60 protein-coding genes, 2 tRNA genes and 4 pseudogenes are annotated in these 57399 nt (G+C 41.3%); 37 read left to right on the forward strand and 29 right to left on the reverse strand.

Features of this window, described 5'->3' with window-relative positions; translation table 11 throughout:
* The first annotated feature begins 36 nt into the window (after positions 1-36).
* The 9 genes and pseudogenes from LRS05_RS04525 (at position 37) to LRS05_RS04565 (ending at position 8403) form a co-directional block, all read left to right on the forward strand.
* Entirely contained in the window at positions 37-693 is a 657-nt protein-coding gene (locus LRS05_RS04525; RefSeq protein ID WP_257867234.1) for a TetR family transcriptional regulator C-terminal domain-containing protein, read from the forward strand.
* A complete protein-coding gene (locus LRS05_RS04530; protein ID WP_257867235.1) occupies positions 694-2028 on the forward strand; it encodes an AarF/ABC1/UbiB kinase family protein in 1335 nt (444 codons plus the stop codon).
* Positions 1994-2137: a DUF2256 domain-containing protein gene (locus LRS05_RS04535; RefSeq protein ID WP_374707755.1), complete on the forward strand. Its 144-nt coding sequence runs from the start codon at positions 1994-1996 to the stop codon at positions 2135-2137. Before LRS05_RS04530 ends, LRS05_RS04535 begins: the two co-directional genes overlap by 35 nt.
* A 151-nt stretch (positions 2138-2288) precedes the next feature.
* The gene (locus LRS05_RS04540; RefSeq protein WP_257867236.1) at positions 2289-5900 is read left to right on the forward strand and encodes a T9SS type A sorting domain-containing protein; all 3612 of its coding nucleotides are present in this window, start codon (positions 2289-2291) and stop codon (positions 5898-5900) included.
* Between the two features lie 78 nt (positions 5901-5978).
* Positions 5979-6535 (forward strand): annotated as a pseudogene (gene idi, locus LRS05_RS04545) (isopentenyl-diphosphate Delta-isomerase).
* 10 nt (positions 6536-6545) lie between these two features.
* Positions 6546-6956, forward strand: a complete 411-nt coding sequence (locus LRS05_RS04550) for a 6-carboxytetrahydropterin synthase (protein ID WP_257867237.1) — start codon at positions 6546-6548, stop codon at positions 6954-6956.
* 4 nt (positions 6957-6960) lie between these two features.
* Positions 6961-7929, forward strand: a complete 969-nt coding sequence (locus LRS05_RS04555) for a type I phosphomannose isomerase catalytic subunit (protein WP_257867238.1) — start codon at positions 6961-6963, stop codon at positions 7927-7929.
* A 54-nt stretch (positions 7930-7983) separates the two neighbouring features.
* A complete protein-coding gene (locus LRS05_RS04560) occupies positions 7984-8253 on the forward strand; it encodes a hypothetical protein (protein WP_257867239.1) in 270 nt (89 codons plus the stop codon).
* Between the two features lie 76 nt (positions 8254-8329).
* Positions 8330-8403: transfer RNA gene (locus LRS05_RS04565), tRNA-Thr, on the forward strand.
* 470 nt (positions 8404-8873) lie between these two features.
* Here the strand turns inward: LRS05_RS04565 and LRS05_RS04570 are convergent.
* From LRS05_RS04570 to LRS05_RS04600, 7 genes are all read right to left on the reverse strand, one after another.
* On the reverse strand, positions 8874-9602 hold the full coding sequence (locus LRS05_RS04570; RefSeq protein ID WP_257867240.1) for a DUF4369 domain-containing protein: 729 nt from the start codon (positions 9600-9602) through the stop codon (positions 8874-8876).
* 99 nt (positions 9603-9701) lie between these two features.
* Positions 9702-11504, reverse strand: coding sequence for a T9SS type A sorting domain-containing protein (locus LRS05_RS04575; protein ID WP_257867241.1), 1803 nt, complete (start codon positions 11502-11504; stop codon positions 9702-9704).
* A 217-nt stretch (positions 11505-11721) separates the two neighbouring features.
* Positions 11722-12027: a hypothetical protein gene (locus LRS05_RS04580; protein ID WP_257867242.1), complete on the reverse strand. Its 306-nt coding sequence runs from the start codon at positions 12025-12027 to the stop codon at positions 11722-11724.
* 30 nt (positions 12028-12057) lie between these two features.
* The gene (locus LRS05_RS04585; protein ID WP_257867243.1) at positions 12058-13899 is read right to left on the reverse strand and encodes a peptidase M61; all 1842 of its coding nucleotides are present in this window, start codon (positions 13897-13899) and stop codon (positions 12058-12060) included.
* A 71-nt stretch (positions 13900-13970) separates the two neighbouring features.
* Complete coding sequence (locus tag LRS05_RS04590; RefSeq protein ID WP_257867244.1) at positions 13971-15368, reverse strand: S9 family peptidase; 1398 nt, start codon at positions 15366-15368, stop codon at positions 13971-13973.
* On the reverse strand, positions 15365-15961 hold the full coding sequence (locus LRS05_RS04595) for a hypothetical protein (protein ID WP_257867245.1): 597 nt from the start codon (positions 15959-15961) through the stop codon (positions 15365-15367). The genes LRS05_RS04590 and LRS05_RS04595 overlap by 4 nt, the downstream gene beginning before the upstream one ends.
* Complete coding sequence (locus LRS05_RS04600) at positions 15954-16241, reverse strand: DUF2089 domain-containing protein (RefSeq protein WP_257867246.1); 288 nt, start codon at positions 16239-16241, stop codon at positions 15954-15956. The genes LRS05_RS04595 and LRS05_RS04600 overlap by 8 nt, the downstream gene beginning before the upstream one ends.
* 136 nt (positions 16242-16377) lie before the next feature.
* On the opposite strand from LRS05_RS04600, the gene LRS05_RS04605 reads away from it, so the two are divergent.
* The 10 genes from LRS05_RS04605 to LRS05_RS04650 all read left to right on the forward strand — a co-directional run bounded on the left by LRS05_RS04605 (position 16378) and on the right by LRS05_RS04650 (position 22170).
* Complete coding sequence (locus LRS05_RS04605; protein WP_257867247.1) at positions 16378-16620, forward strand: type II toxin-antitoxin system ParD family antitoxin; 243 nt, start codon at positions 16378-16380, stop codon at positions 16618-16620.
* Positions 16617-16910 carry a type II toxin-antitoxin system RelE/ParE family toxin gene (locus LRS05_RS04610; RefSeq protein WP_257867248.1) on the forward strand — a complete coding sequence of 98 codons (294 nt, stop codon included), beginning with the start codon at positions 16617-16619 and terminating at the stop codon, positions 16908-16910. The genes LRS05_RS04605 and LRS05_RS04610 overlap by 4 nt, the downstream gene beginning before the upstream one ends.
* Positions 16911-16965: 55 nt before the next feature.
* Complete coding sequence (locus tag LRS05_RS04615; protein WP_257867249.1) at positions 16966-17433, forward strand: hypothetical protein; 468 nt, start codon at positions 16966-16968, stop codon at positions 17431-17433.
* Between the two features lie 152 nt (positions 17434-17585).
* Positions 17586-18260 (forward strand): tRNA (guanosine(46)-N7)-methyltransferase TrmB, encoded by a 675-nt coding sequence (trmB, locus tag LRS05_RS04620; protein WP_257867250.1) that lies wholly within the window; start codon positions 17586-17588, stop codon positions 18258-18260.
* A gap of 1 nt (position 18261) precedes the next feature.
* The gene (locus LRS05_RS04625) at positions 18262-18723 is read left to right on the forward strand and encodes a LysE family transporter (RefSeq protein ID WP_257867251.1); all 462 of its coding nucleotides are present in this window, start codon (positions 18262-18264) and stop codon (positions 18721-18723) included.
* Positions 18724-18912: 189 nt separating this feature from the next.
* Positions 18913-19248 (forward strand): MGMT family protein, encoded by a 336-nt coding sequence (locus LRS05_RS04630; RefSeq protein ID WP_257867252.1) that lies wholly within the window; start codon positions 18913-18915, stop codon positions 19246-19248.
* Between the two features lie 110 nt (positions 19249-19358).
* Positions 19359-20489, forward strand: coding sequence for an Mrp/NBP35 family ATP-binding protein (locus tag LRS05_RS04635; RefSeq protein ID WP_257867253.1), 1131 nt, complete (start codon positions 19359-19361; stop codon positions 20487-20489).
* Between the two features lie 7 nt (positions 20490-20496).
* The gene (locus tag LRS05_RS04640; protein ID WP_257869232.1) at positions 20497-20736 is read left to right on the forward strand and encodes a NifU family protein; all 240 of its coding nucleotides are present in this window, start codon (positions 20497-20499) and stop codon (positions 20734-20736) included.
* Between the two features lie 55 nt (positions 20737-20791).
* A complete protein-coding gene (locus LRS05_RS04645) occupies positions 20792-21844 on the forward strand; it encodes an NAD(P)/FAD-dependent oxidoreductase (RefSeq protein WP_257867254.1) in 1053 nt (350 codons plus the stop codon).
* Entirely contained in the window at positions 21844-22170 is a 327-nt protein-coding gene (locus LRS05_RS04650) for a 2Fe-2S iron-sulfur cluster-binding protein (RefSeq protein WP_257867255.1), read from the forward strand. The genes LRS05_RS04645 and LRS05_RS04650 overlap by 1 nt, the downstream gene beginning before the upstream one ends.
* A gap of 72 nt (positions 22171-22242) precedes the next feature.
* Here LRS05_RS04650 and LRS05_RS04655 read toward each other — a convergent pair whose 3' ends face one another.
* From LRS05_RS04655 to LRS05_RS04705, 11 genes and pseudogenes are all read right to left on the reverse strand, one after another.
* Complete coding sequence (locus LRS05_RS04655) at positions 22243-23220, reverse strand: T9SS type A sorting domain-containing protein (protein WP_257867256.1); 978 nt, start codon at positions 23218-23220, stop codon at positions 22243-22245.
* On the reverse strand, positions 23213-23623 hold the full coding sequence (locus LRS05_RS04660; protein WP_257867257.1) for a hypothetical protein: 411 nt from the start codon (positions 23621-23623) through the stop codon (positions 23213-23215). The genes LRS05_RS04655 and LRS05_RS04660 overlap by 8 nt, the downstream gene beginning before the upstream one ends.
* Positions 23624-23749: 126 nt before the next feature.
* Positions 23750-24535, reverse strand: coding sequence for a DUF3050 domain-containing protein (locus tag LRS05_RS04665; RefSeq protein WP_257867258.1), 786 nt, complete (start codon positions 24533-24535; stop codon positions 23750-23752).
* A 156-nt stretch (positions 24536-24691) separates the two neighbouring features.
* A complete protein-coding gene (locus tag LRS05_RS04670; protein WP_257867259.1) occupies positions 24692-25870 on the reverse strand; it encodes an acyl-CoA dehydrogenase family protein in 1179 nt (392 codons plus the stop codon).
* 157 nt (positions 25871-26027) lie between these two features.
* The gene (locus LRS05_RS04675) at positions 26028-27458 is read right to left on the reverse strand and encodes a TolC family protein (protein WP_257867260.1); all 1431 of its coding nucleotides are present in this window, start codon (positions 27456-27458) and stop codon (positions 26028-26030) included.
* 1 nt (position 27459) lies between these two features.
* Positions 27460-30669 carry an efflux RND transporter permease subunit gene (locus tag LRS05_RS04680; protein WP_257867261.1) on the reverse strand — a complete coding sequence of 1070 codons (3210 nt, stop codon included), beginning with the start codon at positions 30667-30669 and terminating at the stop codon, positions 27460-27462.
* Between the two features lie 25 nt (positions 30670-30694).
* A complete protein-coding gene (locus tag LRS05_RS04685) occupies positions 30695-31786 on the reverse strand; it encodes an efflux RND transporter periplasmic adaptor subunit (RefSeq protein ID WP_308224820.1) in 1092 nt (363 codons plus the stop codon).
* Positions 31787-31895: 109 nt separating this feature from the next.
* Positions 31896-32327 carry a hypothetical protein gene (locus LRS05_RS04690; protein WP_257867262.1) on the reverse strand — a complete coding sequence of 144 codons (432 nt, stop codon included), beginning with the start codon at positions 32325-32327 and terminating at the stop codon, positions 31896-31898.
* A 106-nt stretch (positions 32328-32433) separates the two neighbouring features.
* The gene (locus LRS05_RS04695) at positions 32434-33147 is read right to left on the reverse strand and encodes a tRNA1(Val) (adenine(37)-N6)-methyltransferase (RefSeq protein ID WP_257867263.1); all 714 of its coding nucleotides are present in this window, start codon (positions 33145-33147) and stop codon (positions 32434-32436) included.
* A gap of 51 nt (positions 33148-33198) precedes the next feature.
* Positions 33199-33725: pseudogene (gene rimM, locus LRS05_RS04700) on the reverse strand (ribosome maturation factor RimM).
* Positions 33726-33739: 14 nt separating this feature from the next.
* Positions 33740-34299, reverse strand: a pseudogene (locus tag LRS05_RS04705) (30S ribosomal protein S16).
* A gap of 231 nt (positions 34300-34530) precedes the next feature.
* On the opposite strand from LRS05_RS04705, the gene LRS05_RS04710 reads away from it, so the two are divergent.
* The 5 genes from LRS05_RS04710 to trxA all read left to right on the forward strand — a co-directional run bounded on the left by LRS05_RS04710 (position 34531) and on the right by trxA (position 40637).
* Entirely contained in the window at positions 34531-35067 is a 537-nt protein-coding gene (locus LRS05_RS04710) for a membrane lipoprotein lipid attachment site-containing protein (protein ID WP_257867264.1), read from the forward strand.
* A 133-nt stretch (positions 35068-35200) separates the two neighbouring features.
* Positions 35201-35545: an RNA-binding protein gene (locus tag LRS05_RS04715; RefSeq protein ID WP_257867265.1), complete on the forward strand. Its 345-nt coding sequence runs from the start codon at positions 35201-35203 to the stop codon at positions 35543-35545.
* 151 nt (positions 35546-35696) lie between these two features.
* Positions 35697-39458 carry a DNA polymerase III subunit alpha gene (gene dnaE / locus LRS05_RS04720; RefSeq protein ID WP_374707756.1) on the forward strand — a complete coding sequence of 1254 codons (3762 nt, stop codon included), beginning with the start codon at positions 35697-35699 and terminating at the stop codon, positions 39456-39458.
* On the forward strand, positions 39425-40198 hold the full coding sequence (locus LRS05_RS17590; protein ID WP_374707757.1) for a hypothetical protein: 774 nt from the start codon (positions 39425-39427) through the stop codon (positions 40196-40198). The genes dnaE and LRS05_RS17590 overlap by 34 nt, the downstream gene beginning before the upstream one ends.
* 121 nt (positions 40199-40319) lie before the next feature.
* Complete coding sequence (trxA, locus tag LRS05_RS04725) at positions 40320-40637, forward strand: thioredoxin (protein ID WP_257867266.1); 318 nt, start codon at positions 40320-40322, stop codon at positions 40635-40637.
* 52 nt (positions 40638-40689) lie between these two features.
* Here trxA and LRS05_RS04730 read toward each other — a convergent pair whose 3' ends face one another.
* From LRS05_RS04730 to LRS05_RS04745, 4 genes are read right to left on the reverse strand one after another with little or no spacing between them, the layout of a single operon-like run.
* A complete protein-coding gene (locus LRS05_RS04730) occupies positions 40690-41457 on the reverse strand; it encodes a cyclase family protein (protein ID WP_257867267.1) in 768 nt (255 codons plus the stop codon).
* Positions 41458-41466: 9 nt separating this feature from the next.
* A complete protein-coding gene (gene hemW / locus LRS05_RS04735; RefSeq protein WP_257867268.1) occupies positions 41467-42603 on the reverse strand; it encodes a radical SAM family heme chaperone HemW in 1137 nt (378 codons plus the stop codon).
* A gap of 2 nt (positions 42604-42605) precedes the next feature.
* Complete coding sequence (gene ruvC, locus LRS05_RS04740) at positions 42606-43157, reverse strand: crossover junction endodeoxyribonuclease RuvC (RefSeq protein ID WP_257867269.1); 552 nt, start codon at positions 43155-43157, stop codon at positions 42606-42608.
* A gap of 31 nt (positions 43158-43188) precedes the next feature.
* A complete protein-coding gene (locus LRS05_RS04745) occupies positions 43189-43671 on the reverse strand; it encodes a hypothetical protein (protein WP_257867270.1) in 483 nt (160 codons plus the stop codon).
* Positions 43672-43803: 132 nt separating this feature from the next.
* On the opposite strand from LRS05_RS04745, the gene LRS05_RS04750 reads away from it, so the two are divergent.
* On the forward strand, positions 43804-44070 hold the full coding sequence (locus LRS05_RS04750) for a group I intron-associated PD-(D/E)XK endonuclease (RefSeq protein WP_257867271.1): 267 nt from the start codon (positions 43804-43806) through the stop codon (positions 44068-44070).
* A gap of 328 nt (positions 44071-44398) precedes the next feature.
* Here the strand turns inward: LRS05_RS04750 and LRS05_RS04755 are convergent.
* The 3 genes from LRS05_RS04755 to xth all read right to left on the reverse strand — a co-directional run bounded on the left by LRS05_RS04755 (position 44399) and on the right by xth (position 46322).
* Positions 44399-44472 (reverse strand) — tRNA-Asp (locus LRS05_RS04755).
* 86 nt (positions 44473-44558) lie between these two features.
* Positions 44559-45485 (reverse strand): DUF58 domain-containing protein, encoded by a 927-nt coding sequence (locus tag LRS05_RS04760; RefSeq protein WP_257867272.1) that lies wholly within the window; start codon positions 45483-45485, stop codon positions 44559-44561.
* A 63-nt stretch (positions 45486-45548) separates the two neighbouring features.
* Positions 45549-46322 carry an exodeoxyribonuclease III gene (xth, locus tag LRS05_RS04765; RefSeq protein WP_257867273.1) on the reverse strand — a complete coding sequence of 258 codons (774 nt, stop codon included), beginning with the start codon at positions 46320-46322 and terminating at the stop codon, positions 45549-45551.
* Between the two features lie 115 nt (positions 46323-46437).
* Here xth and LRS05_RS04770 point away from each other — a divergent pair, with 115 nt between their 5' ends.
* The gene (locus tag LRS05_RS04770; RefSeq protein ID WP_257867274.1) at positions 46438-47169 is read left to right on the forward strand and encodes a DUF72 domain-containing protein; all 732 of its coding nucleotides are present in this window, start codon (positions 46438-46440) and stop codon (positions 47167-47169) included.
* A gap of 53 nt (positions 47170-47222) precedes the next feature.
* On the opposite strand, the gene LRS05_RS04775 is transcribed toward LRS05_RS04770, so the two are convergent.
* Positions 47223-47381 carry a lmo0937 family membrane protein gene (locus LRS05_RS04775; RefSeq protein WP_257867275.1) on the reverse strand — a complete coding sequence of 53 codons (159 nt, stop codon included), beginning with the start codon at positions 47379-47381 and terminating at the stop codon, positions 47223-47225.
* Positions 47382-47565: 184 nt separating this feature from the next.
* Between LRS05_RS04775 and LRS05_RS04780 the strand changes: the two genes are divergently transcribed.
* Positions 47566-48915 carry an NAD(P)/FAD-dependent oxidoreductase gene (locus LRS05_RS04780; RefSeq protein ID WP_257867276.1) on the forward strand — a complete coding sequence of 450 codons (1350 nt, stop codon included), beginning with the start codon at positions 47566-47568 and terminating at the stop codon, positions 48913-48915.
* Here the strand turns inward: LRS05_RS04780 and LRS05_RS04785 are convergent.
* Positions 48912-49274, reverse strand: coding sequence for a cupin domain-containing protein (locus LRS05_RS04785; protein WP_257867277.1), 363 nt, complete (start codon positions 49272-49274; stop codon positions 48912-48914). The genes LRS05_RS04780 and LRS05_RS04785 overlap by 4 nt on opposite strands.
* A complete protein-coding gene (locus LRS05_RS04790; protein WP_257867278.1) occupies positions 49274-49642 on the reverse strand; it encodes a DMT family protein in 369 nt (122 codons plus the stop codon). Before LRS05_RS04790 ends, LRS05_RS04785 begins: the two co-directional genes overlap by 1 nt.
* Before the next feature lie 354 nt (positions 49643-49996).
* Between LRS05_RS04790 and LRS05_RS04795 the strand changes: the two genes are divergently transcribed.
* The 10 genes and pseudogenes from LRS05_RS04795 to LRS05_RS04840 all read left to right on the forward strand — a co-directional run bounded on the left by LRS05_RS04795 (position 49997) and on the right by LRS05_RS04840 (position 56607).
* Positions 49997-50836, forward strand: coding sequence for a MotA/TolQ/ExbB proton channel family protein (locus tag LRS05_RS04795; RefSeq protein ID WP_257867279.1), 840 nt, complete (start codon positions 49997-49999; stop codon positions 50834-50836).
* Between the two features lie 86 nt (positions 50837-50922).
* Positions 50923-51576 (forward strand): biopolymer transporter ExbD, encoded by a 654-nt coding sequence (locus LRS05_RS04800; RefSeq protein ID WP_257867280.1) that lies wholly within the window; start codon positions 50923-50925, stop codon positions 51574-51576.
* A 20-nt stretch (positions 51577-51596) separates the two neighbouring features.
* A complete protein-coding gene (locus tag LRS05_RS04805) occupies positions 51597-52154 on the forward strand; it encodes a biopolymer transporter ExbD (RefSeq protein WP_257867281.1) in 558 nt (185 codons plus the stop codon).
* A gap of 23 nt (positions 52155-52177) precedes the next feature.
* Complete coding sequence (locus LRS05_RS04810; RefSeq protein ID WP_257867282.1) at positions 52178-52630, forward strand: hypothetical protein; 453 nt, start codon at positions 52178-52180, stop codon at positions 52628-52630.
* The gene (locus LRS05_RS04815) at positions 52537-53004 is read left to right on the forward strand and encodes an energy transducer TonB (RefSeq protein ID WP_257867283.1); all 468 of its coding nucleotides are present in this window, start codon (positions 52537-52539) and stop codon (positions 53002-53004) included. The genes LRS05_RS04810 and LRS05_RS04815 overlap by 94 nt, the downstream gene beginning before the upstream one ends.
* Before the next feature lie 9 nt (positions 53005-53013).
* Positions 53014-53250, forward strand: coding sequence for a hypothetical protein (locus LRS05_RS04820; protein WP_257867284.1), 237 nt, complete (start codon positions 53014-53016; stop codon positions 53248-53250).
* Positions 53247-54149 (forward strand): PstS family phosphate ABC transporter substrate-binding protein, encoded by a 903-nt coding sequence (locus LRS05_RS04825; protein ID WP_257867285.1) that lies wholly within the window; start codon positions 53247-53249, stop codon positions 54147-54149. Before LRS05_RS04820 ends, LRS05_RS04825 begins: the two co-directional genes overlap by 4 nt.
* A 30-nt stretch (positions 54150-54179) precedes the next feature.
* Positions 54180-55577, forward strand: coding sequence for a tetratricopeptide repeat protein (locus tag LRS05_RS04830; RefSeq protein ID WP_257867286.1), 1398 nt, complete (start codon positions 54180-54182; stop codon positions 55575-55577).
* On the forward strand, positions 55540-55881 hold the full coding sequence (locus LRS05_RS04835; protein ID WP_257867287.1) for a hypothetical protein: 342 nt from the start codon (positions 55540-55542) through the stop codon (positions 55879-55881). The genes LRS05_RS04830 and LRS05_RS04835 overlap by 38 nt, the downstream gene beginning before the upstream one ends.
* A gap of 94 nt (positions 55882-55975) precedes the next feature.
* A pseudogene (locus LRS05_RS04840) lies at positions 55976-56607 on the forward strand (7-carboxy-7-deazaguanine synthase QueE).
* A 52-nt stretch (positions 56608-56659) separates the two neighbouring features.
* Here the strand turns inward: LRS05_RS04840 and LRS05_RS04845 are convergent.
* The gene (locus LRS05_RS04845; protein ID WP_257867288.1) at positions 56660-57367 is read right to left on the reverse strand and encodes a bifunctional 2-polyprenyl-6-hydroxyphenol methylase/3-demethylubiquinol 3-O-methyltransferase UbiG; all 708 of its coding nucleotides are present in this window, start codon (positions 57365-57367) and stop codon (positions 56660-56662) included.
* Positions 57368-57399 lie beyond the last annotated feature (32 nt).

Raw genomic sequence — 57399 nt, forward strand, 5'->3', positions numbered from 1 at the left:
TTACTTCGTAAATTTGATGTATAAAATCAGTATGTTATGGCAACGAAAAAAGTTATAGTAGCGCCTACTAAAGACGAAATTACAAACAAGTATGCCGACTATTGCCTTATGCATGGCCACAAGCCAGCATCGGTATATAAATTCAGTAAAGAAAACGGTTTTGAAGAAGCTGACTTCTACAAGTATTTTGCTTCATTTGATGTGCTTGAACGTGACTTTTTCACGGAGATGTTCAACCACACTATGGAAACGCTGGAGCAGTCACCAACGTATAATTCATTTGGCGGGGTAGAGAAACTTTCTGCTTTCTATTTTACTTTCTTTGAACTTGCAACCGCAAACAGGAGCTTTATAGTCTATATGCTTGATGAGGGGGCTTTTAAAAACCTGCAAAAGCTTGCGCCGCTGCGCAAAGAATTTATCGCTTACGCAGAAGCTATTCTTGAAAAACCGATTAATATAGAAAATCGCCGCGCAGATAAAGCCCAGGGTACTGCCCTTAGAGAAGCCGCGTGGATGCAGTTTCTGAGCATTTTCCGCTTTTGGGTAAAAGATACTTCACCCGGGTTTGAGAAAACAGATATCTATATTGAGAAATCAGTCAAGGCATCTGCCGATCTGGTATATAATACACCATTAAAAAGCCTGGTTGATCTTGGCAAATTCATCTGGAAAGAAAAATTCACGGTATAAATGAAGAGATTAGATTCTATCCCCACAAAAAAGATTGACAGGGTAGCCAAACTGGTTACAACGGGAGTAAAGGTAGGGGGTAATTACCTTAAATATTACGGTGGTAAGATTGTTAACCCTGAGCTTACCAAAGATACACTGCACGAAAATAATGCCGCAGATATATATGATGGCCTTAAAGAGCTTAAGGGCAGTGCGCTGAAAGTGGCACAAATGCTCAGTATGGAGAAGAACCTGCTTCCGCAGAGCTACGTTGAGAAGTTTTCGCTAAGCCAGTTCTCTGTGCCGCCTTTATCTGCACCCTTGGTTATTAAAACTTTTAAAAAATATTTTGGCGCGGAGCCCCACCAGATTTTCGATGAATTCAGCCCTGACTCCATTAATGCTGCGAGCATAGGGCAGGTGCATAAAGCTAAAAAGGATGGTAAGCAACTGGCGGTTAAAATTCAATATCCCGGAGTTCGGGAAAGTATCAGTACCGATATAGCAATTGTGAAGCCTATTGCAATACGTATGTTTAACCTTCAGGGAACATCTGATGAATATTTTCAGGAGATTGAAGACAAACTTACAGAAGAAACAGACTATGTGCTGGAATTGCAGCAGAGTGAGTTTGTGAGAAAGGCATGTGCCGGTATTCCTAACCTAAAATTTCCGCAGTATTATACTGAACTGTCTTGTGAAAAGATCATCACAATGGACTGGATGGACGGAATTCATCTGTCTGAATTTTGTAAAACAGAGATGTCTCAGGAAAAGCGAGATAAAGTTGGGCAGGCACTGTTCAATTTTTACATGTTCCAAATCCATAATTTAAAATATTTCCATGCAGACCCTCACCCGGGGAATTTCCTTGTTGGAGACGACGGTTCGCTTGTAACTATTGATTTCGGGTGCATGAAAAAGATTCCCGATTCATTTTACATACCTTATTTTGAGCTGGCACGTAAGGAGAGCCTGGAAGACCCGGTTTTCTTCGAACGAAAGATGTACGAACTTGAAATTTTGCGCAAAGATGATTCCCCGAAAGATATAGCGTTTTTCACGGCTTTGTTTAATGAATTGCTCAGCGTTTTTACACAACCACTGCAACATGAGTGGTTTGATTTTTCAAACCCTAAGTTTATGAACGAGGTAGCGGCTTTGAGCGAAAAGCTTGCTAATGATAAAATATTGCGCAAGATGAACGGTAATCGCGGCTCTAAGCATTTTATATATGTAAACCGTACTTTCTTCGGGTTGTACAGCCTGCTTTCAGACCTGAAAGCTAATGTGAAGATAAATGACTATGAGCAATACCATGCACAAGGGCAACAAGAGTTATCTGCCGTCTAAGCTATGTACTGCTTGCGGGCGCGAATTTTCCTGGCGCAAGAAATGGGAAAAAATTGGGATGAGGTTAAGTACTGCAGTGATAAATGCAGAAAAACTAAATGATTTGTAATAGCCACGGATGATATATTCGTGGTTTTTTATTTCTAAACAAAAGTTACGCATATGACTTATCAAGCTTAATTTCATTTTAAAGTATATAGTGTTTAATTTTTATCATAATGCTTTGATTTTTTATAGTTTAGCGGTTCAAATCAAACACTATGAAAGCAATTCTAAAACTACTTGTTTTATTTATTTTCGTTCAGGCAAATTCACAAAACCTTCTTCAGAATCCAGGATTTGAAGGGTCATATGGTATTTCCGGAGATAATAATGGTTGTGCACCCGGCTATACATTTAATCCAAACTGGTCTGCGACTCCTAGTCCTAGCGAGGTTCAGTTCAGTAAAGAGACGACAAATTATCATAGCGGACAAGCAGCCCAAAAGGCAGTTATAACAAATGTGAATGAATATTGTCATTTTTCCCAGCATATATCCATTACAGGTAACCGTATCCTAAAGGCCAGTTTGTGGGTAAAGGCCAGTACGGCTATGACCATCAATTTTGGCTTGAGAACAAGGTTGACAGGCTATCCATATGTCGCTATGCAAACTTTTACAATAGTACCAAGCAGCACGTGGCAAAAAATTGAGGTGATAGGCAGTATTTGTACAGGGACATACACACAATCAGATATTGACTTCCAGGTCTCTTTTGATAAAAATACCAATGGTACGCTCTATATGGATGATGCGTCAGTAACAGATATAACTAATACATTTGAAGAATTGCCTGAACTCCTTTCCAATCCGGATATGGAAGGTTTTTACAGTTCACAAGCAGATGAGACATTTGGATGCGCTCCGCATTACTTTTATAATCCTGCATGGGGGCCTTCAAGTACCAATGTACTTTTTTCACGTGAAGCTTCTATAAAAAAATCAGGTGATTTTAGCCAAAAGGCTGTTATAACAGGAAATGTAAATGAATATTGTTTTTTTCAGCAAGGCGTAAAACTTCGGCCTCATCGTACTTACAAGGCATCAGTATGGATAAAACTTCACTCCGGCGACGCTAATGATGTTGTTTTAATGCTTAAAGAAAGGCAAACCAATACTGTAATTGCTAGTAAACCTTTTTTAATAAAGTCAGCTAATGGCTGGACATTAATTGAAATTACAGGAACTACACAACAGTTAATATCAAATCCGAACGGTAGCTTTAATGCTGATTTTATCATAAACCTTAAAGATAATGGGCCATTTACAACCACATATTACATTGACAGTGCGTCATTAAAAGATATTACTGACACCAAGTATGTACTTCCAAACCTAATAAAAAATGGTGAATTTAATGGGCCATATGGTACAACGGGCGAATATGCGGGCTGTGCTGAAAACTATTATTATAATCCTGATTGGAACGGAACACCCGCAACAGTGAGTCGCGGAGAAAATATTTATTTACCCCATTCAGCCCCATCTTGCCAGCAAATTATTATTACTAATCCAATACCTTCATATTGCTACTTCGCCCAAGGCTTCAAAATTGATCAAAATCGTAAACTCAAAGCTGAACTGTGGGTACGGCCTGAAGAAAATATTACAATTGAATTGATGTTTCGTTCGCGTAAGTCAGGGAATAAAAAAATTGGTGAAAAAACATTTATTCTGACAGGAGGTTCGGGTTGGCAGAAACTTGAAATTACCGGGAGTACGGGAACGGATGTTAATAATATCAGTGTAAATAATATTGATTTTTTTATAAACTTTAAATCTGCAGGAAATATATGTTTTGACGATGCATATGTCACGGATATTACAGATGTAATGATTCCGGCAGAGACAGAGCAAAAATTACTGAATATTGATTTTGAAGGTGCATTTAAAACAAATGGTATTGCAGAGAATTTTGATTATAATCCGCAGGCACCTAATTCAACCCCATCAACAGTTTATTTCAGCAAGGATACCACCTATCCGCATAGCGGAGCATCGTGTCAAAAAATCCAGGTAACAGAGTTTAATAAACAAATGCATTTCTACCAGAATATTGCCAATGTGACAGGACAGCGAATTTTTAAAGCTACAGCATGGGTGCGATCTACCTGTGCAGAAACCGCAGAAATTGAATTTACCTTACGAAAGAGTTCTGCAAATTATGAAGTAATATCTTCTTCCAGAACTTTGAAAGTAGGCACAGAATGGCAGAAAATTGAAATCACAGGTGGTTTTGGCACCATTGTGAGCGGAAGTTACGATGTAAATTTCTTTATAAACTTCAGGTCAACCGGAATTTTATATCTTGATGATGTTTCTGTAATTGATGTAACGGATGAAATCAATAACCGTCAGGTACAACAGCCTTTTACCGCAATACCGGCAAGTTATTTTGGAATGCATATACATAAAGCACAGGATAGCATATGGCCTAATATAGGGTTTGGAATGTTAAGGCTATGGGATACAGGGACAAAATGGAGTGAACTTGAGCAACAGAAAGATACATTTATTAACAATAGACTTAATACTTATATCAACTTAAGAAACACCAAAGACACACTTTGCGATATAATGCTTACACTAGGTTCCCCCGCCAGTTGGGCTTCTTTTCAAGGAGATGAATTTACCAAAGATGGTATTTCATACGATTTTTATAAATCTGTAGATAAAAATAAGCTACAGGATTGGAAAGATTATATACAATATTATGCTAACAATTATAAGCAAATAAAATATTGGGAAATTTGGAATGAAGTAGAACATTTTTTTACAGAAGAGGGTGAAGATAGACTTACACTGGTTGAACTTGCAGAAGCCGCTTATGATATAATTAAAGCCGCAGATCCGAATAATGTTGTGCTATCGCCCAATTTTACAACTTCATTAGCAGCAAGTGAATTCCTTTATAAATCTAAAGGCAAAAAATGTTTTGATGTATTTTCCTTTCACAGCTATTATTATGATAAGAGCCCGGAACTTGAAATAGGTTTTTGGTATGGGTTTCGGGAAATGCTTGATGCAAATGGAATGACTGATATACCTCTATTTAATACAGAAGGTGCCCAAATTAAAGGTTTTGATTCTATTTCAGGTAATTATCAAGAAAGAGAAGGGTCTGTCTCAAGAGCCTATATTTTACAATGGGCCTACGGAATTTCTAACTTTAACTGGTATTATTGGGAACCATATGTAGATGGCGATGACGATTGGAGTAAATATGGAACTGTTTTATCTAAAAATGATAGTAATTCAAAAGCTACAATATTCACCCGTGCCGGCGAGGCTTATGCAACAACAGCAAGTTGGCTTAAAGGTAAAGTGATGTTTAATAAACAAATAGATACTAATGGCAATTGGATTATATCACTTTATAATCCTCAGACAGCTAATGATGAGTTTATTGTGTGGAATCCAAATAATAATTCTTCTACATACAATGCACCTGTAGGCTATATATCTGAGAGGCTTACCACTGAAACTACAGGCGCCAATATTGGTTTTTCCCCTACACTTTTCAAGCTAGGGAGTTCCTTTACAGGCAGAAAAATTGAAAATCAGAGCAAAAATACAGATTCTGTTTTAATATCTTCTGAGCTATTTGTATATCCAAATCCGGCAGATGACCATCTTATTATCTCGAATACTACTGACAGAAACTTTAAAGCTATTCTATTTGATGTTGTAGGTAAAACTGTAATGCAAAATATCTCCATTACAAATGGACAGAACAGAATTAACCTTCCGGATTTAACTCAAGGTATTTATTTTCTGAAGATTACAATGGGGCAAGAGATAATCAAAACAGAGAAAATTGTGGTAAGGTAATAATTAACTTGTCTAAACAAAAGTTAAACGGCTTCCTTTACGCAAAGATTTTCTTATTTTTGGATACTAATACAGCCCATGACGGAAGAACAAGTGATACTGGTAAACGAGCGTGACGAGCCTATTGGCCTTATGCCAAAAATGGAAGCGCACGAAAAAGCATTGCTGCACAGGGCGTTTTCGGTTTTTATACTCAACTCAAAAAACGAGGTGATGCTGCAGCAGCGCGCAGCGGGTAAATACCATTCACCATTATTGTGACCAATACCACTTGCAGCCACCAGCGCGAGGGCGAAAGCAATATTGAAGCAGGTACACGCAGGCTTCAGGAAGAAATGGGTTTTACCGTTCCGCTTAGGGAATTGTTCTCATTCATATACAAGGCGCCTTTTGACAATGGCCTTACCGAACATGAGCTTGACCATGTTATGATTGGCCGTTATGATGGTGAGCCGCAACTTAACAGGGAAGAAGCAGAGAGCTGGAAGTGGATGGGAATTGAAGCTATTAAAGACGATATGATCTTACATCCTGAGCTTTATACCGTATGGTTCAGGATTATTTTTGATAAGTTTTACCATTACCTTGAGTCGGCTTCAAAAGCCACCGATGGTGAATATCCTTCAATACATTAATTACAATAAAGTGAGAGTAACTGTAAGCAGAAGGGCACATTTTAATGCGGCGCACAGGCTATACCGTACCGACTGGAGCGATGAACGTAATCAGCAGGTATTCGGCAAATGCAATAATCATAACTTTCACGGGCATAACTACGAACTTGTAGTAGGTGTAACCGGTGAGATTGATCCTGAAACGGGTTATGTAATGGATATTAAAGACCTGAAGGATATTATTGAGCAGGAGGTGGAAATACCTTTTGATCATAAAAACCTGAACCTTGATGTGCCTGATTTTGCCAGCCTGAACCCGACAGCGGAAAACATCGCTGTAGTGATATGGAACCGTATCCGTAAGAGGATTGCTGAGGATAAAGATATAGAAGTGGTGCTGTATGAAACACCGCGAAATTTTGTAACCTACCGAGGAGAATAAATATATGGAATTGTATCCGCTGATTTTTGAACCGATTTTGCAGGACCGCATATGGGGTGGTACTAAGCTAAAAACATATCTTGGCAAAAATAAACTCCCTACTGAAACAACCGGCGAAAGCTGGGAGCTTAGCGGTGTTGAAGGTAATGTTAGCATTCTTAAAAACGGAATTTATGCAGGTAAATCTTTGAATGATTTGCTTGATAAATTCCCGGATGAAATACTCGGATCAAAAATCTATGAGCTTTTCGGTAAAAAATTTCCGTTGCTTTTTAAATTTCTAGATGCGCGGGAAGACCTCAGCATACAGGTACACCCAAATGATGAGTTGGCACAGAAACGGCATAATTCTTTCGGAAAGACCGAAATGTGGTATGTAATGCAGGCCGATGAGGGTTCGCGTATTATTGTAGGTTTTAAAAAGAAATCGAGCCCCGAAGAGTATCTGGAACATCTTAAGAACAAAAATCTTATTGACATACTTAATGAGGTTCCCGTTAAGAAGGGCGATGTCTTCTTTTTGGAAACAGGTACCATACATGCTATTGGAGGAGGCATTGTCATTGCAGAGATACAACAGACCAGCGACATCACTTACCGCATTTATGATTGGGACAGGGTAGATGCCGAAGGAAAATCGCGCCAGCTACATATTGAAGAGGCGCTTGATGCCATGAACTATGACACTACCAATACACAAAAGCAATACCATACTGAAAGTAATAAGAGTAATGTTATGGTAGATTGCCCTTACTTTACTACCAACTTCCTCCCTCTTGAAGGTACTAAGAATGTAGAGAATGAAAGGGACTGCTTTACGGTTTACATTTGCACGGAAGGTGGCTTTACTGTGAAATCGGGCGGCGAAGAAAGTTACAGCTTTAAGCAGGGTGATACAGTATTAATACCCGCTGCGTTAAAGAATTATACACTTGAAGGGAATGCTGTTTTACTTGAAATCTACATTTCATAAGTCATAACTCAAAGATTAATTGTAATTTTGCGCAACATTTAAAAACCAGATAAAATGGCTAACGTTAGAAATTTAAAGAAAGACATCAACTTTGTATTGGGTGATATTATAGAAGCTGTGTACCTGTGGGAACTTACAACAGACGGTAAGCCTACAAAAGACAGCGAAGCGCTTATAGATGAGGCTATCATAACATTTGATAACCTTATGAAAAAAGTAAACCAGAAAGGTGTTGAGAATAAAAAACAGCACTTTAAGCAAATTAATACTGAGCTTGAAACTGCTGCTAAACAGCTTGTTGAAAAAATCAACGCTTTGGCATAAAAAAACTGCAATAAAAAGTGCAGGCATTTGTTTGGAAAATTAAAATCCCTGCATATATTTGCACCCGTATTGAGTTGCCGGTGTAGCTCAGCTGGCTAGAGCAGCTGATTTGTAATCAGCAGGTCGTGGGTTCGAGTCCCTCCATCGGCTCAATAAAAAACCGCTTAGGAAACTAAGCGGTTTTTGCTTTTATATTAATTCTTGATTCTTTCGTCCTTTAGTCAAGCCGATTACAATATTTATTATGAACAGCTGCTGTGTGAACAGAACCAAACCATAAAGTATCCATTCAGCGGTTTCAGCTCTTCTAACAAATATGGTATCTGTAGCGCGAAGTGTTGGCAACAATGTCCAAAATAAGATTACGCCTCCAACGCTAATTATAGTATGGACTAATGTAAGTATCCTGACAAGCTTGAAATTTCTTAGTGTCCAATAAATACATCCCGCCAGTAAATAAAGCAGTGTGAATGCAACAGCGAGATATATATGTGGTATCACATAGTAGGTGTCATGTATATTGAGATCAAACACCGTATCTTCACTAAAGAAATGATGTATTATTCCACTGAGTAATATGACTACTGCAGTAATAAAAAACCAAATATGGGTTTTTAATTTCAGCATTTACTCGCCTTGCACTTTTTCCTCTCTTTAATCACTTCCGTCAGCATTTTGCCGTATTTAGACTTTGCCACAGCAGGCGACATACTTTTTGCGATTGTATCAAGGTAAATTACATTGGCATCGGCAATTTCAGACAGCGCCAGGTATGGCCCCACTTCATGCTTTGCATTGTTGTGGGCAAAGTTTACAGTATAAAGGTATCGGCGTTTCAACAGCGTTTCACTAGCTTTGGCAACACTGTCAAGCCTTGCAACATCCCCTGCTTTGGTAGCTTCAAGATTCTTTTTTACCAAATCAAGATTTTGGGCTGTAAAGCGTGACTTTATCTTCAGGAAGTCTTCATAAATCTTTTGGTTTTCACTGCCGGTTATTTTTGCTGCTGAGAAAAATTCATCATTGCGGGTGTTGATGGTCATATTACCCGGTTCAGCAAAAAACGGAAGGTTATTGTCGATAGAATTGGTCTGCCCCCTGTCAAGGAAAAGATACAGCATTTCAGGACCGTCAATCTTCAGGTGGCTTTCAAATTCGCTGCTGCCGTTCAGCACTATGGTATCTATGGCGACAAGCGATGTGTCTGCGGCACGTTGTATATACAATTTTCCTTTTCCAAGGCCTTTTATATTTCCGGTAATGTGCAGGTTGGCATCGCCATGGTCATTTTCTTTATTACACGCAATAAAGCTTAGGGTAGCGGCAATTATGATAATGATATTTCTCATTCTTATAAATATTAAAACGCCGCAAAGTAGTAATAAATAGTGACAGCATAAAATAAAAAAGTCCCGCCATAAGCAGGACTTGTTGTTTAAAGTATTGTATTATTCAATTATAAGTTTCTTAGTGGCTTTCGCTCCGCTATCACCAGTAATTTCCATGAAATACATACCTGTACCAAAACGTGATATGTCAAGCGTAGCAGACGTGGCAATCACATTGTCTTTCACCAAAAGTGTTTTGCCCGTAATATCAATGAATCGCAGCTGCTTAAGGTTTTGGCCTCCCATTGGCGCTGTAATTGTAACCGACTGCCTTGCCGGGTTAGGATACATCGCGAAGCTAGATAAATCAAACTGATTTGTTGACAGTGGCATGAAAAATTCAGTATCAAAAGTATTAGTCCAGATAACAGGATTAAAGTCGAAATAAATGCCCGCAGCGTTTGGTATTACATCATTTACTGCAAAGCCTGGCGTTGGCTTGATACGGAAATATACATATCCATGGCTTGCAGGTTCATTTTGCGCTTCAAATGGCAGCATAATGTTGTTGAACCTCCAGGTAAGCTGGTTTCCAACCCTGTCAACCGTAAAGTTATGGCTTGCGCGTATCATTTCAAATGAAGATGCATCCAGCTGGCTGTCAAGAATATCCTCAATACGTACATTTATCGCAGGAGCCGTACCTGTATTCTGGAACCTGATGGTATAGTACAGGTAATCATTAGCTGTAAATTCATCAAACTTGATACGACCGCCATGGGCCTCCATCTTATCATTAGGGTCATATGAACCGACAACTTCTTCATCAATAGCTGATGTATTATTTGTAACGTCAATATCTAACACTGCCCCGTTTATTGCTGCCGATGTATTAATTGCCTGGCCAAGTGCAACGCCGGGAATAGGCGGTACGTTCATCACGACTGTAATTACTTGTATATCAAAAGGCTGTAGGTTTGTAAAATCATAGGTAAACCCTGTAGGTGTGCTTACTGCTCCTGCTTCAAAAATTGTGGCAATCGTTAGTGCCGGGTCTTTCGTAAAAGTTACTGTTCCGCTAGCAGGCACAACACCCCTGTTTACGTACACAATATGGTTTTTATAGGTAAAGCCGGATAAGGGCTGTGTTGGTGCAATAGCATAAACGGCAAGATCTTCAAAAGGCTGTGTTACCGTTACCGGAAAACGGTGAGTAACAATATTAGTAGCAGTATTTATCGCAACATCATTGTATGATGTTGTTGTAGCTGATACATAAGGTTGCATATTTGCAGGTATAGAAAAGCCTATATCATATGTATTCGATAAATTATCATCGTAGACGCTATGATAGCCTGTCATGTTTGCAATATTATGTACTGTGCCGTTATTATTTTTTTCGTAAGTAAAGCTTCCTGCAGGAAATGGCGCTTCGTCGGTATCAAAAGTGCCATTAGCATTGGCATCGAGAAAAGCATGAAGGCGCAGGCCTGAGCAATTTAGAGTGCCCGCGCCTGGCTGGCTCTGATTTGTTTGCAGGATAGTTATCGTGCCAGCTTGGTTTGAATAGTTTGTAACCATCAATATATAATGCTGTCCAACTTGCGTATTTGGGATAGTAAAGTTTTCAACTGCTTGCGGTGCGTAGCTACAGGCTATTTGTGTAGATGAGTTAAGATTTGCAGGGCCGCATACATCTGAATTGTTAAAAGGCCCCCATACTATAAAATCTACATCTAAGGGATTACCAGTAACACTGGTTTGGTTTATAGTGAAAGCCAGATTTCCACTTGTTGAAACCGGTAAATAAAACCATGCGGGATTTGGCCGCGTTGCAAGACAGCCATATGTTGCGGCAGAAGTAAGCGGCGCAGGGGCTGAATTTACAGTATTGCTGAACGGCATACCTAGAGAGAGCCGCAAAGGCTCAGCGCATTTTCGCAGACGTTGTTTTGTTGTGCATTGATACTTAATACAAATGCACTGAGCGCAAGTAGTGTAAGTAATAATTTTTTCATAGCGTTTGTTTGGTAAGCTGATTGTTAAGGGATTAAAAGTAGTAAAAAGTTTTTAATACTATAGAGATTACAAAATAAAAAGGCTGCGTAATGCAGCCTATTATATTTTATAAGATTTACTTTTACTCAGTAAGGAATTTTACAAGCTTAAGGTTATTGCGGTTAATGAACTCCACAAAATACCCGCCAACGTCAAAGCGCGGGTCTACACCTGTGCATGTAGAGCAGGCGTTGCGCCTTGTTTCAATTACTTTAGTTTTAGGCCTGTCTTTATCTTTGTCATCTTTTTCTTCAAGCGATTTTACTATTACTTTCTTAGCTTCCTGCGGGTCTGTGTTGGTTTTGCAGGTAGTACCCGGGTTTACACCATCAGATGCAAATGCAGCTACACCAAAAACGAGCATTGCAAGCGTTAGTAATTTTTTCATAAGTATAGGTTTTAGTATGGTTTTTTATCACTATCCTTTAAGCCAGGCATTCCGTATTCCTGCCTTTGATGCATCGGTGGCTTTGTAGCCTTCTACCTGCTCGCTGGGCAGCTTTATTTTTCCTTTTACCTGCTGCGTTTTTCCGTCGCGTTTTATGTCAATTGTTATAGGCTCACCCTCTTTCCAGCTCATGCTGCTCATGATTAGGTCATATACATTATTAACATCGTACTTGGTTCCGTTTACCCCTGCAAGCACGTCTCCGCCTTTAAGGCCCAAGGTAGTCATAAATTCATTATCCTGAACATCAGGCACTAAAATAATTTCACCGGCCATATTTGCGGTGATGTATGCCTCCTGCTGCCCCTTGATAAGAGCGTTGCCGGTTTTGGTAACTGTTGCTTTCGTTACACCCATCTTACTGAAATATTGCTCATAAGGTATTGGTGTGTTACCGGCCACATAAGTGTCCAGAAATGTGCGTACTTCAGGATATGTCAATGCTACAACCTTATTGAAAAGCTCACTGTCATCAAACGCCTTGCTGCTGCCGTATTCGTTAGAAAGCTTTTGCATCAGGTCAAGTATGCCGCGCTTGCCGCCACTGCTTTCACGTATTTGTATGTCAAGGCACATGGCAATAAGCGCACCTTTTTCGTATACATTATTGTAAGCATCTTTATATGGTGCCTCAAGTACATTGCGGCTCATTTTGGTGAACGGCATTGTATCATCAAACATTTTTGACGAAGCTATCTTCTCGGCCATTCTTTTGTAAAAATCATCTTCTGTGATAAGCCCCTGGTTTACCTGGAAGAGGTTGGCAAAATATTCTGTAATACCTTCATACATCCAAAGGTGCTCGCTCATCTTGGGCGTATTGAAGTTGAAATATTGAATTTCTTTTGAATGCACCGTAAGCGGCGTTACAATGTGGAAGAACTCGTGCGATACCACATCTTTCAGCGATTCTTTCAGCTGGTCTATCGGCATTTCCTTAGGCATTACCACCGTTGTTGAAGTGTTATGCTCCAGTGCCCCGAAACCTTTGGCATCGTTAGTAGAAAGGTCACTCAGGTAAAGCAGTACGCTGTACTTTTTTGTGCTGTTTATAGGACCGAGGAAACGCTTTTGGGCGCGCATCATGGTTTCCATTTCTGGAGTGATTGATTTTGCAGTGACCTTCCCGTCAGGTGAATACACGCTGATAAGTATGTCCATACCCTCAACGCTAAAGGTTGTGTAATCCGGCTTAGAATACATTATAGGGTTATCAACCAAATCGGCATAGCGCGCTACGGCAAACACATCATTTGTATCTGAGGCATCAGTATCAATAAGCGATGTTGCGCCCCAAAGCGCTGCCGGGTGCGAGATGCTTACAGTGTAAGGTACTTCACCCTTACCATCAAAATAACCCACAAAGCCATGATTGTTCAGCATGTAGTTATTTGGCGAAATATTTGTACCTGCCGGTGAAAACACATCATGAGTGCCTTGGCCTTCAGTGTCATATGTGTCGTTTACCAGATAGGTTATTTTGGCGAGTTTCTTTGCGTTGGCAATCTTCCATGAGTTTACATCGGGCTTAGTTACGGCAAGTTCTTTCCCTTTTGTATCATAAGCCTTAAAACCTTCTATAAAGCTGCCATAGTTATCATCACTGTACGTTCCCGGCACAATCTTAGGAATGTAATAGGTGGTTGTTTCGGTAGTTACTTTTGGCGGAGTCACTGTTACCATCACCTTATCATCTTTTACATCTTTAAGGTTGATGCCAACTTTAATGCCATTACTGCCGGCTTGTGCCAATGCAGGTGTGTATGCAGTAAGGGCTATAGTAAGGCCTGCTGCGCAAAGAAATTTCTTCATCTTTTTAAAACATGTTTCCGTATTAGAAGCGAATAACGGAAAATTGTTACAATGGCTATAAAAATTTAACACTATTGTTTGCTTACCGTCTTTAGCCAGCTGCCTATAGCCTCAAGCGCTACGGGCGAAAATGTCTGCTCAAGGTCGCCATATTCCGCAGGCTTTCCCGTTTTGCTCTCCTGCATAAGATGGTTAAGGCCCTGCAGTTCCATAACTTTTACATTCTTATTGCCGGCTTTTGCGGCCGCTTTTTCTACAGCTGCGAGGTTTGCTTTAGCTTCAACCTGCAGGTCATTGCTGCCATTTATTGCCAATACCGGGCACATCACTTTCTCAAGCGCAGCGCCGGGATTGCCTTTTATGAAGGCGCTGTACCACGGAGATGCCAGCTCCCGCGACTGTACTTCTATATACTGCGCAATGTCGGGCTCGGTAATTCCCTGTTTAAGCAATATCGGCTTCAGGTCGGCGTTCATTACGGCTGCAATTTTTGTTTTCATTTTGGCAAGGTCGGTCTCCTGCTTTATCACATCATACACTTTGCGGTTTATGGCGCCCAGCTTGGTAAGTTCCGTCTCAGGCATACCGTTGGCTTTACCGAGTATGTAGTTCTGCAAAAGCATCTGCTGGTCGCCCGGCAATATGCTTCCGGCAATTAATACAATATAGGCTACTTCAGGGTTAGCCGCCGCAGCCATAGCTGCCACGCTTCCGCCTTCGCTGTGCCCTGCAAAGCCAATCTTCTTAATGTTGATTTCTTTCCTTGATTTCAGGTAAGTAAAGGCAGCCTGCGCATCGGTGGCAAAATCTGTCGTTGTTGCTGTGGCGAAATCACCGGTTGATTCCGCGATGCCCCTGTCATCATAGCGAAGTACGGCAAAACCGTTTCGCGTGAGGTAGTCTGCCAGTACCATAAACGGTTTATGTCCCAATATCTCCTCATCGCGGTTTTGCGCCCCGCTGCCGGTAAGTAATATTACGGCAGGGTGAGGGCCGGCTGTGTTGGGTGTTGTGAGTGTACCGGCCAGTGTTACGTTTGCTGTTGCATTTTTAAAAGTTACATCTTCACTCTTATACGCAAACGGCGCCACAGGCTCCTGTGGTTTCTTCTTTACTACAACCTTTACGGCTTCCCGCGTAAAATCAAGCGGAAGGCTGCCATCGCCCTGCGTGAAAGTTCCTTTAATTGCATTATTTTCAAATTTTCCGCTGTAGCGTATGCCGGCCTGCGGTATGGCCCAGGTAAGCACATTGTCTTTAAACGACACCTGTTCGGTAGGGATGCCCTTTGCGCCCTGGTCAGGACTATCGAAGGTCACGGCATAACCATTACCGGTATTGGTTACGTTGATATCAATACGAAGCTGGCCGCCGGGAAATTTAAGCAGGCCGTGCCATGTTCCGGCTATATCCTGCGCGCTTAGGGTTGCGGTAATGATAAAGGCAAATAGTGTAAATAGCTTTTTCATGAGAAGAGAATTGAGATGATTATTTTGGATAGAACTTCGGCAATGATAGCTGTGATGATGAAATAAATAATGTGTGCTGTTTTCCTGATATTTGTTGCAGTTTTAAAACCATTGTACAGCAGCGTGGCAAACCAAACAAGCAATAAAATCGACACAAGCGCAAATAGTACGATAATGATAAGGCCCTGTGTTTCGGGCATGGCTACTACGGTTACCCCCGTATCTCGCGTTATTTGCCGGGCCACCATCTTTTCGGTTGAGTCTCCCAGATGACCGCCGATATTAAATAACGGTTCAATGATGAATGGCATACGCGCTACGAGAGAAGTGGCAACGATATCTACCAGGCGTGTACGCCTATTAATGATTTTTGCCAGGATAAACAGTGGCAGCACCAGCGAAAATGTCGCGATGGCGTTATCAGCAAACGGTTCCCACATGGCGACATCATCTAAGAGATGAAAATCTATAACGCCGTCAAACCTGCCACCGAAGTACCAGGCAGCCAGTGAACCAAGAGATAACATTACCAAACCAAAAACGATTAAAACTTTTTCGCTGTAATGTTCAAAAGGGTTGAAAAGTTTATTCATGGGTTTTCTGTAATTTTTTTACTTTCTCTATAAGATCGTCAAGCCGGTTGCGCACGGTGGGGTAGCTGTTGCCGATTTGTGCGGCGACTTCTTTTATGCTTCCGCTTGTGAGGAAGAACTTCAGGATGAATTCCTGCTCATCGGCCGTGAGCTGCAGGAAAACGGGCAGCGGGAAGTTGCCCGAAACGCCTGTACTGCAATTGGGGCAGGCCAGCTGCGCCACATTGAGTGATGATGCACAACTTGGGCAAACCACCGGAAGTTTATTTTGGATATTCATTTTAATAAAATTTAATAATGCGAATATATAAATTAATTTTATTAAAGTGAAGTTTAATTTAATTAATATATTATTTTGTATATAAATCAATTTGTTTATATACCATAATTTGGTACTTTTGAATAAAACTAAGATTATGGCAAAGAACACTTCGGTTTTATTAGGAGACCACTTCGAAAGTTTTATCCAGGAAGAAATTGCTTCCGGACGTTTTAATTCGGCAAGCGAAGTCGTTCGGACTGCGTTGCGGCTTTTAGAATTGCAGGAACAAAAGATAAAGCAATTAAGGAACGCAATTGAAATTGGAGAGAAGAGTGGCTTTGTTTCAAACTTTGACCCTGAAGCTCATTTAGCAGAACTTCAGAAAAAGCATTTATGAAAGGTTATCGGATAAGTAGAAAAGCTTTAGAAGATATTGATACCATCTGGATTTACACTAAGGCGAATTGGTCTGTTAACCAGGCAAATCGATACTACAAGCTGATTTATCAGGAGATTGATTATATCGTCGAAGATTTTGAGAGCGGAAAAGATATTAGTGATATTAAACCCGGTTACAGACAAGCAAAAGTAAAATCACATTTTATCATCTATAGAAAAGGTGAGGATAACGCAATTGAAATTGTGAGGATTTTGCATCAGATGATGGATATTCCGAATAGGCTATAACAACCTCAAACCCGCGGAATAATATTTTGCAATAAGTATTATCTAGTATATATAAGTGAAAAAGTTTGTTTTAATTGTATTTGCGCTCTTAGCATTATCATGCTCTAAGCCTGTAATCGAAATAACACCAACGTATATTTATAATAGTGAATGGTCTACTTATACTGTAGAAATATCAGAAGTCGAATTGAAACAAAATATTCAAAATCCAGGCGCTGTTTCCGGTTTTGAACTTTTTAATATGCTTCAAAAAAATGGAGATGGAAGCATAATCAAAAAAGACTCCAATTTCTTATTTAGTAAAACCGGATTTTCACAAAACAAAATTATGTTTACGGAACAGAACGGTGATTTAATTTGGAGTAATAGAAAAAATATTAAACAAGCCGCTAAAGTTTTAGGCAGGTTGAAAGAAGATACTTGGTATGTCTTGAGCGGAATTAAAAGTAACTGGCTTTATTTTGCTTACTTTAAATCAACAGGAAAGCATTATGTATATAGTATTATGCCGACAAATATTTAGACTAATATTGTGGAGTTACAATCTCTACACCGCGCTAATGCTTTAGTATGGTTTTAATTAAATTTGGAACGATGCCCAACTTCCCAAACTAAATAATCAATCTTCAATCTAAAATTCTTCCTACTTTTACCGAAATTTTTGAAAACAGATTTGTGGGAAGTAAGAATAAACTAAAGCGCTTCAGGGAAAACGAGACATTTGATAATGTGCTGCAGCCAACCCGTGAGGAGGCTGTAAGCGGCAGTTTTCCGCTGAAGGGCAAATGGAACAGTGACTTTTTTAAGAACGACAACCCGATAGTGCTGGAACTCGGTTGCGGCAAAGGCGAGTACAGCGTTGGCCTGGCCGAACGTTACCCTAATAAGAATTTTATCGGCATTGATATAAAAGGGGCCCGTTTCTGGCGTGGCGCCAAGACTGCCGTTGAAGCCGGTATGCGCAATGTGGGTTTCCTCCGCACGCAGATAGAGCTCATCAACCACTTTTTTGCCGAAGGTGAGGTCAGCGAGATCTGGATCACTTTCCCCGACCCGCAAATTAAATACAAGCGTACCAAGCACCGCATGACCAATTCGGCATTCCTGCAGCTTTACAAAAAGATTTTGAAGCCCGACGGGCTTATGCATCTTAAAACTGACAGTGAATTTATGCACGGGTATACCCTTGGCCTGCTTCACGGCGAGGGCCACAATGTGCTGTACGCCAACCATAATGTATACCGCAACGAGGGCGCGCCTGAAGTTGTGACATCTATACAAACTTTCTATGAAAAGCAGTATCTTGAGCTCGGTAAGCCAATTACTTATATTCAATTCAAAATAAAATAAAATGCGCATGGTCCTCCCGCTGGCTTTGGGTACTGTCATATCGCTGCTTGGCACACTGCTGCCCGGCCTGCTGAATATGACTGCCGCCCGTGTAAGCCTCCGCGACGGACGAAAGCGCGCTGTTATTTATTGCCTGGGCGCTGTTACTGTAATATTCTTCCAGGTTTATATTGCGGTATCTTTCGCAAAGTTCATCAACCGCAACCCTGATATCATTGATATGCTGCAGGAAGTGGGGATTGGTATCTTCGGTTTGCTGACCATCTACTTTTTGTTCATAGCAAAAAAGCCGATTACAAAACAAGAGGAGGAAGCAGTTTCGGTCAAGAGCAAAACCGGACGATATTTTTTAGGGGTATTGCTCTCGGCGCTCAACTTTTTCCCATCCCGTTTTATGTTTTCATCAGTATCACCCTTGCTTCTTATGGCTATTTTGACTTTGCCGACCCAATTTTTGTGCTGATGTTTGTGTTGGGGGGTGTAATTGGCGCATTTGTAATGCTTTATCTTTATGTAGTGTTCTTTAAAAATTTTCAGGACAGTTTAGGCTTTATTACCCGCAATATAAATTACATAATTGGGGGCGTAACCGGTTTGGTCGCAGTCATTACACTTATAAAGTTGTTAAAATAAAGTTAAACGCTACACCCCTATGTCAAAAGAGAGCAACAACTTTTTCGAACAGGTTTATGATGTCGCTGCACAGATACCTTTTGGCAGGGTAACGTCATACGGCGCCATCGCAAAGTACTTAGGTGCAGCGCGTTCCGCCCGGATGGTAGGCTGGGCTATGAACGCAAGCCATGATCGGGAAGATGTTCCGGCGCACCGGGTTGTGAACCGTGTGGGGCTGCTTTCCGGAAAACATCATTTTGAAGGGACAAATCTCATGCAGCAGCTACTTGAAAATGAAGGTGTTAAAGTAAAAGACAATAAGATTGTAAAGTTTGATAAGCTGTTTTGGGATCCTGCAAAAGAGCTTTTGTAATCCTTCACTTTTAACCCTAAACTAAACCTATTTCTGTTTTTCTGTATCGTCATTTACTATTATCTTTGCAGGGAATGCAATCCCGCTAAAAAGATTGCGCGATTATCCAGATGAAACTAGACAGAAAAGAGATACTTAAAGCCCTTGAAACCATAACAATAGCCGGAGAAGGCACAAATATGGTAGAGAGCGGCGCAGTTCGCAACGTGTTGACTTTTGGTGATGAAGCCGTGGTTGAGGTTGTGATGCACAACCCGGCCATGCACATACGCAAACGTGCTGAGGCTGATATCATTAAAACGATACATGAACAAATAAGTCCCGATGCCAAAGTTAAGGTTAACATCAAGCTTGAAACGCCGGAAAAGCCTGAAATTAAAGGAAAGTCGATTCCGGGAATTACAAATATAATAGCCGTTTCCTCAGGTAAAGGCGGTGTTGGTAAATCAACAATCACCGCTAACCTCGCTGTAACCCTTGCAAACATGGGCTTTAATGTAGGTGTACTTGATGCCGACATATATGGCCCATCAATGCCGATAATGTTTGACGTGGAGCGTGAACGCCCGATTTCAGTACAGGTTGATGGTAAAAGCAAGATGAAACCTATTGAGAGCTACGGTGTTAAGCTGCTTTCTATTGGCTTCTTTACATCGCCCGAACAGGCTGTGATTTGGAGAGGCCCTATGGCATCTAAAGCGCTGAGCCAGATGATATTTGATGCTGATTGGGGCGAGCTTGACTTTATGTTAATTGACCTTCCGCCGGGAACAGGCGATATTCACCTGAGCATCATGCAGTCTCTGCCGGTTACAGGTGCGGTTGTAGTAAGCACCCCGCAGGCTGTAGCACTTGCCGATGCGAAAAAAGGCGTAGCTATGTTCCAGCAGGAAAGCATTAACGTGCCGGTGTTGGGCATTATAGAAAACATGGCTTATTTCACTCCGGAGGAACTTCCTGAAAATAAATATTATATCTTTGGGAAAGAAGGTGCTAAAAACCTAGCCGAGGACCTTAGCGTACCATTTCTGGGTGAAGTGCCAATAGTACAGAGCATACGAGAGGCCGGCGATTATGGCCGTCCAGCTGCAATGCAAACAGGTACTCCTCTTGAGAAAGTTTTTGAGGAACTGGCAAGAGAGGTGGTGCAGGAGACAGTAAACCGCAATGATAACCTTCCGCCGACGGAGGCTATCAAGATTACAACTATGGCAGGGTGTTCGGCAGTTAAAAAGAACTAAGATGATGATGACAACAGAAGAAATAAAACTAAACGTTGAGAAAGCCCTGGATGAAATAAGGCCTTTCCTTGAGTCTGACGGCGGTAATATTGCGCTGATTGATATTGAGGACGACAGACACGTGAAGGTGCGCTTAGAAGGCGCCTGCGTAGGTTGCAGCGTTAACCAGATGACATTGAAAGCAGGTGTGGAGACAACTATTAAAAAGTACGCTCCCCAGATTGAGACTGTGACCAATGTTGCTTAAAACTTTTTCAAGAATTTAATTGGATGGCACTGTGCCGTTCAACGTATATTTTATAATGATTACTACAGATATCCTTATAATAGGTGCCGGCCCTACGGGGCTTTTTGCCGTATTTGAAGCAGGGCTTCTTAAACTGAAATGCCATATTATAGACGCACTTCCGCAGCCGGGAGGCCAGCTTTCTGAACTTTATCCTAAAAAGCCGATTTTTGATATACCTGGTTTTCCGTCAGTATTGGCAGGTGATCTGGTGGATAACCTGATGGAACAGATAAAGCAGTTCCAGCCGGGTTTTACGCTGAATGAAAAGGCTGAAACCATTGATAAGCTTGAAGATGGCACATTCATAGTTACAACGAATAAAGGAACAAAACATCATGCTAAAGCTGTAGCCATTGCAGGCGGATTAGGGAGTTTTGACCCGCGTAAACCTTTGATTGAAGGGATTGATGCCTATGAAGAAAATGGCGTGGAATACTTTGTGAAGGACCCTGAGCTGTTCCGTGACAAGAAGATAGTAATTGCAGGTGGTGGTGACTCAGCTCTTGACTGGAGTATTTTCCTTGCTGATGTTGCGAGCGAAGTAACGCTCATACACAGGCGAAATGAATTCCGCGGTGCGCTTGACTCGGTTGAAAAAGTACAGGAACTGAAGAAGCTTGGCAAGATAAACCTTATCACTCCGGCTGAGGTTACAGGCATTATAGGTGACGGTACAGTTGAAGCGCTGGAGATTGATAGGGAAGGCGAAAAGTCAACCATTGAGACTGATTATTTTATTCCGCTTTTCGGGCTTACGCCAAAATTGGGAGCCATAGCCAACTGGGGTCTTGAGATTGAAAAGAATGCCATAAAAGTTAATAATGCACTTGATTATCAAACCAATATAGAAGGCATCTATGCCATTGGTGACATCAATATATATCCGGGTAAACTAAAACTTATTCTTTGCGGATTTCATGAAGCAACACTTATGTGCCAAAGCGTTTATAATAAGCTGAATCCGGGTAAGAAATATGTACTGAAGTATACTACGGTAAGCGGTGTTGACGGATTTGACGGAACCCGAAAAGAAGCAGAAAAGCAAGTAGTAAAAGCGATTGAGTAGTGGATATTACCATAAAAATAACCGACCGCGAAGGTGTTGTACACGAAGTTCAGGCGCCGACAGATATGGCCATGAATATCATGGAACTGTGCCGCTCTTACGAAATTGCCCCTGAAGGCACTATTGGAGTATGCGGCGGTATGGCCATGTGTGCATCATGCCAATGCTATGTACTTAACGACGTAGAACTACCCCCGATGGAGCCTGATGAACAAGCTATGCTGAGCGAAGCATTTTATGTAAAGCCAAACAGCCGCCTTGGCTGCCAGATAGCCATTACTGAAGAACTACACGGGCTTGAGATAGAGCTTGCACCTGAAAGCTAAATCAATTTAAAATATTGAAAAGGCAGGACTCATAGAGCACCTGCCTTTTTTATTAAAACAAACATTATACATTTAATTCTTCACAAATTTCAATGTTGTTGCTTTATCAGCCTTTCCAAGTTTTATAAAATAAACTCCATTTGTTAGCGTGTTTATATTAACCGTTGCAGAATTGCCTCCGTTTAATTTTGATGCTACAATAGTTTGGCCCATGCTATTGTAAATTATGTAGCTGTCAAGCAATTCACCATTAGCTGAAGCAATATGAAGTATATCAGTTGCAGGATTAGGATACACATTTATGCCTTGTAGTACAAATGAGTTTGAAGAAAGTGGCTGCCAAACAGTGGATGTTGTAAGTGTTGCCCTTCTGGGAGAATTTTGAAGTACAGCAAGCATGCGGCCTTTTTGGTTCTGCGTGAATATATTCATACAGGCATCCGGTGTGTAGTCCATATAATTTTCAATCATATCTGCACCTGCTGCATTGGGGCAACTGTCAATATAAGCGCAATCATAATTAAGCTCTTTAACGGCAGGGGTATCGGGGCAGTAATCTTTTGTTGAGTCTACACTATTTACAGAACATGTAGTGTTATCACCATCAACGTGGCGCAGGCCAAAGCAATGTCCAATTTCGTGTGTAGCTGTACGCCCTGCATTGTAAGGCCATTCATAAGTACCTTGAGGATAAATAGCTTGAGAGCCAAAATATTTATAGCCGATAATTACACCGTCAGTATTAGAGGCACCTTCATTGCTGTTGAGTCCGCCAAGCCCTGATTGGGACGGAAATTGTGCGTAGCCAAGAATGTCTGTAAGATCGCCTCCAAAGTTACATACCCAGATATTAAAATATTTAGTAGGGTCCCATGAGGTTTGCGGCTTCATAATCGTTTCCACCTGTGTTTCACTCCAGCCGGCCCGGTTATAATAAACCCGGTGTATACCATTTGTGGCATTGCCCTGCGGGTCAACCTGCGCCAGGGCAAATTGTATCTCCATATCGGCTCCAACAGGGTTGGTATTATAGCCGGGAGTGTTAATCATACGGCGGTAATCCTGGTTCAGGGACCGTTATCTGAGACAGCACTTGTGCATCTGCAATATTTTCATTAACGCCGACAGACGTTTCATTATGTATTACATGTACTACTACGGGTATGGTTACTACGGCAGAAACAGACTCTGTAGATGACATTCGCTGCGCCTGTATCTGTTGTATCTTAGGGGCAATCCATTGTTCAAACTGAGCAGTAGTACTGCGCTCAGGATGTTTTTCCTGAAGATATTGTTCATATTCTGTCGATGCACATCGTATACGTCCATTATCTGGATTCACCCTGTCAGATGTGATTGTTTTGCCAAAAAGTTTTGGCTGTTGCTGTGCAAAGCCGGCAACTGTTGCAAACATTCCTGCCGTAATGGCAAGTTTTAAAATAAAGTTCTTCATAATCCTAAAATTAGCAGGCAAATCTACGATTTAGAATTAAACTTTTGTTATATATGTAAATTTATTCTAAAATAATGTTGCAAAAATATTACAATAGCACAGCACATTACCAAAGTTGTATAGCCATTATATTGATGCTAAATCTTCATGAAGTATATTTTGATGAATGGCATCCCAAAGCCCAATGCGTTTTTCCAGTGCAAGTTTTGAAATTTCCTCAGCTTCCTTCCATTTTACCGGGTCTTCGCCGCAAAGGCTTTCAATCATCTCCATTGCCATAGGGCCATGTTCATCGGCATCCAGTTCTATATGCCGCTCAAAGTAATAGATAAGGCTGTCAAGGTTAGCTTTTGGGAAATTAGTCCTGAAATTCCTGAGTATTTCAGTAAACATTGACGGTATCAGCTCTTCACGCCCAAACGTAAAAGCAGCAGCAATTTCATGAGGGTTGCCACGGTCAATCACCCTAAATGTAAAATCAAGGAATGCTTTAATATTATCATGAAGCCTGCTCTTCTTTATAGAAACAAATATATTCTGGGTTGCAATAACATCATCAATAAAAGCCTGTATTGCACCAGTGTTTGCACCAAGATCTTTCATGGCCTCAACATACATTTCAAAATGGCTTAGCCTTTCACCACGTATATTTATATCAGTTTCTTCGGCAAGTACTATTTCATTAATGAGGTAGCGCATCTGCGGATTTCCTACCGGAAGCCAAGGCACTGAGGTGCAGGTAAGTTTGTTCTGAAGGGCTTTAAGCAAAGACATAAAATCCCACACAGCATATACATGGCTTTCCATAAAATGCCTTAGGTCTTCAATGCTTTTTATATCGTTATAAAGCGCGTGATTTAAAAGTTGTTCTCTTTGAGCAGCTATACTGCCCTTGATTGTAGCAATAGTCATAGCGGTATTTTTTACAAATTTACACAACGTATTATTTATATCTATATACGTTAAGATTGATTTTAACGATTCAAAAATAGTGCCTGATTATGAAGTTAATTTCAATAAAAAAGCCGCATCAGTTAGTTGCGGCTTATTTATCTGGTTTTGCGTGATTTATTTAAACGCTGCATGGCCTGTAATATCCATACCTGTAATCAGCAGGTGAATGTCATGCGTACCTTCATAAGTAATAACGCTTTCTAAATTCATCATATGGCGCATAATTGAGTATTCGCCGGTAATACCCATACCGCCAAGTATCTGGCGTGCCTCGCGGGCTATATTTATAGCCATGTCAACATTGTTGCGCTTTGCCATAGATATCTGTGCTGAAGTAGCTTTGCCCTCATTACGCAATACGCCAAGCCTCCATGTAAGAAGCTGTGCTTTTGTGATTTCGGTAATCATTTCGGCAAGTTTTTTCTGCTGGAGCTGTGTTGCTGCAATAGGTTTGTCAAATTGCACGCGCTCTTTAGCATAGCGTAGCGCAGTATCATAACAGTCCATTGCTGCACCTATGGCGCCCCATGCAATACCATAACGTGCTGAGTCAAGGCAGCCAAGGGGTGCGCCAAGCCCTGATTTGTTCGGAAGCAGGTTCTCTTTAGGGACTTTTACATTGTCAAAAATAAGCTCACCCGTTGCAGATGCACGGAGTGACCATTTATTGTGGGTTTCAGGTGTGCTGAAACCTTCCATGCCACGCTCTACAATTAGCCCATGTATGCGGCCTTCTTCGTTCTTTGCCCATACAACAGCAATGTCGGCAAACGGAGCGTTTGATATCCACATTTTTGCGCCGTTTAGCAGGTAATGGTCGCCTTTATCTTTAAAGTTGGTAACCATGCCCCCCGGATTAGAACCGAAATCAGGCTCGGTTAAACCAAAACAACCCATAAATTCACCGGAGGCAAGTTTAGGCAGGTACTTCATTTTCTGTTCTTCATTACCATATTTCCAGATAGGGTACATAACGAGTGACGACTGTACTGATGCTGTTGAGCGCACACCGCTGTCTCCTCTTTCAATCTCCTGCATGATAAGGCCGTAAGAAATCTGGTCAAGGCCTGCACCACCGTATTCTTCAGGTATATACGGGCCAAAAGCGCCGATATCAGCCAGGCCTTTTATAATTTGATTTGGAAATTCCGCCTTTTGGGCATAATCTTCTATAATTGGAGATACCTCACGCTTTACCCACTCGCGGGCAGCGTCACGCACCATCTTGTGCTCTTCTGTAAGCAGCTCATCTAAAAGGAAATAGTCAGGAGCCTGGAAAAGATCTGGTTTCATGAAGTTTGTTTTAACTGGGGCAAAAGTAAATAAGAAACCTAACAAATCAATAAAAAAATGTGTGATTTTTTAAGAAAGCAATTAGTAAATCATGTTACGCAACAAATAAAAAACCCCGGCATAAGCCGGGGCTTTAACCAACAAATTAAAAAACCACTTACTTCCATCCTCCGCCCAGAGAGCGGTATATGTTTACCATGCTGTTCATTTGCTGCAGCCTGGTTTCAATCAGGTCAAATTTAGATTCCAATGCATCGCGCTGCGTCATCAAAACTTCCATATAATCAGCCCTGGCCGATTTAAACAAGTCATTAGATATTGCCGATGACTGGTTCAAAGCCTCTACTTCTTTTGCCTTCAACTCATAGCTGCTTTGCAGGTTGCTTACCTTCGAAATCTGGTTAGCAACTTCAATATAGGCATTCAGTATCGTGCGCTCATAATCAAACACCGCCTGCAACTGTTTGGCATTTGCTGTATTATATGCGGCTTTGATAGAGTTCCTGTTGATAAGCGGCGCCGTAAGGTCTCCAGCAAGGCTGTAAATCAGTGACTGAGGTTTCACGATGTATGATGGGTCGAAAGCCCTGTAGCCTATGCCTGCCGTGATGCCTAGTTGCGGATAAAAACGTGCACGCGCCGATTTCACATCGAGCTTTGCAGCTTCCAGATTAAACTCAGCCTGGCGGATATCAGGCCTGTTAGCAAGCAGTTGCGATGGCAAACCGGCCTGCACCACCTGCGGTACAAGATTATCAAATGTCTCTGTGCTTCGGTCTACATGCTGGGGAAAACGCCCCACAAGAAAATTAATCCTGTTTTCGGTTTCTACTATACGCTGCTTTATTTCGTATTGAAGGCTTTGTGTATTTAATACCTGTGCCTGAAACCTGCGTACTGCCAATTCAGTAACACGGGCAGCTTCTTTCTGCAGCTTTACAATTTCAAGTGCATTAGTTTGTATCCCGATGTTTTGATTAATTATAGCCAGCTGATTGTCAAGCGCCAAAAGCTCATAATACGAATTGGCAATCTCTGAAATCAGGTTAGTCACCATAAAGTTCTTGCCCTCTACGGAAGCTAGATAACGGTTGACAGCAGCCTTTTTAGAGTTTCGAAGTTTTTTCCATATGTCTACCTCCCACGTAGCATACGCCCCAATAGTATAATCCTGTAGCGGCTCTGGATTCTCCTTGCCATCTACAATAGCAATGTTATGTTCCAGCGCACCAATGTTGGTATAGCGCGAAACCTTATCAACACCCGCACCTCCACGTAGTCCGGCAGACGGTAGGTATTCCCCTTTTCGGGCGCGAATCTCATTTTGCGAGATGTTTATCTCCTGCATTGTGATGTTCAGTTCCTGGTTGTTTTGCAGGGCAGTGTCAATCAGGGCAGTTAGATTAGGGTCTGTAAAGAACTGTTTCCATTTCACCGATGCGCTATTGGCACTGTCGGCAACTGCACCTGCAAATTCAGCCGGCACTGCTTTGTTCTCAGCGCGCGCTACATCTCCTGTCTTGCAGCTTATGATGCCTGTTGCCAAAAAGGCAACAGACAGGCTCAAATATATTATCTTCTTCAACATATTATTCTGTATCTTTTGTTTGTGAAGGTTCTTCAATATGGGTAAAGTCATCTATCTGGTGTACCAATGCTTCTGACAATGAACTTTCTTCTTCATATTTAATGAGTTTACGCCCATCTGCCAGTGAACCAAATATGTAGTATAATCCCGGTACGATAATCACCCCGAATATGGTTCCGAACAACATACCTCCCAACGCAGCAGAACCAATGGTTTTGTTACCGATTGCACCAGCACCCGTTGCAATAATAAGAGGAATAAGCCCTGCGATGAATGCAAATGATGTCATAAGGATAGGGCGGAAGCGGACTTTCGCGCCTTCAATTGCGGCCTCAATAATGCTGAAGCCCTCGCTCCGTTTCTGGACTGCAAATTCAACTATAAGCACCGCATTTTTACCTAGAAGCCCGACGAGCATGATAAGACCAATCTGTGCGTAAATGTTATTCTCAAGCCCCATAAGCTGTAACACGAGAAATGTGCCGAACACACCCACAGGAAGCGAGAACACAACCGCCAGCGGAATGATAAAGCTTTCATATTGTGCGGCAAGTACAAAGTACACAAACGCTAATACTATCCCGAAAATATATATTGATTCATTACCGCGGTTTGATTCGTCAAATGACAAACCTTCCCATGCAATATCGTAACCTCTAGGCAGTTTTTGCGCGACTTCGCGTACTGCTGCTATAGCATCGGCGGTTGTGTAACCTTTCGCCGGAAGACCCTGTATAGCGGCAGAGTTATACATATTATAGCGCGTAATCTCGTTGGGTCCCTGTGTTTTAACCAGCTTCATAAACGCAGAGTACGGCACCATTTCGCCACGGTCATTCTTCACAAAGAGGTTCAAAACATCTGACGGAAGTCTCCTGAATTTAGGGTCAGACTGTACATACACCTTGAAAAAGCGGTTGAACTTGATAAAGCCCTGCTCATAAGTACTACCGATGAGTATATTCAGGTTTTCCATGGCTTCGCCGATAGACACACCTTTCTGCATGGCCAAGTTATTGTCGATTTCCAATTCGTACTGCGGATAGTTGGCAGCAAAGAAGCTGAACAGGCCCGTAAGCTCTTTACGCTTGCCAAGCTCATCCATAAACTGCTTATTTATTTTGTCAAAATCCTGATAATCGGTAGTGGTATTTTTGTCAAGCAAACGCATTGAGAAACCGCCTGAAGAGCCAAAGCCCGGTATGGCCGGCGGTTCAAAAAACTCAATCTTGGCGCCAAGGCCTTTTGATTTTTCTTCAAGTTCTTCCATGATTTCGGTAACATCGTGCTCACGGTCATGCCAGGATTTAAGGTTGATGAGGCATGTGCCGGCGTTTGACCCGCGGCCTTCAGTCATAATCTCATAACCGGCAAGCGATGACACTGATTCCACCCCGTCTACATGTTCACAAATCTTTTGCAGCCTTTGTGATACTTGGTTTGTGGTCTCCAGTGTTGAGCCCGGCGGTGTCTGTATTATCGCATAAATGGTTCCCTGATCTTCACTTGGTATGAATCCTGACGGGAGTATCTTATTTACAACGAATGTACCGATGCAGAAAAGGATAAGTACAATCCAAGTCACCCACTTGCGGTTGACAATTTTTCTGAGAATCCATACATACTTACCGGTCATCTTGTCAAAGCCGCTATTGAACTTGTCAAGGCCTTTGGTAAGGATGTTCTTCTTCTTTTCGTGCCCGTGGTGGTTTTTTAGCAACATAGCACAAAGTACCGGTGTGAGCGTAAGTGCGATTATTGCAGAAATTACGATGGAACTTGCCATAGTAATTGAGAACTGGCGGTAGAAGGTACCTACTGGGCCTGACATAAAAGATATTGGCAGGAATACCGATACCATTACCGCCGTAATAGCGATGATGGCACCTGTAATTTCACCAAGCACCATTTTTACGGCTGCGTACGGCGTGATGTGCGGATATTCTTCAAACTTGGCATGCACCGCCTCGACGACGACGATTGCGTCATCAACCACAATACCAATAGCCAGTACGAGGGCAAAAAGCGTCACGAGGTTGATTGAAAGACCGAAGAACTGGATAACGAAAAACGCACCAATTAGTGACACAGGTACCGCGAGAATTGGTATAAGTGTCGAACGCCAGTCACCCAGGAAGATAAATACTACAATTGCAACAAGGATGAAAGCATCTCTCAAAGTATGGATAACCTGCTCTATTGAAGCGTCAAGGAAATGCGAAACGTCATAACTTATCTTATAGTCCATTCCCGGCGGGAAGGTTTCTTTCATCTCCTCTAGCTTCGCCTTTACATTGGCAATTACATCACTTGCGTTACTGCCGTAGTTTTGCTTCAAAACAATAGAGGCTGAGGGGTGGCCGTCAAGATTTGAGTAAATATCGAAGAATTCACTTCCCAGTTCGGCATGGCCGATATCTTTCAGCCGGATGGCTTCACCTTCAGAGTTAGCACGTACAATCACGTTCTCATATTCTGCCGGTTCACTGTAGCGGCCTTTATATGTCAATACGTATTCAAGCGATTGTGCCTGTATCCCGGAACTCTGCCCAATACGCCCCGGTCGGCCCACTATACTTTGCTCGCCCAATGCCTTCATAACTTCATCTACCGAAACATTGTAGGCACGCATGCGCTCCGGGTTTAGCCATATACGCATAGCGTAGGTACGGCTACCCAGAATCTGGCTCCGCCCAACTCCTTTAATCCTGTTGATTTCAGGCAGCATCTTTACGCTGGCATAGTTATACAGGAACTTCTCATCCATGCCTTTGTTTTTCGCATAAAGGTTTACATACATAAGCATGCTGGGCTGTATAGGTGTGATAACAACACCCTCGCGCTGCACAAGTTCGGGTAATAGTGGCATTACCTGGTCAACCCTTGTCTTAACGCGGATAACTGCCTCGTTAGGGTCGGTTCCCGGTTCAAAAATTACCCTTAACGTGGCCTCACCGGCACTGGTAGCATCGGTTGCCATGTAGCGCATATCCTGCACACCGTTGATGGAGTTTTCAAGAGTGATAAGCGTTGATTTTACCAATACATCGGCACTTGCGCCTGGGTAGGCGATAAATATATTTACCGTTGTAGGTGCAATTTCAGGAAATTGTGATGTAGGCAGCTGGAATATGGCCAAAGCTCCCATAAAAACTATCATTATAGATATAACAATAGCAAACACAGGCCTGTGTATAAATTTACTAAACATGATGTCTCTTTTTAATGCTGGTTAATTACTCGGCGTATAACTCAAGGTGAGACAGTACATGTTCAGGTTTTTCCAGCTTATATTCAATTTTCTGGTTTTCCTGTACAAGGCGCAGGCCTTCAAGAAGTATCTTGTCGGTTGTAGAAAGGCCTTCACTGATAATGAAAATATGTGGAAGTTCAGCAGCTATCTTTATTTCGCGTGACCTTACTTTGTTATCCGTATCAATTACGTAAACATATTTTTTCTCAAGCACTTCAAACGTTGCCTTCTGCGGAATTATAAGTGCATTTTTAAAAGGCTTTGTCATTTGTATGTTACCGGTTTCTCCGTGCCTTAAAAGCCCTTTAGGATTAGGGAATGTAGCCCTGAAAGCGATGTTTCCCGTTTCGTTATTGAAGTCGGCTTCAATGGTTTCAACAATACCCGCATGGCTAAACTTTTGTCCGTTTGCCATCATCAGGTTTACATTCATTTTGGTGCTTTTCTGTGCGTTGGCCTGATAGTCAAGGTATTCAGATTCAGGTACATTGTAGTACACCCACATTTTACTGTTGTCTGAAAGTTCTGTAAGCAAGTCGCCTTCATCTACCAGACTTCCCTGCCTTACATGGAAACGGTCAATGATTCCGTCATAAGGTGCGCGTATCTGCGTAAACTGCAGGTGTACCTGAGTTAGCGACATTTCGGCTTTAGCTTTGTCAAGCTTGGCTTTTGCCATTGCCAACTCATTAGGCGCAACAACATTATTATCGGCAAGCTTTTTTGTGTTTTTGTATTCAATCTCGGCAAAGCTTACTTCTGCTTTTGCTTTTTGAAGTTCTGCTTCATAAAGCCGGGGCATAATCTGGAATAGCAGCTGCCCTTTCTTTACTGCCTGCCCTTCGTCAACGTATATGTTTTCAAGATAGCCTCTTTCCTGTGCCCTTAATTCAATATGGCGGAAAGAGTGTATCTGGGCAACGTAATCTTTACTTATTATGGTGTCTTTACGAACAGGAGTGGTTACAAGGTATTTCGTGTGTTCTTCTTCGTGTTTTTTTCTGATTGGCAGGCAGTATGCAGGAGTAAGCTGCACACAACCAGAAGCATTAGTATCTTCTTCATATTTGTACAATGTTTTTAGAAATTTGATTTAAAGCTGCAATGATAAATGCAGTCATATGTCAGATACAGATAATTGTAGCAGACAATACAGCGTTTGCGGCAGATACCGCATATTTAAATCAAATCCTGAAAACTTCGTACAAAATGTACTGACTGGAAGATAACGAGTGAAAATGGCTGCCGGAAGGACAGAATTTTACATAAGTATCTCTGGCAATTTTTAATACTGGGGTATAGTAGTTGCGTAAGTAAGCGCTTTCGCTTGCAATAATCTTTTTGCCGAGAAGAATTTTATGCAGTGAAAGCTCTTCCTCTTCTTCCTCGTTATTAGAAGTCTCAATCTTATCGGTCTGCTTTTCAAAATGAGGGAGATTATAATTCTCAATTGAAGTGTAGCCATACAGTAGTGTATGTAACCTGTCATTATTATCACCGATAAGTGATTGTTGTGCATGTGAAATGCCTGCTGCAGGCAGTGCATAAGTTTTACCAGCGGCTCCTAAAAGGATGAGCGCTAAGAGTAAATAATACTTTGTCAGTAACTTTTTCACAAGGCAAAATTAGATAAAAAATTAATTCTACAAGATAATACGCTATAATTCATCTCATAAAAGTATAAGGGAATCTTATAGCTGGCTTTTCAAACGTTTGAGCCAGTTACATCTTAAGATAAAAATCTTTTGTAATGCTTAAATATTCTTCTGTATATTGGTGTCTCGCAGTTTCAATAACAAGATCATCAATTGCTGCTGTTGCATTTTCATCCCTTGAGAACGCCAGGAGGCTGCGCTTAATTTCAGAATCAGGAGTGCCTTTTACACGTGTGATTTTTATGGGGTAAAGTTCATTTTCTTTCGCTAAACCAATAAAACGCTTTTCTTCTTTGTAAGGAATTATTACCGCAAAAATCCCATCATCACTTAATAATATTGAAGCCGCTTCTGCCAAATCCTCAAAAGGCAGGGAATCAGTAAAACGTGCCATGTCGCGTTTCATATCACCGCTTTTATAATCTTCAGTATAAAAAGGCGGGTTGGCAACAATCAGGTCATATTCGTCTTCAGGCTCATCCATAAATTCATCCAGGCCTGCATGATAACAAAACAATCGGTCGCCCCAGGGGCTGTTTTCAAAATTATCTACGCATTGCTCGTAAGCATCTTCATCAATTTCTAAAGCATCTACCTGCTCTGCATTACTGCGTTGTGCCAGCATAAGCGATATCAGCCCCGTACCTGCGCCAATATCCAATATTGAATAAGGATTATGTTCCAGCGGCGCCCATGCTCCCAGCAAAACACCATCGGTACCAATTTTCATGGCGCATTTGTCTTGCTGAACGGTAAATTGTTTGAATTGAAAGGTTGACATCTTCGATTTTTCGATTATTGGAGTTTTCGACAGCCAGACTGTTGAAGAGAGTTAACCTAAGTATAAATCGACTAATCCTTCAGGAGTATTAAAAATGATTTTTTTGTTATCCCTGTCTACTTTTACAATAAAGTCGTCAATCATCGGGATGAGGATTTCGATATCCCCTTTTTTATCTCGAAAAGCGGCTGGGCGGTATTGTCGTTTATTGAAACTATTGTACCAATATCACCAAGCCTTTGGTCTTCGGCAGTAAAGCCGATAACCTCGTGAAAATAAAATTTATTGCCTTCAAGTTTGGGTAAAGATGTAAGCGGCAGGTAAACAGCTTTGTTTAAGATAGCTTCGGCTTCCTCTTCATTGTCCACATCTTCAAAGCGTACCCGCAGGAAATCGCCTTTGTGAAGCGAGGAATTTAAAATAAAAAATGGAACCAGGTTGTTGTTTATTTCAACAAACACTGATTCCATGTTTTCATACAACTCCGGCTCGTCTGTGTCAAGATACACTAAGACTTCACCTTTAAAACTGAATTTTTTAGCGATTTTACCTAAGTAGAAACAATCTTCTTTGCGCATTATCGCTGTTAAAATTAAGCTTGAGTTTCCTCGTTGTTTTCTTCAGCGGCAGGAGCTTCAGCAACTTCTTCTCCTTCAGCAGCTGCCTCTTCATTTTGAGATTCAGCAGCGTGCAGGTCAGCCTCAGCCTGTTTTGCAGCAGCAATACGGTCTTCGTTAACTTTTTTCTCAGCCTCAAGCGCTTTTTTCTTAGCATCTGCCTTAGCTGTAGAAAGGTTGTCTTTCTTAGCGTCAACTTTACCTGCTTTTTCATCAAGCCACTTAGCTAATTTTTCATCAGCCTGCTCTTGGGTAAGAGCGCCTTTGCGAACGCCCCCGTCAAGATGGTGCTTAAGTAAAGCTCCTTTATAAGAAAGGATAGCCCTTGCGGTGTCTGTAGGCTGTGCGCCGTTGTGAAGCCACTGTGCAGCAGCGTCAACGTCAAGCTCTATAGTTGCAGGGTTAGTGTTAGGATTGTAAGTACCAAGCTTAGCAAGGAATTTACCATCTCTTTTGAGCGGGAATCTGCCGCTACAACCCAGTAAAAAGGTTTTCCTTTTTTACCGTGTCTTTGTAATCTGATTTTTACAGGCATAACTGTTTGATTAAGTTGGGGTACCCGACCCCGGTTATTTTAAGGGTGCAAATATATAAAACTTTAAAGAACAATCAATTCTAATATTAGAAATTATGATTTGAATTTTAAATAGTTATGTCGCTTTTAAAATTAAATTGTGATTTTATTATATTTTGATTAGGATATATGTCATAAAAAACTATTTTTGTCGTTGTAAAATTTAGATTACCCTATTCTAACTGTTTAATAATGAAAAAGATTTTATCGCTCATAGTTCTGGTTGCTGCTTTGGCATCATGTGAAGATGATGTAAAATTCAATGACCCAGCTGTGCAAGCTCTTAAAGATAACGAACTATGGAAAGCTACCAGCTATACAGCTGTTTTGGGCGCCGGTAATTCTTTAACCATAACGGCTACCAACGGTTTTGAAACAGTTACACTAAGGGCTGATAATGCTGACCCATATCTGTGTGATGGTACAGAAGTTAATGATCCTGACAGTGATAAAGACGGCTGCGAATATTTGTTTGGATATGACCAGGAAAACAGTGCATCGTATGTTTTATCTGCTGACGGTATAACAAAGTCATATCAGACTGGTATTGATGCTGAACCGGGCGATGAAGAGGGGGCAATACTAATATACAGAAGCCGTAAGTACACAAATGTACAAGGTGGTTTTATAAGTGGTGAGTTTTATTTTAACGCGACTGACGAGAGCGGGCAAACTGTAAATTTCCAACAAGGCGTATTCTATAAGATACCGATACAAGCAGGATTATAATCAAACCGCCAAATGGCGGTTTTTTTATTTCTTCTATTAAAATTATATTAAATAAACACTTAAAAGTATTTTCTTAAACAAATAAGTTTATATTTGTCAGGATGATATTAGCATCATTAATTAATTTTTTATTATGAACATATTTGTAGGAAGCCTTCCTTTTAAAATGGAGGAAGCAGATTTAAGAGAGTCTTTTGAGGCTTATGGTGCCGTAGATTCAGTGAAAATCATCACTGACAAACTTACTGGCAGGAGTAAAGGTTTCGGTTTCGTTGAGATGCCGGACGACGAAGAAGCCCAAAAAGCTATCGATGAGCTTAATGGTGCTAACGTACAGGGAAGGACTATTGTTGTAAACAAGTCTGAACCAAGACCCGAAGGTGAAAGAAGGAGCTTTAATAATAACCGTGGCGGCGGAGACCGTGGTGGCTACAACCGTGGTGGTGGCGATCGTGGTGGCTACAACCGTGGTTACTAATCAGCATACAGTTTTCTTAAAGCCGCTCAGCAGAGCGGCTTTTTTATTTTGTTGATAAACCGATTTTTAATCTACATCAAAAAAATGTACTTTTGAAAAGTCTGCACTTCGCAGGCTTTTCCCTTTTTAATGCCTAAACATTCAGCTGGTTATGTACCTGATTTTTGACACTGAGACCACCGGATTACCCAAACGCTGGGATGCACCTGTAACAGATACAGATAACTGGCCGCGCTGTATACAGATTGCATGGCAGCTGCATGATGATATGGGGAGGCTCGTAGAGCACCAAAACTATATTGTTAAGCCCGAAGGCTTCAATATACCGTATGATGCTGAGCGTGTTCACGGTATATGCACTGAACTCGCCATAGAACAGGGTATGCCTTTGGCAGAAGTACTTGAAAAATTCAACACAGCGCTATCACGCTCAAAATTTATTGTAGGCCAGAATGTAGGTTTTGATGTGAACATCATGGGGTGCGAATTTCACAGGAGCGGGCTTGAAACTAATCTTGGCAATATGAAGGTACTTGACACCTGTACCGAAATTACTGCCGAAATGCTTAAGCTTCCGGGTGGTCGGGGTGGTAAATTCAAGCTGCCAACCCTTACCGAACTTCACGAATATCTTTTCGGTGAACCATTTGCCGAGGCACATAACGCCACCGCTGACGTTGAAGCCACCACGCGCTGTTTTTTGGAATTACTAAAGCGCGAGACCTATCAACATAGTGAACTTGACGTACATCCTGAATACTTCCATGATTTCAGGACTGTCAATCCTCAGCCTATACAGCTTATAGGTCTAAAGCACATCAACTTAAAGCAGGCGAGCGAAGAAGTGCGCCAGCGCCTTCAAAAACTTAAAGGTGCAGAGGCAGTTGATGCTTATGTGCCGCAACAAAAGCAGGATATAACTAACGTTGATTTTGTCCACTTGCATAACCATACGCAGTTTTCGGTACTACAGTCTACCATAGCTGTGCCTGATCTTGTTAAGGTAGCAGCAAAATATAAAATGCCGGCGGTGGCGATGACTGACCATGCCAATATGATGGGTGCTTTCCATTTTGTAAGCGCAGTGATGAATCATAATAAAGCTGCGGAAGCTAAAAACAAAGCAGCTGTTGAGGCAGGGGAACAACCAACTGAGGCTGTCATAAAACCTATAGTCGGCTGTGAGTTTTTTGTATGTGACGACCATAAAGATAAAACCCGTAAAGACAATGGCTACCAGATTGTGCTGCTTGCAAAGAACAAAAATGGCTACCACAACCTGGCGAAAATGTCGTCAATTGCATATACTTCAGGATTTTATTATGTGCCGCGGATAGATAAAAATGTTATCAAGCAATACAAGGATGATATAATAGTATTATCCGGTAACCTGTATGGGGAGATACCGAATAAAGTGCTGAACATGGGCGAAAACCAGGCAGAAGATGCACTTCTTTGGTGGAAAGACCAGTTTGGCGAAGACCTTTATATCGAAATAATGCGCCACGGTCAGGAAGATGAAAACCGTGTGAATGATACCCTTATAAAACTGGCGCGCAGGTATAATGTAAAGCTTGTTGCTACAAACAATACCTATTACGTAAATAAAGAAGACTCTCACGCGCATGATATTTTATTGTGTGTGAAAGACGGTGAAAAGCTGGCAACCCCAAAAGGAAGGGGCAGGGGGTTCCGTTATGGGCTTCCTAATAATGAATATTACTTTAAGCCTGGGGAAGAGATGAAAAAGCTCTTCGCCGATTTGCCCGAAGCTATTGTTTCAATTCAAGAGATTGTAGATAAGGTAGAGTCTTATTCACTTTACCGCGATGTACTCCTTCCGAAATTTGATATTCCGGAAGAATTTTTGGTTCCTGAAGATGAATTAGATGGGGGTAAACGCGGGGAGAACAAATTCCTTAGGCATCTTACCTATGTTGGCGCTGAAAAGCGTTATGCCGAAATCACAGATGATATACGTGAGCGCCTTGACTTTGAACTGAAAACAATTGAGAATACCGGTTACCCGGGTTACTTCCTTATTGTGCAGGACTTCATTGCAGAGGCACGAAAAATGGGAGTTTCAGTAGGGCCGGGGCGTGGTTCTGCTGCAGGCTCAGCGGTGGCGTACTGCCTTGGTATCACCAATATTGACCCAATTGCATATGACCTGCTTTTTGAACGTTTCCTAAATCCGGATCGTGTATCAATGCCTGATATTGATATTGACTTTGACGATGAGGGCCGTGGCCGGGTTATGGATTACGTTATAAAAAAATACGGCTCAAGCCAGGTAGCGCAAATTATTACCTATGGTACCATGGCAGCCAAATCATCTATCCGTGATACGGCCCGGGTGCTTGACCTTCCGCTATTTGAGGCCGATAAGATTGCTAAGCTTATCCCGAACATGAAGCTGGATAAAATATTCAATCTTGATGCCAATGCGCTGCGTGGGGCACTGCGTTCAGATGAGTTTGACCGTGTGCAGGAACTCATTGCAATGGGTCAGGGTGAAGATCTTACGTCTGAGACAATACAACAAGCAAAGGTGCTTGAAGGTTCACTGCGTAATACAGGTATCCATGCGTGCGGGGTTATCATCACGCCTGATGACATCACGAATTTTGTACCTGTAGCAACGGCAAAGGATTCTGACCTGTATGTTACCCAGTTTGATAACTCGGTGGTTGAAAGCGCCGGACTGCTGAAGATGGACTTCCTTGGGCTGAAGACGCTTACACTTATAAAAGATACGGTTAAGCTGGTGAAATATCGATTCGGCATTGAGCTTGACCCGGATAAATTCCCGATTGACGATACAAAGACATATGAGCTTTTCCAACGCGGTGAGACAGTAGGTATCTTCCAATATGAATCGCCCGGTATGCAGAAGTACATGAAAGACCTGAAGCCGACAGTGTTTGGTGACCTTATTGCCATGAATGCACTGTACCGCCCGGGGCCGCTGGAATATATACCAAGCTTTGTTCGTCGTAAAAATGGGGAAGAAGAAATAAAATATGACCTTGATGCATGTGAAGAATACCTGAAAGAGACTTATGGTATCACAGTTTACCAGGAACAGGTGATGCTGTTGTCACAAAAGCTGGCAGGTTTTACAAAAGGTGAGGCCGACGTGTTGCGAAAAGCAATGGGTAAGAAGCAGAAAGACGTGCTTGACAAGATGAAACCCAAGTTTGTAGAGCAGGCTGCTGCCAAAGGTCATGATGCCGCCATACTTGAAAAAATATGGAAAGACTGGGAAGCATTTGCGAGTTACGCATTCAACAAATCACACTCAACCTGCTATGCCTGGATTGCTTATCAAACAGCGTATCTTAAAGCACACTACCCTGCCGAATATATGGCTGCCGTGCTTTCAAACAACATGAATGATATTAAACAGGTATCATTCTTTATGGAAGAATGTAAACGTATGGGGCTGCAGGTGCTGGGCCCTGACGTGAATGAATCATATTATAAGTTTACTGTAAATGATCAAGGGGCTGTGCGCTTTGGTATGGGTGCTATAAAAGGAGTCGGCGCCGGAGCGGTAGACACAATCGTTGAAGGGCGGAAGTCTGGTAAATACAAATCTATTTTTGACCTTGCCAAGCGTATAGACCTTCGATCGGCCAATAAAAAAGCTTTTGAAAATCTTGCCCTTGCAGGTGGGTTTGATTGTTTCAGTACCACGCACAGGGCGCAGTATTTTCATATGGATGCAAGCGAGAACATTTCTTTCCTTGAAAAAGCTATCAGGTACGGCTCAAAATTCCAGGAAAACGAAAACTCAAGCCAAGTAAGCCTTTTGGTGAAGCCAGTGAGGTGCAGATACCTGAACCGGTTGTGCCGCCATGTGAAGAATGGAGCACAATGGAAAAGCTTGCCAAAGAGCGGGAGGTGGTAGGAATTTATATTTCAGGCCATCCACTTGATGACTATAAGTTCGAGATGAAGTATTTCTGCAATGCAAAACTGGAAGCCCTGAAAAGCCTTGAACAGCATGTCAACAAAAACCTGAGCTTTGGCGGAATCATTTCAAATGTACAGCATAAAGTGGCCAAAAACGGCAAAGGCTGGGCATCATTTGTGCTTGAGGGTTATGATGAAAGCTACGAGTTCAGGATTTATGGTGAGGAATACCTTAAGTTCAGGCATTTCCTTATCAGCAATAACTTTACTTATATAAAAGTAATGGTGCGCGAGGGTTGGGTTAATGCTGAAGGTAAAAAAGGTGAACCGAGGCTGCAGTTTGTAACTATACAGTATTTGCAGGATGTGTTGCCTTCATTTGCCAAAAAGTTGATTATACAGTTTAATGTTGCAGAATTACAGGAAAATCTATTAGAATCTTTACAAAATTTATTTGCCGGAAACAGGGGGGACCATACTATTCAGTTTGAAGTAATGGAACTTGAGAAAGTACGCAAGCAGGTAGAAGTGGCAACTGATATTCCGATAATTCAAGAAAACACTGATGGAGAAGATGTTGAAATGATTTCTGTGCCAGAACCAGTAGTTACTGATGTTGAAGACATTAAAGTTATTACAAAACTGACTATGCCAAGCCGTAAGGTAAAGATCAAGATATCTAACGAGCTTTTACAGGAACTTGAGAAACTTCAGATGAATTTTAAACTGAATTAATTTTCCTAATAAATTTTATTGATAGTGTTATAGGCAATTCTAATATATCTTTAACGCTTTAACGTATAACAATTCTTAAATTTGTAAAGTAAAACATCTTACATAATAAATAAAATTAATTATGGCACAAGCAATCACAGATGCTACTTTTGATGAAGTAGTATTAAAATCAGATAAACCTGTATTAGTAGACTTTTGGGCAGCATGGTGCGGACCTTGCCGTATGGTTGGCCCAATCATTGATGAAATAAGCCAAGAATATGAGGGTAAAGCAGTTGTTGGTAAAGTAGACGTAGATGCTAACCAGGAGTTTGCAGCTAAATATGGCGTACGCAATATCCCTACTGTACTTGTTTTTCAAAATGGTGAAGTAGTTGGCCGTCAGGTAGGTGTTGCTCCAAAGCAAACTTACACACAGGCAATTGATGCGCTACTTTAATCGGGTACATGATAAAAAAAAGCCTTCTGTATTTTCAGAAGGCTTTTTTTATTTATGGAAATATCTTGTAAAGAACCGGTTTTGATGGGCTCGCATCATTATCAAAAGATACAATCTGCAGGTTAAGCAGGTAGCTTCCATCTTCGACATCATCCGGAACAAAAATTAATTCTGTTATAGTTGTATCAAGCCTTGCATCATCATTAAGGTTATTTACATCTTTCACATTCCAGAAAGCCTTATGTGCTGCAAGAGCACCGTCATCTTCTTCACGATCAACGCTGGGGAGGTCTATAAGCAAATGCTTTATTACTGATTCTCGGAGAAACACTGCAGCATCTTCGGCCAGATAAGGCGGATTGGTATAGCTATAATTCTTTGATTTCTTATCATCAATATTTGGCAGCGTTCGGAAAATGACTGCCTGAGGTTTTTTATTGGCTAATGCTTCTTGAACCTGCCTTCGTGTGATTATAAAATCATCACCAATAACTTCCGGATGTACAGATACCAACTCAGCCATAAATAAAAATCTCTTCAGGCAGTCATTTATGCTGTAAAAGTCTTTGGTTATGTGCCCTAAACACTCGGTATGTGTACCGTGTCCATGTGGGTTGAAGGCGATATTATTAAAGTTTGTCGATGCGCCCTCACTTACCTTACCTGTCCAGCCACCCATTTGTACAGGTTCGATTATAGGCTGTTTCAGATACCAAGCCACGGGATTTTTGCCGTCTGCTGTAATTGGTAACGAAATATCTATTGGTTTAGACAAGTCAACTGAAATTTCTCTATTGTCAATAATAATTGTAGCTTTCATCAAAAGAATTTAGTCTTCCAAATTTAGGAAAAAGAGGTCGCCGGCAATCCCGTCAGTCAAAAACTTTCCGGCTGGGGTTGTTTTCAACGTGTCAACATCAAGTTTCAGCAGCCCTCGCGATTTATATTTCTCGGATTCCTGAAGAAGGTAATCAGCATATTGCTTCCCAAAATCGTTATTTATTTTATCAAGTGAAACTCCCCAAACGGTACGTAAGCCTGTCATAATATATTCATTATATCTGTCTGCTACAGAGAGTTTTTCCTTTTCCATTGGTAGTTCTTCAGCCAAAATAGATTTAAGGTAAAGTGTATTATTACTAACGTTCCAGCTTCGGCTACTTCCGTCAAAACTATGGGCTGAGGGGCCAATTCCTATATATTTTTTTCCAAGCCAATATGCAGTGTTGTTTTTGGAGAAGTAGCCTTCTTTTCCAAAATTGGAAAGCTCATAATGAATAAAACCGTTTTCCTGTAATTTTTCGATGAGTAGACTAAAATGTTGCTGTGCCGCATCATCTTGGGGTGCAGCAACAATCCCCGTCTTCACCATTTTATGTAAAGCGGTTTTTTCTTCAACAGTTAGTGCGTATGCAGAGATGTGTGGCACACCAGTATTTAACGCTTTGTTAACATTTTGTAACCATCGCTCATTTGTCATCCCGGGGATGCCATAAATTAGGTCAACTGAAATGTTATCAAAATATGTCGTTGCCACTTCTAAACATTCTTCAGCTTCAGCTGCATTATGTGCCCTGTTCATCATTGTCAGGTCTTCATCAAAAAAAGACTGTATACCTATGCTTAGACGGTTAATTTTACTATGCGACAGCTCAACAATTCGATCAGCAGAAAGATCATCAGGGTTAGCTTCAAGTGTGATTTCAGGATTGGGCGAAACGGAATGACTGTCGTAAACAGCTTCTATTAAAAAATCAATCTGCCCGTTAGTTAATACCGATGGTGTACCGCCCCCAAAATAAATGGTTTCGACTGTTTCACCGTCAAGCTCATCTTTTCGCATAGATATTTCTTTTGCTAAAGCCTCAACCATGGCGTCTTTGTTTTTCATTGATGTCGAAAAATGAAAATCGCAGTAATGGCAGGCCTGCCTGCAAAAAGGGATATGTATATAGATACCGGCCATGGCTATTTTACCCTGTCGGCATTTTGTTTTATGAAAGCATCCCAGCCGGTGTAGCTTTTTCCAACAACTGTTTTACCTGAATTAAAGAAATGGCACACCGCTGCCGCCAGCCCATCGGTACTGTCAAGATTTTTAGGGAGTTCTTTCAGGCCAAGCAGCTGTTGCAGCATTTTGGCCACCTGCTCTTTACTGGCATTACCATTGCCGGTAATAGCCATTTTTATTTTCTTAGGCTCGTATTCGGTGATTGGAATTTGCCGGGATAATCCCGCAGCCATAGCAACACCCTGCGCACGCCCAAGCTTAAGCATAGATTGCACGTTCTTTCCGAAAAAGGGCGCTTCAATGGCAATTTCATCAGGGTGATGCGTGTCTATAAGTTCAATGGTGCGTTCAAAAATTATTTTAAGCTTTACGTAATGGTCATCATATTTGCTTAGCTGCAGTTCATTCAGCTGAAGGAAATGCATATTCTTATTCACAACTTTAATAAGGCCAAAGCCCATAATTGTTGTGCCGGGGTCAATGCCTAATATGATGCGTTCTGTTGACAATGGAAATTATTTGCAGTAAAAGTACGCAATTCTATTGCGCCACGTTGATTATAACCGGCAGAATGAATTGTGTTTTAACAGGTACACCTTCTTTTTGTGCAGGCTCAACTTTTGGGAAGTCGGCAAGGCGGGCCCGCAATAGGCTGTCAATCTTTATCTTGTTGTAAGAGGTGCTGTCTTGCGGAAGCTGTGGTTCAAACTGCAGTGTAGCGTCAGGGAAAATAGTAACTTTTACGTTAATGGTGTCAATCTCAGGATAAAGAATTGCAAGTGTATCTGTATCGAGCTTAGCCTGTATAAGCTGAGTCATAGATGAGAAAAAGCATTCTTTTCTCATTTCTTTATCGGTAAGGGCATCACATTCGGGTAGTGAAGGGTAGGCGCTTACTTCTTTCCAGTTTATTTCATTCAGCCGTTTTTGCAGCAGTTCTTCTTCATCCGGTACAGGTGCATCAAAATACTTGCATGATGTAAGCAGAAGCAAGGCTGCAAGGCTGATAAAGAAATATTTCATTGAGTACTTTTGAAGCATCACCAAAAATAGGAAATACTTTTGTAAACACTATAAAATCAAAATAGCCGTTTTTTGTCAATTTTATTCAAATATCAATCGAATTAATTATTTTAAATTAGAAAAAGTTTTAATATGAGCGAATATAAAAAACTACATCATTCTCAAACTGGTATTGCAGCGGAATTTTACGCAGCGGGTGAACTCGCGCGTATGGGATATAATGTTACATTCACTTTTGGGAACACAAAAAGTATTGATTTATTAGTTGAGAAAGAAAATTCTATAAGGGCAATACAAGTTAAAGAATTCAAAGGAGTAAATCTTTATGCTGGAATCTTAATAAAACAAAAATTGCTGATAATATTATATATATACTTGTTAATCTTCATGCTGATATAATTGATAATAAGCCTGAATTTTTTGTGTTGACAGCACAAGAAGTTAGAGAACTTTTTAGAAATTCTGTGTCATCTGGAGAATTGAGAGCCTATTTAGATTACAGTAAAATTAAAAAGATGGAAATTTACCAAAATCGTTGGGATATACTGTAATTTATACTTTTGGTGACCAAAGCCTATAAAATCAAAAAAGCCCTCCAATTTAATGGAAAGCTTTTCATTGGTCTAACTACTAAACCTACCGCTCGCGCGGCATAAACAACACAACTATCGTTAATGTTTTTCGCGGAAAAAAGCCTCCCGAATCCGAGAGGCTTTCTCTGCTTAAGCGGTCTGGACGGGACTCGAACCCGCGACCCCCTGCGTGACAGGCAGGTATTCTAACCAACTGAACTACCAAACCAGCGCTTAATTGCGAGTGCAAATATACAGCAGGATTTCATTTATCCAAATGTTTTTGCAACAAAAATTAAATTTATTTTTTCAAATTTAGCCAAACTTTTGTTTCTCAACAAGGTAGGTTGTCATAATTTTTTCAAAATTTTCATCAACAGAAACCGGTACATACTTAATCCGGTACTGAATACAGGTGTCTGTTATCTTCTTAAAGTATGCTGATGTAAGTTTTTCATACTCCTGCTTTACATTTTCGGCAAAAAGGTTTACCTGCTCGCCGGTTTCCATATCTATAAACTTGCGCGGCGCATTATCGAAATCAAAGCTAAATTCGGTTTTCCTGTCTATCACATGGAAGAGTATCACCTTATGCTTGTCATGCTTCAGGTGTTGCAACGCCCTGAATAGCTCATCGTCTTCATCGGGCTGCAGCATATCGGTAAATAAAATGATCATAGACCGCCTGTGCATCTTCTGCGCAATCTGGTGCAGGAATGTTACGGTATTAGTTGGTTTGGCTGTGTTGGGTGTTTTAAGCACACCTTCAAGTTTATCAAGCAACATCCTGTGGTGCCTGCCGCTGCCTTTCTCGGGAGCGTAAAACTCATAGTTATCTGAATATACACTAAGGCCCACAGCATCGCGTTGTCGTTTCAGCAAATCCATTAAAACGGCTGATGCCAGAACCGAAAAGCCAATCTTATTTTTAAAAAACTGCTCACCATCTTTCAGTTCGGGGTAATGCATTGATGATGAATTGTCAAGAATGATGTGACAGCGCAGGTTGGTCTCTTCTTCAAAACGCTTGGTGTAAAGCCTGTCGGTTTTAGCAAACAGCTTCCAGTCAATATGGCGTGTGCTTTCGCCTGCATTGTACACTTTATGCTCAGCAAACTCTGATGAAAACCCATGAAACGGACTCTTATGCATGCCCGATATAAAGCCTTCAACAATTTGGTTTGCCAAAAGCTCAAGATGCCCAAAGCCAGATATTTTTTCTAATTGCCCTTTAATTTCCATAATTCCAAATGTACAAACAACAACGCAAACAATTGCAATCTGTTGCAGCTAATGGCAGAACAGTTATTTCTTCAGCTCAATCCATACAGGGCAATGGTCACTGGTCTTTTCCCAGCCGCGAACTTCAAGGTCAACACCTGCGGCCTTAAGCTTTCCTTCAATTTGCGGGCTAAGTAAGAAATGGTCGATACGCAGTCCCGCATTTCTTTGGTAAGCATTTCGGAAATAATCAAAGAAGGTGTAGATAATTTTATCGGGATATAATTTCCTGATGGCATCTGTCCAGCCCTGCGCAATCAGGTTATGGAAGGCAGCGCGCACTTCCGGCCTGAAAAGCGCATCATCAACCCAGCGCTCCGGTTTATATACATCGAGTTCTGTAGGCATTACATTAAAGTCACCTACCAAGATTACAGGTGTATTAAATTCTAAAAGCTTTGCAGCGCGTTGTGTAAGGCGGTCAAACCATTTCAGTTTGTAGTCAAGCTTTGGGCCCGGCGCAGGGTTTCCGTTGGGCAGGTACAGGCAGCAGATAAGTATACCGCCTACCATTGCCTCTATATAACGGCTTTGGGTGTCTTCAGGGTCGCCCGGCAGCCCGCGCCCTACTTCTTCAATTTCAAGGCTGCGGGCAAGTATGGCTACACCATTCCAGCGCTGCTGGCCATGCCATATCGCGTTATAACCGGCAACGTTGATTGCTTCCAGCGGAAATTTCTCAGAAGGCGCTTTTAGTTCCTGCAGGCACACCACGTCAGGCTTTGCTTCATCAAGCCACCGCAGCAGCACCGGCAGCCTTCCGTTCACGCCGTTTACATTATATGTAGCTACTTTCATTTCCTGAAATTTACTTTAAATATAAAAAGTTTGCAGCATCATATAATCCTGTTTAACAAAACTGTAGGCATAGTCACTCTATTAAAAGCGTAATTTTATTAATTACAACTTTATTATGAAAGGAAAGATTTACATAGGTACATCGGGGTGGAGCTATAAACACTGGCGGGGAACCTTTTATCCGGCCGATGTAAAGGTGAAAGACCACTTTTCATATTATCAGAAATTTTTTAAAACCGTCGAACTCAACAATCCGTTTTACCATCTGCCGCCAAAACAAACTTTCATTAACTGGAAAAGCACTGTTGATAATGACTTTGTCTATGCAGTTAAAGCCAGCCGGTTTATCACGCATATGAAAAAATTGAAGGACCCTGCCGAAAGCCTCGCAAATTTTCTTGAAAATGTTTCCGGGCTTGAAGAAAAGCTTGGTGTGATACTTTTCCAGCTCCCGCCGGGGTGGAAGTATAACTCTGAAAGATTCAGCAGCTTTTTAAGGGCACTTCCGCCAGGAAACAGGTATGTGTTTGAATTCAGGAATGACGATTGGTATAATGATGAGGTGTACGATTTACTTGAAAGGTATAATTGCGCCTTCTGCATTTATGAGCTGGCCGGGCACATCTCTCCGCAAAAAGTAACAGCTGATTTTGTTTACATTCGCCTTCATGGCCCAACAGGCAATAAATATCAGGGGAGCTACAGCAAAGAGAGTTTGCAGGGTTGGGCTAAAAAATGCAATGAGTGGAGAACTGACGGAAAAGATGTATTCGTCTATTTTGATAATGATGAGGCGGGTTACGCTGCCTTTAATGCGATTACTCTCCAGCAAATGATTGAAAAATAAAAAATCCCTCAAAACATTTGTCAGAGGGATTCTTTATTGCTGTGTGTTTTTGGTTACGGCCTCCTGCCGGTTGCAAGTCGGTAAAGTATACCAATAATTGCCAATACAAGAAGTATGTGAATAAGGCTGCCAACTGATTCCCTGAACCCGAAGAAACCTACAAGCCATCCTATTACAAGGATCACAACGATTAACCAGATTAAATCTCTCATGATTATATATTTTAAATAGTTAGTGAGTTAAAATTACTTCTTTAAAATCGCACACGTTAATTAATTAAGAATACTTTAATAGTCAAAATTTTCTTAATAAATAGAGAATGACACAAATCACATGTAAAAAAACAGGCGGTCTTTTTTAATTGCCTATTTTTGTGCTGTTTTTAGAATTATTCAAATGCAGACTCCCCAAAAAATAGCAGTTGTAGGGTCAGGGCTCGTGGGTTCACTACTCGCTATTTATTTAAAACGTGCCGGTCATACTGTACATGTTTATGACCGCAGCCCCGATATACGCACCATACAGCTTTCGGGCAGATCTATTAACCTTGCTATGTCTCACCGTGGGTGGAAAGCGCTTGATGATATAGGCTTGGGAGATGAAATACGCGCCATAGCGATACCTATGGATAAGCGGGCTATACATTTGGTAGGCCAACCGCTGGCTTACCAGTACTACGGGAAAGACGGGGAGAGTATCTATTCACTGTCACGCGGATTATTGAACCGCACGATGATAACCCTGGCTGAAAGGGAGGGTGTGGAGTTTTTCTTTAACCAACGGGTGTGGGATGTTTCCCTAGCTGATGCTACTTTACATATAGGTGAGACCGAACGCGGTGCCTGGGATGACCTTAAATATGATAAAGTGTTTGGCGCTGATGGTGCTTTTTCAAGAGTGCGCCACCGCATGCAAAGGCAGAATATGTTCAATTACTCTCAGGAGTTTTTGAAGACTGGCTATAAAGAACTTAATATACCTGCAAACGAAGACGGTACGCACAAACTCGATAAGAATTCCCTGCATATTTGGCCGCGCAATGATTTTATGCTTATTGCCCTGCCAAACCTTGACGGCAGCTTTACTTGTACTTTATTTATGCCGTTTGAAGGTGAGAATTCATTTGAATCACTGAAAGACAAAGAAACATTGGAAGCTTTCTTTGCTAAATATTTTCCATCAACCGTTGATGTTATCCCTAAACTTGTTGAAGATTTCTTTAAAAATCCCACAAGTTCGCTGGTGACCATGAAATGTTTCCCGTGGACATTTAATGATAAAGTAGCTTTGATAGGTGATGCCTGTCATGCTATTGTGCCATTTTACGGCCATGGCATGAATGCGGGTTTTGAAGATATTACGGAACTGAATAAGCTGATGCAGCAATATGGCGACGACTGGCATACCATATTTAAAGAATATGAAACTATCCGCAAGCCGAATGCTGATGCCATTGCCGAATTGTCTTACCGCAATTTTATGGAGATGAGCTCAAAGACGGCTGATGAACGTTTCCTTCTCCTCAAAAAAATTGAAAAGCGCTTTTCAGATAAATATCCAGATAAATGGCTGCCGTTGTACAGCCGTGTTACTTTCAGCCACAGGCCTTACAGCGAAGCACTTGAAATTGGCGACAGGCAGAAGGCGATTATGGATGAGGTGATGCTGACGCCCAATATTGACCAAATATGGGATTCGCCTGAAATTGAGCAGAAGATAATGCAACTGCTGGCAGAAAAAGGTTAATCTTCCCTGTTTACAGTATACGGTGAAAATGCAGGCAGGCAAACCGAAATATATTCACATTCCTCATCAAACGGATTGGAGTAGCGTATACGTACGCCCTTTTCGATTTTAATAGATTGTCCTGCCTTAAGCACCACTATCTCTCCGTCAATCTCAAATTGCTTTTTACCTCTTATAATATATGTATATTCATCAAAGGCGGGTGTCTGGTGAGGCTCAGACCAATGCGGGGGCGCTATCATATGTGCCAGGGACAATTGCCCGCCACCTTCAGAGGCATAGCCGAAGTGTTCCTCAATAAGTTTACCGTCAGTGGTAGGTACAACAAAAGGATTTTTCTGTACTGTAAATTTTTTCATTATTTTCTGAATATAAAATATACTGCAAGCACAAGGAATAAAAACCCTACAGCATGGTTCCACTTGAAGGTTTCGTTTTTGAAAGCTATTAGGGAGAATATCACAAACACTATTAAAGTTATAACCTCCTGAATCACTTTAAGCTGCATTAGTGTAAATGGCCCGCCATTATCTTTGAAGCCTATACGGTTTGCCGGCACCTGGAAAAAATATTCAAACAATGCCAGCCCCCAGCTTATAAATACTATAGCAATTAATCCTGCATTTTCAAACCATTTTAGCTCTTTAAACTTTAAGTGGCCGTACCAGGCAAGTGTCATAAATACATTTGACAGTATTAGCAGGCCAATTGTGATAAATGCTTTCATATACTATTAACTTTCCACCAAAATTAGGTATTTCATCACAACACTTTTATGCTGAAATAAAATTTTATGCTTGCACAATAAATGAAGTTGAATTATGTTATTTATATACAATCTATGTATAAATAGTGTAATTATTAACGTTTGGTGATATCTCGGGACATTTTTTGGTGATTGTGTAAAATAATTGCCGGCATTTCAAATCTGGTGAAGTTTAATTTATTGTTAAGAGGTCAGAAAAAAATTAAAAACGTTTTTTTTTAATTAGCAATAATATAAATTTGCCAATCTTTGAATGCAGGAAATGCATCGTGAAGACTATTATCAAAAATCAGAAAAACTAAATTTTTAAAAAAAATGGCAAACGCATCTATTCAGAAAGTTGAAAACAAAGGTGAATCAAAAGGGTCTAACATATTCGCGGCCTTAACGATTGTGCTATGTATCGTTGTAGGTATATTGGTATGGAAATTTATAATGGGCCACCCGTCAAATTTTGAAGACGGAAATCCTGAAGGCCACCCGCTGCCGGGCAACTACCTTGCAATGGTTTATAAAGGCGGTTATGTGGTGCCAATTCTTATGGGGCTTTTGCTTATGGCTATCGTATTCTCTTTTGAGCGTTTCTTTGTTATCAGCAAAGCTTCAGGTAAAGGTAATGTTGATTCTTTTGTGCGTAAAGTGCAGTCTCAAATTGCTGCAGGTAACATTAACGAAGCAATGGCTGAGTGTGACAAGCAGCAGGGTACTGTAGCTAACGTTGTAAAAGCAGGCCTTGTAAAATATGAAGAGGTAAAAAGGGAAGGTTTTGACAGTGAAAGGGCTGAGGCTGCTATCCAGCAGGAAATTGAGCAGGCTACATCACTTGAAATGCCAATGCTTGAGAAAAACCTTGTTATCATTTCTACGCTTGTATCAATCGGTACGCTTGCAGGTCTTCTTGGTACGGTAACAGGTATGATCAAAGCATTCTCGGCTCTTGGTGCAGGTTCTACGCCAGATTCTTCGCAGCTTGCAAATGGTATCTCTGAAGCGCTTATCAACACTGCTACAGGTATATCAACATCAACAATCGCGATTATATTCTATAACCTGTTTACTTCAAAAATCGACAAGCTTACTTACTCTATAGACGAAGCCGGTTTCACAATCGTGCAGACATACCGTCGTTTCCGTGCTCGTGCTAACCAGGCATAATTAAAGTAAGTATAAACATATTGGCAATGCGGGAGTACAGTCTGTGGCTGTACTCCGTTGGTTGCCGTAGCTAATAATAATAACGAATGGCTAAAGTAAAAGTTTCAAAGAAAAGTACGAGGATAGACATGACCGCTATGTGTGATGTGGCATTCCTTTTGCTGTCTTTCTTTATCATGACCGCTACCGCAAAGCAGCCTGAGCCTAAGCCGGTTGACACGCCGGCCTCTACCGTGCTTGATAAGCTGCCTGAAGAAGGTGTGGCTACTATTACTGTAGGTGATAAGCAAGTGTTTTTTACGATTCCCGGCCCGGAGCTGAGAAGAAAGACTCTTGAAAATATCTCTGCAAAATATAATATTCCGTTTACGGAAGAAGAATATAAGAAGTTTGAAGGACTTGAAGGTTTCGGTGTTCCTGTAAACCAGCTGAAAGGGCTTCTTAAGCTTGAGCCTTCTGAAAGGATTAAGGAAGGCCTGCAAAAAGGTATTCCGTATGATTCTATCAATGACCAGCTTACTGCCTGGATTGATGAAACCCGTAAAGCTAACAGGACGATACTGAATGACAGGCTTACTGCAGGTGAAATACAGCAGGAAGATTATAAAGACCTTGACATTGCCATTAAAGGCGACGCTGAAGAAGAGTATCCTACGGTAAAAAGGGTGATTGATATTCTTCAAAAGCAGAAGAAGAACAGGTTTTTCCTTGTGACCGGGTTAAGGGACGAAAATTTTTAATTTTATAATAAAGATATAAAATGGCAGAATTAAATACCGGCGACGGTGGCGGCAAAAAAGGCGGCAAGGTAAGAAGTAAAAAAAGCAATCCCGGCGTAGACTTAACTGCGATGGTTGACCTGGCGTTTCTTCTTATTACGTTCTTCATGCTTACCACCACATTGTCTAAGCCGCAGTCTATGCCGCTTGCAATGCCGGATAAAACGGAAGATAAAACTGATATTCAGAAAGTTCCTGAAAAAAGGATGATGACTATACTCATCGGGAAAGACAATAAGATCATGTGGTATATGGGACAGTTTGATGCTCCTGTAATGCCCCCGACTGAAGCCGCTTTCGGTAAGGCCGGAATAAGGAAAGATTTGCTGAAGAATGTTCAGTATGGCAAGCAGGTAGCGGCTTCTGAAGGAAAGCCTGATCAGGGCCTTATTGTAAACATAAAGGCGAGTGACAAAGCCAGCTACAAGAACCTGATTGATATTCTTGATGAAATGGCAATTACCCATCCGCAGGTTTACGCTATCGGAGACATGACACCCGGAGAACTTGACTTGTTAACAAAGTCAGGCCTTTACTAAAGGCCTGCTTAAAATATAGAATTATGTCTAAACTGAATATATTCAACCGCTCATGGACTGATATGGTCTTTGAGGGGCGTAACAAAAAATACGGCGCTTACCAGCTTCGTACAGAAAATCCGCGTACTACTACTATCGCCTTTTTCATTGGTACGGCACTTTTTGTTTTTGCTGTTGCCCTGCCAAAGATTACAAGTTATCTTGGTACAGCTTCAACAGAAGAAGAAAGTGATGTTGACAAGATAATAGAGGTAGTTGATATTATGGAGCCACCAGTTGAGGCCCTGCCGCCACCGCCACCACCGGTAGAGCAGAAGCAGGCGCCCAAATCACTTGTGGAAGAAGTGAAATTCAAACCGCTTGAGGCTGCCAAAAAGAGGAAGTGCCTGATGACCCACCGAAAATTGAACAATTCAAGAATGCTGACCCAAGTTCGCGAAACGCAGAGGCCAGCCCTACAGGAGATATCAATATAGGTACTTCAGCAGGTGACCTTGATAAGGGTGTTGAAGCTACAGGCGATGACAACACGATTTATTCAACGGTAGGCCTGGCTGTATTGCCGGAATATCCGGGTGGTATGGCAGCGTTCTATAAGTATGTACAGAGCAACTTCAGGTATCCTGAAGTAGACCGTGACCTTAAGATGAATGTTTATGTTACTTTCGTTGTTGAAAAGGACGGAACCATCACTGATGTAAATGTACCCCGTGATCCCGGCTACGGCCTTAAGAAAGAAGCTGAGCGTCTTATCAAAGCCAATAAGGTAAAATGGTCTCCTGGTATCCAGAATGGAAAGCCTGTGCGTGTACGCTACCAGCTGCCAATTAAGGTTGATATTAAAGCTTAAATTATATAGATGGCTCAACGTAACAGTTATCGAAACAATACACAGAAATCGCCCATACAGCGATTTCTGTTTGTTTTAGGTATGGTGTTCTTTTTACTGTATCTTGCCCTTGGCATTATGATAATATTCTGGGATAAACTTCCTCTGAACATCAGCCGAAACGGGCGTATTGCGTTCGGGATATTGCTTATCGCCTACTCATTTTTCAGGTTTGTGAGGCTAATACAAAAGTCAAGAGAGGAATGAAGAAAATAGTTTTTTATTTTTTTTGCTTAGTCTTGTTTACATCTTGTGGTGAGAAAACTTCCGGTAAGGCGGAGGAGAACCTCACATCAGGCACTGCAACTATGTATGTTGACAATTCTGTATTACCGGTGGTTGAAGATGTGGCAGCGGTATTCCAGAGCCGATATCCGCAAGTTAACCTTAAAACTATAGGCTTTCCTGAAACTGATATCATTCGTTTTATGCTGGCTGATTCTGCACGTATTGTTGTTCTTACCAGAAAACTTACTGCCGATGAGGAGAGTAATTTCCGAAAAAGAAAAATTACAGCTAAAATAAATGAATTTGCCTCTGACGCTGTGGCGCTGGTAGCCCAAAAAAACGGCGATACTGTTATAGATTTGCAGGAAATACTCAAGGTATTTCAGGGTAAGCCATCAAAAGTTAGCAGGATTGTTTTTGACAGTCCTGATTCTGGCACTGTAAAATTCCTGATGGAAAAAGCAGGTGTAAAAACGCTGCCAAAGCAAAATATTTATGCCCTGAAAAATAATGCTCAAGTGCTGGAGTATGTAAAAAATAATAAGGGCGCCATTGGCGCTATCGGCCTTAACCTGTTGCTGCAACCCACAAAAGATGTAGAAAATCTTGTAAGAGAAATTGAAGTTTTGTCAGTGTCAGATGTTAAAAACAAGAAGATAGACAATAAGGCCTATAAACCAAACCAAAGCACTATTGCTGCGGGTTCATATCCATTAATCCGAAAGCTTTATGTGTTAAATTACCAGGGCATACAAGGTTTGGGCATGGGTTTTGCAAATTATGTAACATCGCCCGATGGCCAGCGCATTATATTGAAGTCGGGTTTACTGCCGGTTACCATGCCTACGCGCGAGATTGAGGTGACCAATAATTTATAAAGACTATTAATTGAATAAAGACCATAAACAATGAAAAATCTGAGATTTCTTGGTTTATCGCTTTTAGTTGCAGGTGCTGTATCTGCGCAAAATGTTGAGGAAGCCAAAAAAGCCATTGATGCTGAACAATATCACAAAGCCAAGACTATACTTAAAGGCCTCATATCTTCACAGGCAGATGAAGGGCGCAACTATTTCCTTCTTGGTGATATCTACCTTAAACAGAAAGAGTCTGATTCTGCCGCCATGTATTTTAACAGGGGTAAGGCAGTTAAAAACAACCCTGAATTTAATCAGATAGGCCTTGGGCATATAGATCTGAACAGTGGCAATGCCGCTGCAGCCCAGGCTAAATTTGACGCGGCAAAAAATGCTGCAAAGAAAAAGGAAACTGAGCAGCTTGTTTACATAGGCCGTGCATACATTGACGCAGAAAAGCCTGATTATAAGAAGGCAATAGCTGTACTTAATGAAGCAATAGCAAGAGATCCTAAAGCAGCATTGGCACATTTAGCACTTGGTGATGCACATTACCGTGACCTTAACCAGAATGAGGCTTACCGAGCTTACAGGAACGCTTACACGCTTGACAACTCTTTACTAAGGGCAAATCTTCAGCTTGGTGTAATAACAAAAAATACCAGGGCGGCCTTTCCTGAAGCTATCAAGGCTTTTAACAGTGTTATAGCGGTTAATCCTAACTATGGCCCTGTATATCGTGAACTTGCCGAAACATATTACTTGTGGGGTAAAACAGAACCTGCCAAATATTCAGAATATACTAAAAAGGCCATTGAATATTATGAAAAGTATATGAGCCTGACAGATTATTCGCTACAGTCAAGGATGAGGCGTGCAGACTTCTTGTTACTTGCAGGTGATTATAAAGCTCTTGAGGCAGAGGCACAGAAAATGCAGCAAATGGATAAGGTAAACCCTGTAATACTGCGTTATCTTGCGTATTCTTCCTATGAAAACGGAAATTATGAAGCCAGCCTTAAAGCTATGAAAGAGTTTATGAGTAAGGTTGACGAGAAGCGTGTAATAGCACGAGACCATTTGTACCTTGGCCTTGCCAAACTGGCATCTTCAATGAATAAAGATGAAAAAGGAAACACAGTTGTAAAAGACCAGGTAGTTTTTAATGAGGCTATAAATGATATAAAGAAGGCTGCTGAAAAAGACATTAACATAACCAATGAATTTAATGATATTGGTAAAAAGCTTTTCGGAGCAAAACTGTACGGCCCAGCAAGCGTAGTATTTGAAGTAGCTACAACAAACCCTGATAACAGGAATCTTACTGTTGACAATTTTTACCTGGCTTATTCTGTGTTTTATGACCACGTAAATAAAAGTGACGAAGCCAGAAAACAGAACATAGGGCCAGTTGCAAAAAGCAGATGCAGCTCTGGCAAAGGTAATTGAGGCTAACAATGGCGCTCAGGATGCATATTTGTATAAAGCTAAGATAAACCAGTATATCGGTTCAGATGTTTCTTATGCTGAAATGGCTAAGAACTATGATGAGTATATTCGCATAGTGACGGCAGCCGGCGCTGCTGAAACCAGCAAGCCTGCTGTGAAGAAAAATCTAATAGAAGCATATTCTAATGCCGGTGCATACTACGCGGTGACCAACAAGCCAAAAGCTAAAGAATATTTTAACAAGGCTCTTGAGCTTGACCCGAATGACACATACGCAAAAGCGGAGCTAAAAAAACTCCAGTAATCATAAACTAAACCGGCAGCATCTACTGCCGGTTTTTTATTGGTTTGCACTCAGGCTTTAAAATGCTTATCTTTGCGCCCTATTTTTTGAACAAATGCTGAGGAAAGAAATACAGACGGAAGTTGAAACAGGCATGATGCTGCCACTTATGGAAGAGTTCTACACTATACAGGGGGAGGGCTTTTACACGGGTACTGCTGCTTACTTCATCCGTGTGGGAGGGTGTGATGTAGGTTGCCATTGGTGTGATGTGAAAGAAAGCTGGAATGCTGAACTTCATCCGCCTACTCATATTGATGCAATTGTTGAGAACGCCAAAAAATGGGCTCAAACAGTAGTGATAACCGGAGGTGAACCGCTAACCTGGAACATGCTGCCAATAACTACCAAGTTAAAAGAGCAGGGTCTTAGGGTGCATATTGAAACATCAGGGGCATACCATCTTTCGGGTATATGGGACTGGATATGCCTGTCGCCAAAAAAAACAAAGCTGCCGGTACAGGATGTTTATGATAATGCACATGAATTAAAAATGATTATCCATAATAAGCACGACTTCATTTTTGCAGAGGAACAGGCGGAGAAAGTAAACCCTAATGCTATTCTTTTTTACAGCCGGAGTGGAGTAAAAAAGAGGAGATGACTCCGTTAATTGTTGACTATGTGATGAACAACCCAAAATGGCGGGTGTCATTGCAAACGCATAAATATCTTAATATCCCGTAAACAATAAATTAATCCGCTGCTGAGTGCGGATTTTTATTTCAGTAATGCAAGATTATACGGTCAACCTTGCTAAATAATCATAGTGCTCACCTTCAACCACAAGCTCACAATTAAAGCCGTTGGCATGCGCAGCGTTTTGTAAGGTGTTGTAATCGATGTATAGCCAGTCAAATGGCTGTTCAGTTTCGCCTTTGTATTTCACGGTAAACGTTACTTCGCCATAATAATCAATATCACTCGGTATCCATTTACCGCCGTCATCATCTTCATCAAACATATAAATGATATCGCTTGAGTCGATTAAAATTTGTCCGCCTGGATTGAGCAGCGACTTTAGTTTTTGCAGGGACTTCGATATTCGCTTCAGCTTTCCGAAAATGCCCGTACCATTCATCAAAAGGAGTATTGTATCAAATTTTTCACCGTTTATTTCCATCACATCCTTGATAATGCTGTTTCTTATCCCGCGCAACTTACACGCTTCAATGGCATTGGCCGAAATATCCACGGCAGTAACATCTAATTTACATTCGTTCTGCAGGTAGAGGCTATGGCTGCCGGCGCCACACCCCACATCAAGCACACGGCCTTTTGCAAGCTTCAGCGCTCTTTGTTCAAGCTTTGGCATTTCAGCGTAGCTGCGGAATAGGTAGGCTACGCTCATTTCGTCTTCTTCAGAAATTGAAGTTTCGGTTGTCAGGTTTTCAGGTGCGTTGCCGGTTTGGTAATCAAGTATAGCTTTTCCGAAAAGGTCTTTCATTTTTATTATTTTTGCATGCTGAATGATAATGC

This window comes from Flavobacterium sp. J372 (genome assembly GCF_024699965.1).
GTDB lineage: Bacteria > Bacteroidota > Bacteroidia > Flavobacteriales > Flavobacteriaceae > Flavobacterium.

Coding starts and splice junctions, on each gene's coding strand:
- LRS05_RS04760 (WP_257867272.1), bottom strand. CDS start 45,485: ATGGAAATTAAAGGGCAATTAGAAAAAATATCTGGCTTTGGGCATCTT.
- LRS05_RS17590 (WP_374707757.1), top strand. CDS start 39,425: ATGGAAAAGCTTGCCAAAGAGCGGGAGGTGGTAGGAATTTATATTTCA.
- LRS05_RS04530 (WP_257867235.1), top strand. CDS start 694: ATGAAGAGATTAGATTCTATCCCCACAAAAAAGATTGACAGGGTAGCC.
- LRS05_RS04750 (WP_257867271.1), top strand. CDS start 43,804: ATGAGCGAATATAAAAAACTACATCATTCTCAAACTGGTATTGCAGCG.
- hemW (WP_257867268.1), bottom strand. CDS start 42,603: ATGGCCGGTATCTATATACATATCCCTTTTTGCAGGCAGGCCTGCCAT.
- LRS05_RS04820 (WP_257867284.1), top strand. CDS start 53,014: ATGGCTCAACGTAACAGTTATCGAAACAATACACAGAAATCGCCCATA.
- LRS05_RS04560 (WP_257867239.1), top strand. CDS start 7,984: ATGGCTAACGTTAGAAATTTAAAGAAAGACATCAACTTTGTATTGGGT.
- LRS05_RS04585 (WP_257867243.1), bottom strand. CDS start 13,899: ATGAAGAAATTTCTTTGCGCAGCAGGCCTTACTATAGCCCTTACTGCA.
- LRS05_RS04730 (WP_257867267.1), bottom strand. CDS start 41,457: ATGAAAGCTACAATTATTATTGACAATAGAGAAATTTCAGTTGACTTG.
- LRS05_RS04590 (WP_257867244.1), bottom strand. CDS start 15,368: ATGAAAAAGCTATTTACACTATTTGCCTTTATCATTACCGCAACCCTA.
- LRS05_RS04775 (WP_257867275.1), bottom strand. CDS start 47,381: ATGAGAGATTTAATCTGGTTAATCGTTGTGATCCTTGTAATAGGATGG.
- LRS05_RS04670 (WP_257867259.1), bottom strand. CDS start 25,870: ATGAAACCAGATCTTTTCCAGGCTCCTGACTATTTCCTTTTAGATGAG.
- LRS05_RS04610 (WP_257867248.1), top strand. CDS start 16,617: ATGAAAGGTTATCGGATAAGTAGAAAAGCTTTAGAAGATATTGATACC.
- LRS05_RS04665 (WP_257867258.1), bottom strand. CDS start 24,535: ATGACTATTGCTACAATCAAGGGCAGTATAGCTGCTCAAAGAGAACAA.
- LRS05_RS04790 (WP_257867278.1), bottom strand. CDS start 49,642: ATGAAAGCATTTATCACAATTGGCCTGCTAATACTGTCAAATGTATTT.
- LRS05_RS04525 (WP_257867234.1), top strand. CDS start 37: ATGGCAACGAAAAAAGTTATAGTAGCGCCTACTAAAGACGAAATTACA.
- LRS05_RS04780 (WP_257867276.1), top strand. CDS start 47,566: ATGCAGACTCCCCAAAAAATAGCAGTTGTAGGGTCAGGGCTCGTGGGT.
- LRS05_RS04805 (WP_257867281.1), top strand. CDS start 51,597: ATGGCAGAATTAAATACCGGCGACGGTGGCGGCAAAAAAGGCGGCAAG.
- LRS05_RS04655 (WP_257867256.1), bottom strand. CDS start 23,220: ATGATTAACACTCCCGGCTATAATACCAACCCTGTTGGAGCCGATATG.
- LRS05_RS04680 (WP_257867261.1), bottom strand. CDS start 30,669: ATGTTTAGTAAATTTATACACAGGCCTGTGTTTGCTATTGTTATATCT.
- LRS05_RS04555 (WP_257867238.1), top strand. CDS start 6,961: ATGGAATTGTATCCGCTGATTTTTGAACCGATTTTGCAGGACCGCATA.
- LRS05_RS04580 (WP_257867242.1), bottom strand. CDS start 12,027: ATGAAAAAATTACTAACGCTTGCAATGCTCGTTTTTGGTGTAGCTGCA.
- trxA (WP_257867266.1), top strand. CDS start 40,320: ATGGCACAAGCAATCACAGATGCTACTTTTGATGAAGTAGTATTAAAA.
- LRS05_RS04625 (WP_257867251.1), top strand. CDS start 18,262: ATGCGCATGGTCCTCCCGCTGGCTTTGGGTACTGTCATATCGCTGCTT.
- LRS05_RS04630 (WP_257867252.1), top strand. CDS start 18,913: ATGTCAAAAGAGAGCAACAACTTTTTCGAACAGGTTTATGATGTCGCT.
- LRS05_RS04825 (WP_257867285.1), top strand. CDS start 53,247: ATGAAGAAAATAGTTTTTTATTTTTTTTGCTTAGTCTTGTTTACATCT.
- LRS05_RS04715 (WP_257867265.1), top strand. CDS start 35,201: ATGAACATATTTGTAGGAAGCCTTCCTTTTAAAATGGAGGAAGCAGAT.
- LRS05_RS04785 (WP_257867277.1), bottom strand. CDS start 49,274: ATGAAAAAATTTACAGTACAGAAAAATCCTTTTGTTGTACCTACCACT.
- LRS05_RS04845 (WP_257867288.1), bottom strand. CDS start 57,367: ATGAAAGACCTTTTCGGAAAAGCTATACTTGATTACCAAACCGGCAAC.
- LRS05_RS04570 (WP_257867240.1), bottom strand. CDS start 9,602: ATGAGAAATATCATTATCATAATTGCCGCTACCCTAAGCTTTATTGCG.
- LRS05_RS04535 (WP_374707755.1), top strand. CDS start 1,994: ATGCACAAGGGCAACAAGAGTTATCTGCCGTCTAAGCTATGTACTGCT.
- LRS05_RS04695 (WP_257867263.1), bottom strand. CDS start 33,147: ATGTCAACCTTTCAATTCAAACAATTTACCGTTCAGCAAGACAAATGC.
- LRS05_RS04710 (WP_257867264.1), top strand. CDS start 34,531: ATGAAAAAGATTTTATCGCTCATAGTTCTGGTTGCTGCTTTGGCATCA.
- LRS05_RS04770 (WP_257867274.1), top strand. CDS start 46,438: ATGAAAGGAAAGATTTACATAGGTACATCGGGGTGGAGCTATAAACAC.
- LRS05_RS04660 (WP_257867257.1), bottom strand. CDS start 23,623: ATGAAGAACTTTATTTTAAAACTTGCCATTACGGCAGGAATGTTTGCA.
- LRS05_RS04595 (WP_257867245.1), bottom strand. CDS start 15,961: ATGAATAAACTTTTCAACCCTTTTGAACATTACAGCGAAAAAGTTTTA.
- LRS05_RS04800 (WP_257867280.1), top strand. CDS start 50,923: ATGGCTAAAGTAAAAGTTTCAAAGAAAAGTACGAGGATAGACATGACC.
- LRS05_RS04645 (WP_257867254.1), top strand. CDS start 20,792: ATGATTACTACAGATATCCTTATAATAGGTGCCGGCCCTACGGGGCTT.
- LRS05_RS04830 (WP_257867286.1), top strand. CDS start 54,180: ATGAAAAATCTGAGATTTCTTGGTTTATCGCTTTTAGTTGCAGGTGCT.
- LRS05_RS04605 (WP_257867247.1), top strand. CDS start 16,378: ATGGCAAAGAACACTTCGGTTTTATTAGGAGACCACTTCGAAAGTTTT.
- xth (WP_257867273.1), bottom strand. CDS start 46,322: ATGAAAGTAGCTACATATAATGTAAACGGCGTGAACGGAAGGCTGCCG.
- LRS05_RS04675 (WP_257867260.1), bottom strand. CDS start 27,458: ATGTTGAAGAAGATAATATATTTGAGCCTGTCTGTTGCCTTTTTGGCA.
- dnaE (WP_374707756.1), top strand. CDS start 35,697: ATGTACCTGATTTTTGACACTGAGACCACCGGATTACCCAAACGCTGG.
- LRS05_RS04635 (WP_257867253.1), top strand. CDS start 19,359: ATGAAACTAGACAGAAAAGAGATACTTAAAGCCCTTGAAACCATAACA.
- LRS05_RS04600 (WP_257867246.1), bottom strand. CDS start 16,241: ATGAATATCCAAAATAAACTTCCGGTGGTTTGCCCAAGTTGTGCATCA.
- LRS05_RS04640 (WP_257869232.1), top strand. CDS start 20,497: ATGACAACAGAAGAAATAAAACTAAACGTTGAGAAAGCCCTGGATGAA.
- LRS05_RS04540 (WP_257867236.1), top strand. CDS start 2,289: ATGAAAGCAATTCTAAAACTACTTGTTTTATTTATTTTCGTTCAGGCA.
- LRS05_RS04795 (WP_257867279.1), top strand. CDS start 49,997: ATGGCAAACGCATCTATTCAGAAAGTTGAAAACAAAGGTGAATCAAAA.
- LRS05_RS04810 (WP_257867282.1), top strand. CDS start 52,178: ATGTCTAAACTGAATATATTCAACCGCTCATGGACTGATATGGTCTTT.
- LRS05_RS04745 (WP_257867270.1), bottom strand. CDS start 43,671: ATGAAATATTTCTTTATCAGCCTTGCAGCCTTGCTTCTGCTTACATCA.